General features: G+C 71.9%; 44 protein-coding genes, 1 tRNA gene and 1 pseudogene (1 of these 46 only partly in view). 29 read left to right on the plus strand and 17 right to left on the minus strand.

Annotation, left to right across the window (positions count from 1 at the left end; genetic code table 11):
• Nucleotides 1–554: 554 nt before the first annotated feature.
• Entirely contained in the window at nucleotides 555–1148 is a 594-nt protein-coding gene (locus tag ACFPQ9_RS00515; protein ID WP_380844639.1) for a response regulator, read from the minus strand.
• A 60-nt stretch (nucleotides 1149–1208) separates the two neighbouring features.
• Here ACFPQ9_RS00515 and ACFPQ9_RS00520 point away from each other — a divergent pair.
• Nucleotides 1209–1280 (plus strand) — tRNA-Arg (locus tag ACFPQ9_RS00520).
• 205 nt (nucleotides 1281–1485) lie between these two features.
• Here the strand turns inward: ACFPQ9_RS00520 and ACFPQ9_RS00525 are convergent.
• On the minus strand, nucleotides 1486–1869 hold the full coding sequence (locus ACFPQ9_RS00525) for a DUF6083 domain-containing protein (protein WP_380844642.1): 384 nt from the start codon (nucleotides 1867–1869) through the stop codon (nucleotides 1486–1488).
• A 383-nt stretch (nucleotides 1870–2252) separates the two neighbouring features.
• Here ACFPQ9_RS00525 and ACFPQ9_RS00530 point away from each other — a divergent pair, with 383 nt between their 5' ends.
• Nucleotides 2253–2759 carry a hypothetical protein gene (locus ACFPQ9_RS00530; RefSeq protein ID WP_380844645.1) on the plus strand — a complete coding sequence of 169 codons (507 nt, stop codon included), beginning with the start codon at nucleotides 2253–2255 and terminating at the stop codon, nucleotides 2757–2759.
• A gap of 462 nt (nucleotides 2760–3221) precedes the next feature.
• Here ACFPQ9_RS00530 and ACFPQ9_RS00535 read toward each other — a convergent pair whose 3' ends face one another.
• Together ACFPQ9_RS00535 and ACFPQ9_RS00540 are read right to left on the minus strand one after the other, a co-directional pair.
• On the minus strand, nucleotides 3222–3575 hold the full coding sequence (locus ACFPQ9_RS00535; RefSeq protein WP_380844648.1) for a hypothetical protein: 354 nt from the start codon (nucleotides 3573–3575) through the stop codon (nucleotides 3222–3224).
• Between the two features lie 236 nt (nucleotides 3576–3811).
• Complete coding sequence (locus ACFPQ9_RS00540) at nucleotides 3812–4243, minus strand: ATP-binding protein (RefSeq protein WP_380844650.1); 432 nt, start codon at nucleotides 4241–4243, stop codon at nucleotides 3812–3814.
• A 324-nt stretch (nucleotides 4244–4567) separates the two neighbouring features.
• On the opposite strand from ACFPQ9_RS00540, the gene ACFPQ9_RS00545 reads away from it, so the two are divergent.
• Entirely contained in the window at nucleotides 4568–4798 is a 231-nt protein-coding gene (locus ACFPQ9_RS00545; protein WP_037862983.1) for a DUF397 domain-containing protein, read from the plus strand.
• Nucleotides 4799–4956: 158 nt separating this feature from the next.
• Nucleotides 4957–5861 (plus strand): annotated as a pseudogene (locus ACFPQ9_RS00550) (helix-turn-helix domain-containing protein).
• 267 nt (nucleotides 5862–6128) lie between these two features.
• Here the strand turns inward: ACFPQ9_RS00550 and ACFPQ9_RS00555 are convergent.
• A complete protein-coding gene (locus tag ACFPQ9_RS00555) occupies nucleotides 6129–6944 on the minus strand; it encodes an SAM-dependent methyltransferase (protein ID WP_380844653.1) in 816 nt (271 codons plus the stop codon).
• A gap of 400 nt (nucleotides 6945–7344) precedes the next feature.
• Here ACFPQ9_RS00555 and ACFPQ9_RS00560 point away from each other — a divergent pair, with 400 nt between their 5' ends.
• Genes ACFPQ9_RS00560 through ACFPQ9_RS00600 form a run of 9 tightly spaced genes read left to right on the plus strand, consistent with a single transcriptional unit; the run spans nucleotide 7345 to nucleotide 28370 of the window.
• Entirely contained in the window at nucleotides 7345–8814 is a 1470-nt protein-coding gene (locus ACFPQ9_RS00560; protein WP_380844656.1) for an MFS transporter, read from the plus strand.
• A gap of 2 nt (nucleotides 8815–8816) precedes the next feature.
• On the plus strand, nucleotides 8817–9023 hold the full coding sequence (locus tag ACFPQ9_RS00565) for an MbtH family protein (RefSeq protein WP_380844659.1): 207 nt from the start codon (nucleotides 8817–8819) through the stop codon (nucleotides 9021–9023).
• Nucleotide 9024: 1 nt separating this feature from the next.
• Entirely contained in the window at nucleotides 9025–12612 is a 3588-nt protein-coding gene (locus tag ACFPQ9_RS00570) for an amino acid adenylation domain-containing protein (protein ID WP_380844662.1), read from the plus strand.
• Nucleotides 12603–13658, plus strand: a complete 1056-nt coding sequence (locus ACFPQ9_RS00575; protein WP_380844665.1) for a MupA/Atu3671 family FMN-dependent luciferase-like monooxygenase — start codon at nucleotides 12603–12605, stop codon at nucleotides 13656–13658. The genes ACFPQ9_RS00570 and ACFPQ9_RS00575 overlap by 10 nt, the downstream gene beginning before the upstream one ends.
• Nucleotides 13655–18364, plus strand: coding sequence for an amino acid adenylation domain-containing protein (locus tag ACFPQ9_RS00580; RefSeq protein WP_380844668.1), 4710 nt, complete (start codon nucleotides 13655–13657; stop codon nucleotides 18362–18364). Before ACFPQ9_RS00575 ends, ACFPQ9_RS00580 begins: the two co-directional genes overlap by 4 nt.
• Nucleotides 18364–22242, plus strand: coding sequence for a non-ribosomal peptide synthetase (locus ACFPQ9_RS00585; protein ID WP_380844671.1), 3879 nt, complete (start codon nucleotides 18364–18366; stop codon nucleotides 22240–22242). Before ACFPQ9_RS00580 ends, ACFPQ9_RS00585 begins: the two co-directional genes overlap by 1 nt.
• A complete protein-coding gene (locus tag ACFPQ9_RS00590; protein ID WP_380844674.1) occupies nucleotides 22232–25516 on the plus strand; it encodes a non-ribosomal peptide synthetase in 3285 nt (1094 codons plus the stop codon). Before ACFPQ9_RS00585 ends, ACFPQ9_RS00590 begins: the two co-directional genes overlap by 11 nt.
• On the plus strand, nucleotides 25513–27621 hold the full coding sequence (locus tag ACFPQ9_RS00595) for a beta-ketoacyl synthase N-terminal-like domain-containing protein (protein ID WP_380844677.1): 2109 nt from the start codon (nucleotides 25513–25515) through the stop codon (nucleotides 27619–27621). Before ACFPQ9_RS00590 ends, ACFPQ9_RS00595 begins: the two co-directional genes overlap by 4 nt.
• Entirely contained in the window at nucleotides 27618–28370 is a 753-nt protein-coding gene (locus ACFPQ9_RS00600; protein WP_380844680.1) for a thioesterase II family protein, read from the plus strand. Before ACFPQ9_RS00595 ends, ACFPQ9_RS00600 begins: the two co-directional genes overlap by 4 nt.
• 15 nt (nucleotides 28371–28385) lie before the next feature.
• Here ACFPQ9_RS00600 and ku read toward each other — a convergent pair whose 3' ends face one another.
• Entirely contained in the window at nucleotides 28386–29420 is a 1035-nt protein-coding gene (gene ku, locus ACFPQ9_RS00605) for a non-homologous end joining protein Ku (protein ID WP_380844683.1), read from the minus strand.
• Between the two features lie 51 nt (nucleotides 29421–29471).
• On the opposite strand from ku, the gene ligD reads away from it, so the two are divergent.
• Nucleotides 29472–30353, plus strand: a complete 882-nt coding sequence (ligD, locus tag ACFPQ9_RS00610; protein WP_380844686.1) for a non-homologous end-joining DNA ligase — start codon at nucleotides 29472–29474, stop codon at nucleotides 30351–30353.
• A 33-nt stretch (nucleotides 30354–30386) separates the two neighbouring features.
• Here the strand turns inward: ligD and ACFPQ9_RS00615 are convergent, their stop codons facing one another.
• Entirely contained in the window at nucleotides 30387–31193 is an 807-nt protein-coding gene (locus ACFPQ9_RS00615; protein WP_380844689.1) for a nuclease-related domain-containing protein, read from the minus strand.
• A 110-nt stretch (nucleotides 31194–31303) separates the two neighbouring features.
• Between ACFPQ9_RS00615 and ACFPQ9_RS00620 the strand changes: the two genes are divergently transcribed.
• The 6 genes from ACFPQ9_RS00620 to ACFPQ9_RS00645 all read left to right on the plus strand — a co-directional run bounded on the left by ACFPQ9_RS00620 (nucleotide 31304) and on the right by ACFPQ9_RS00645 (nucleotide 37428).
• On the plus strand, nucleotides 31304–31810 hold the full coding sequence (locus ACFPQ9_RS00620) for a protein-tyrosine phosphatase family protein (RefSeq protein WP_380844692.1): 507 nt from the start codon (nucleotides 31304–31306) through the stop codon (nucleotides 31808–31810).
• Between the two features lie 91 nt (nucleotides 31811–31901).
• On the plus strand, nucleotides 31902–32651 hold the full coding sequence (locus ACFPQ9_RS00625) for a hypothetical protein (protein ID WP_380844695.1): 750 nt from the start codon (nucleotides 31902–31904) through the stop codon (nucleotides 32649–32651).
• Complete coding sequence (locus tag ACFPQ9_RS00630; protein ID WP_380844698.1) at nucleotides 32648–33886, plus strand: ATP-binding protein; 1239 nt, start codon at nucleotides 32648–32650, stop codon at nucleotides 33884–33886. The genes ACFPQ9_RS00625 and ACFPQ9_RS00630 overlap by 4 nt, the downstream gene beginning before the upstream one ends.
• 96 nt (nucleotides 33887–33982) lie before the next feature.
• Nucleotides 33983–35365 carry an FtsW/RodA/SpoVE family cell cycle protein gene (locus tag ACFPQ9_RS00635; protein ID WP_380844701.1) on the plus strand — a complete coding sequence of 461 codons (1383 nt, stop codon included), beginning with the start codon at nucleotides 33983–33985 and terminating at the stop codon, nucleotides 35363–35365.
• On the plus strand, nucleotides 35362–36834 hold the full coding sequence (locus ACFPQ9_RS00640) for a penicillin-binding transpeptidase domain-containing protein (protein WP_380844704.1): 1473 nt from the start codon (nucleotides 35362–35364) through the stop codon (nucleotides 36832–36834). Before ACFPQ9_RS00635 ends, ACFPQ9_RS00640 begins: the two co-directional genes overlap by 4 nt.
• 72 nt (nucleotides 36835–36906) lie before the next feature.
• Entirely contained in the window at nucleotides 36907–37428 is a 522-nt protein-coding gene (locus ACFPQ9_RS00645) for a DUF3291 domain-containing protein (protein WP_380844707.1), read from the plus strand.
• A gap of 3 nt (nucleotides 37429–37431) precedes the next feature.
• On the opposite strand, the gene ACFPQ9_RS44665 is transcribed toward ACFPQ9_RS00645, so the two are convergent.
• Nucleotides 37432–37677: a hypothetical protein gene (locus ACFPQ9_RS44665; protein ID WP_465269552.1), complete on the minus strand. Its 246-nt coding sequence runs from the start codon at nucleotides 37675–37677 to the stop codon at nucleotides 37432–37434.
• 176 nt (nucleotides 37678–37853) lie between these two features.
• On the minus strand, nucleotides 37854–38966 hold the full coding sequence (locus ACFPQ9_RS00655; RefSeq protein ID WP_380844710.1) for a ferritin-like domain-containing protein: 1113 nt from the start codon (nucleotides 38964–38966) through the stop codon (nucleotides 37854–37856).
• A gap of 126 nt (nucleotides 38967–39092) precedes the next feature.
• On the opposite strand from ACFPQ9_RS00655, the gene ACFPQ9_RS00660 reads away from it, so the two are divergent.
• From ACFPQ9_RS00660 to ACFPQ9_RS00675, 4 genes are all read left to right on the plus strand, one after another.
• The gene (locus ACFPQ9_RS00660) at nucleotides 39093–40031 is read left to right on the plus strand and encodes an AurF N-oxygenase family protein (RefSeq protein WP_380844713.1); all 939 of its coding nucleotides are present in this window, start codon (nucleotides 39093–39095) and stop codon (nucleotides 40029–40031) included.
• A gap of 317 nt (nucleotides 40032–40348) precedes the next feature.
• Complete coding sequence (locus tag ACFPQ9_RS00665; protein ID WP_380844716.1) at nucleotides 40349–41002, plus strand: TetR/AcrR family transcriptional regulator; 654 nt, start codon at nucleotides 40349–40351, stop codon at nucleotides 41000–41002.
• 56 nt (nucleotides 41003–41058) lie between these two features.
• Nucleotides 41059–41361 carry a hypothetical protein gene (locus ACFPQ9_RS00670; protein ID WP_380844719.1) on the plus strand — a complete coding sequence of 101 codons (303 nt, stop codon included), beginning with the start codon at nucleotides 41059–41061 and terminating at the stop codon, nucleotides 41359–41361.
• A gap of 103 nt (nucleotides 41362–41464) precedes the next feature.
• Nucleotides 41465–42574, plus strand: coding sequence for a C40 family peptidase (locus ACFPQ9_RS00675; protein WP_380844722.1), 1110 nt, complete (start codon nucleotides 41465–41467; stop codon nucleotides 42572–42574).
• On the opposite strand, the gene ACFPQ9_RS00680 is transcribed toward ACFPQ9_RS00675, so the two are convergent.
• From ACFPQ9_RS00680 to ACFPQ9_RS00700, 5 genes are read right to left on the minus strand one after another with little or no spacing between them, the layout of a single operon-like run.
• On the minus strand, nucleotides 42492–43745 hold the full coding sequence (locus ACFPQ9_RS00680; protein WP_380844725.1) for a styrene monooxygenase/indole monooxygenase family protein: 1254 nt from the start codon (nucleotides 43743–43745) through the stop codon (nucleotides 42492–42494). The two genes, ACFPQ9_RS00675 and ACFPQ9_RS00680, sit on opposite strands and share 83 nt — an antisense overlap.
• Before the next feature lie 14 nt (nucleotides 43746–43759).
• Nucleotides 43760–44383, minus strand: a complete 624-nt coding sequence (locus ACFPQ9_RS00685) for a GTP-binding protein (protein ID WP_380844728.1) — start codon at nucleotides 44381–44383, stop codon at nucleotides 43760–43762.
• On the minus strand, nucleotides 44364–44783 hold the full coding sequence (locus ACFPQ9_RS00690) for a DUF742 domain-containing protein (protein ID WP_380844731.1): 420 nt from the start codon (nucleotides 44781–44783) through the stop codon (nucleotides 44364–44366). The genes ACFPQ9_RS00685 and ACFPQ9_RS00690 overlap by 20 nt, the downstream gene beginning before the upstream one ends.
• Nucleotides 44780–45280 carry a roadblock/LC7 domain-containing protein gene (locus ACFPQ9_RS00695; RefSeq protein ID WP_380844734.1) on the minus strand — a complete coding sequence of 167 codons (501 nt, stop codon included), beginning with the start codon at nucleotides 45278–45280 and terminating at the stop codon, nucleotides 44780–44782. The genes ACFPQ9_RS00690 and ACFPQ9_RS00695 overlap by 4 nt, the downstream gene beginning before the upstream one ends.
• Nucleotides 45277–48480 (minus strand): sensor histidine kinase, encoded by a 3204-nt coding sequence (locus ACFPQ9_RS00700; protein WP_380844737.1) that lies wholly within the window; start codon nucleotides 48478–48480, stop codon nucleotides 45277–45279. Before ACFPQ9_RS00700 ends, ACFPQ9_RS00695 begins: the two co-directional genes overlap by 4 nt.
• Nucleotides 48481–48898: 418 nt before the next feature.
• Here ACFPQ9_RS00700 and ACFPQ9_RS00705 point away from each other — a divergent pair, with 418 nt between their 5' ends.
• Nucleotides 48899–49687 (plus strand): protein phosphatase 2C domain-containing protein, encoded by a 789-nt coding sequence (locus tag ACFPQ9_RS00705; protein WP_380844740.1) that lies wholly within the window; start codon nucleotides 48899–48901, stop codon nucleotides 49685–49687.
• 89 nt (nucleotides 49688–49776) lie between these two features.
• On the opposite strand, the gene ACFPQ9_RS00710 is transcribed toward ACFPQ9_RS00705, so the two are convergent.
• Complete coding sequence (locus tag ACFPQ9_RS00710) at nucleotides 49777–50271, minus strand: MarR family winged helix-turn-helix transcriptional regulator (RefSeq protein WP_380844743.1); 495 nt, start codon at nucleotides 50269–50271, stop codon at nucleotides 49777–49779.
• A gap of 249 nt (nucleotides 50272–50520) precedes the next feature.
• Between ACFPQ9_RS00710 and ACFPQ9_RS00715 the strand changes: the two genes are divergently transcribed.
• Entirely contained in the window at nucleotides 50521–51360 is an 840-nt protein-coding gene (locus tag ACFPQ9_RS00715; RefSeq protein WP_380844746.1) for a lysozyme, read from the plus strand.
• 70 nt (nucleotides 51361–51430) lie between these two features.
• Here the strand turns inward: ACFPQ9_RS00715 and lon are convergent, their stop codons facing one another.
• Both lon and ACFPQ9_RS00725 read right to left on the minus strand, forming a co-directional pair.
• The gene (gene lon / locus ACFPQ9_RS00720; protein WP_380844749.1) at nucleotides 51431–53845 is read right to left on the minus strand and encodes an endopeptidase La; all 2415 of its coding nucleotides are present in this window, start codon (nucleotides 53843–53845) and stop codon (nucleotides 51431–51433) included.
• A gap of 170 nt (nucleotides 53846–54015) precedes the next feature.
• Nucleotides 54016–54816, minus strand: a complete 801-nt coding sequence (locus ACFPQ9_RS00725) for a rhomboid-like protein (protein WP_380844752.1) — start codon at nucleotides 54814–54816, stop codon at nucleotides 54016–54018.
• A 221-nt stretch (nucleotides 54817–55037) separates the two neighbouring features.
• On the opposite strand from ACFPQ9_RS00725, the gene ACFPQ9_RS00730 reads away from it, so the two are divergent.
• The 3 genes from ACFPQ9_RS00730 to ACFPQ9_RS00740 form a co-directional block, all read left to right on the plus strand.
• A complete protein-coding gene (locus ACFPQ9_RS00730; RefSeq protein WP_380844755.1) occupies nucleotides 55038–55715 on the plus strand; it encodes a spermidine synthase family protein in 678 nt (225 codons plus the stop codon).
• A gap of 132 nt (nucleotides 55716–55847) precedes the next feature.
• Nucleotides 55848–56585 carry a response regulator transcription factor gene (locus ACFPQ9_RS00735; RefSeq protein WP_030956984.1) on the plus strand — a complete coding sequence of 246 codons (738 nt, stop codon included), beginning with the start codon at nucleotides 55848–55850 and terminating at the stop codon, nucleotides 56583–56585.
• Nucleotides 56582–57671, plus strand: the 5' portion of a protein-coding gene (locus tag ACFPQ9_RS00740; protein ID WP_380844759.1) for a HAMP domain-containing sensor histidine kinase. The gene runs 17 nt beyond the window's last position; only the first 1090 of its 1107 coding nucleotides appear in the window; the start codon lies at nucleotides 56582–56584; its stop codon lies off the right edge, out of view. Before ACFPQ9_RS00735 ends, ACFPQ9_RS00740 begins: the two co-directional genes overlap by 4 nt.

Consider the following 57671-nt stretch of genomic DNA (forward strand, 5'->3'; position numbering starts at 1 on the left):
TTGGGGGTGGGTTGGGGGAGGGGGGGGGGGGGGGGGGGGTGAGGGCGCGGTGGTCGCGTCACGCCGTGGGGGACGGTGGCGGCGGCTGCGGGTTGGTGGAAGTGCGGTGCAGCGCGGTGGTCGCGTCACGCCGTGGGGTAGGTGGCGGCGGCTGCGGGTTGGTGGAAGTGCGGTGCAGCGCGGTGGTCGCACCGTGCCGTGGGGGGGGCAGCTGGGCAGGGTTGGCAGGAGTGCGGTGCATCGGTGGGGCGGGTCGGAACGATGCGGTCGGTGCCGGACTGCAAGGCTCTGGGCTGGGCTGGGCTGAGCTGGACCCGGCTGGGCGGGACTGGGCTGGACCCGGCTGGGCGGGACTGGCTGGGCTGGACCCGGCTGGGGCGGGACTGGCTGGGCTGGACCCGGCTGGGGCGGGACTGGCTGGGCTGGACCCGGCTGGGGCGGGACTGGCTGGGCTGGACCCGGCTGGGGCGGGACTGGCTGGGCTGGTCCGAACTCCGGAGTACGGTCGGCCGGGCAATCACGCCGCTCCCCCTGGCCGCCGCCTCAGCTTCCGGTCAGCCTCCGGTCCGCCCGGCGGCCTCGCCGGCGCCCAGGACGCCCCCGAACACGGCATCGTCGGCGCCCCTGCCATCGACGCCGCCCTCGTCCTCCGCGCTCCGCTTCCGCTCGATCAACCGCCGTACGAGGCTGACGAGTTCGGCGGGCTCGAAGGGCTTGGCGAGGAATGCGTCGACACCGACATCGAGGCCGCTGTCGACCTCGTACTGGGTGCAGGCGCTGATGATGGCGAGGGGAACGTGACGGGTGCGGGGGTCGGCACGCAGCGTCGCGGCGGTGCGCAGCCCGTCCAGCCTGGGCATGACCACATCCAGGGTGATCACGTCGGGCCGCACCTGATGAACGACATCCAGACACTCGGCACCATCGGCCGCGGTCACCACCTCGAGCCCCTCCAGCTCGAGATTGACCCTGATCAGCTGCCGGATGACCTTGTTGTCGTCTACGACAAGGACCCGGCCGGAAGCGCCTGGCACAACTCGAGAGTAGGTGCGGACCGGCCACCGCGTCCGGGTTTTCCCGACTTCCACCCCGTGCGGGCGACCCACCCCAGGTCGCACCGGGTGCCACGCCCCCGGAAACCCGTTCATGAACACCCCACCGAAGCTGGTAGGGTTCTACCCGTCGCCGCCAAGCAAGGCGCCCGACACGCCCCCGTAGCTCAGGGGATAGAGCAACGGCCTCCGGAGCCGTGTGCGCAGGTTCGAATCCTGCCGGGGGCACCCTGTATGAGGTGCCCAAAGACCCCGTCACCAGCGGAGACGCTGAGGCCGGGGTCTTCGTGTATGTGCAGGCATATGCAGCGCTGAGCGACCACGCCCCTGGGAACGGGGTCTGTGGACTATGCGCGGACAGGATCTCGGAAATCCGCCCAGCTCAATCTCTGGAGATCACGATGGCGGCCGACACCGCGATCCCGTGACGTCATCACCCCGCGTCGGGCCACAGCTCCGGGGGCGTCGGTGGTTCCGGGTCCTGCTCGCGCTCCACTCGTCGCTCGTTCTCGGCGCGCAGCGTTGTCAACCACGGCCAGAGATCGGGCGGCTGTTGCGCCGAGCACGCAAGCCGGTGCTCGATACGGCACCGCTGGAACGGATCGGGCGGGCAGACGCCGTACACGGTCACCCGTCCGTCGGACAGCTCAATCCATCGATGCTCGGCCGGCACCGTGTGAGCCAACGGGGCCATGTCGGGTTCAAGCAGCACCCAGTCCCGCTCCAGCGTCAGTACTCGATCCGCCGGCAGTCCGCAGTACAGACAGCGTGACTGGCCGCCGCCCAGCTTGCTCGGTCTCTCTCGTAGAACCCCCATACCGCGAGGGTCGACAGCCCAGAGTGCAATGCAAAGAGGGCGAATCGGACGAGACGCGTGATGCGCACAGGCTTGGTTGAAACCACACGCAACGCGGAAGGTGCAAGCCGCAACTAGTGACCGACGGCGCGCGGCCGAGACGCCACGAAGCCCCCAACCCTCTCGGACTGAGGAGCCGGGAATCGAGGTTCGTGTCCACTCGTACTCGCACAGGAGCTCTTCGATTTGCCTGTCGGCGGTCTTCTGCCGTCCATCGATGGCACTTGGCATAGCACCATAGCGACTTAGCAGGTCCTCGACATGACCCCCGCGCACCGCCTCGACGACGCGGCCCTCCTCTGACGCCTCCCGTGCCGTCCGCGCAGCCGACCAAAGGGAACGGAATGAACCTCGCCGCCAAAGGCATCGCCATCAGTTCCGTCCGGCTGTCGATGCTTGCTGCAGCCGTCTTCATCATCTCCACCCCGTGGATCGCCGGATGGGCCCTCTCCACGTTCGTGATCTGGAGTGCGTCCTTCGTCGGCCTTGTCTACGCGGTAAATCTCCTGCTGGTGCGGACCGCTGCACGATGGGACATACGGAATCGGGTACCGCGAGGCGAACAAGTGCGGCTGGTGGTGGTAGTGCGCAGGAAGGTCGGGCGACTGCCCTTCTCCTTGCTTGGTGATGAGTTCGTTGTGGCCTTGACCGACCGGCGGCTGCTCATTCGGCCGCGCTCCACGTTCACTGGACGTCCCAGAGGAGCGCTGCACCTGGGTGAGCAAGTCACCTTTCGGCAGGGAAAGATCCTCTCCATCGAGACAGAATCCGGCGTCAGCATCGACGCACTGGTGCAGGTGGCGCATCGACACGACGTTGCCCATTGGGTAGATCGGCTGAAGGACCGCTGACGGGCGGGCACCGGCTCGCGCTGTTCGCGACGAGATCGTCTGCCCGCATCCAGGTCGCCCTGATGAGCGTCGATCAGCAATCCTGCCGGCGCACTGCGCATGCAGTGCCTGAAGACCCCGCCATCAGCAAGTCAGCCGCATCGGCCCGATGGGCGGCTCCAGCCCCGCGCGTCGCATCAGCACCCCCCACCCCACACCCCAGCACCGGCCTCCATCAACCCCTGCCCCCGCCCGCATGCACGCCCTTACCGCCCCCCGCCCCCAATCCCCCGCTCCCGCCCCCACTGCCCCGCATCGCCCTCCGGCAGGAGTTCCGCTGCCTGGTGTTGGGTGTGTGCGGCTGCTATTTGGGCCTCCGTCACGGCGTCTCCGCGTTCGCGCACCAGGTCTTCATAAATGGGGAGGTGATCGTTTTCGGCGGGGGTGTGTGTCACTGTGTCGTCCTTCCGCTGGGTATTGCCGTCAGGCCCTGTTCAGGCGGGCGGCAATTCCGTGTCCGAGGGCCAGATAGAGGACCGCGGGAAGGCCGTAATTGAGGACGACTCGTAGGCCCTCTGTGTCCATCGTGAAAATGTCGCGTGCCCATCCGGAGAGGAAGTCGGCGGCCCCGTGGACGAACTCCACGAAGGCGTTGCCCTGGTTCGCGTCGAGGAGGTACAGGACGATCCACAGGCCCAGCAGACCGGCCGAGACGTCGGCGATCGTGCAGACGGTGAGGGCTGCTCTGCGGGCGGTGTCCCGGTTGCGCGCGGTGCGGTCCTGGGCCGGGTGCTGGTGGTCGTACGTCTGGTATCCGGATACCGGGTCGGTGTTCACAAGAAATCCGATCTGACGCGTTGTTTGGCCGGCTGGCCACCGCGCTGGACCGGGATTCGGCCTTTGCTCGGTGGCTCTCTTCTGCCTAGTTCTGCGCCAGATGAACGCGACCGTGTTACACCACTGCCGGGGGCATCCCACATATGGCGAATATGGCGGCCCATTCGGGCACTTACCCAAATGTTCGCGCCTGTGTACGCATTTGCGGATGCAGCGGCGTGGACGAGGGTGTGGCGTCAGGAGTCCTCGGCCACCGGGAGCATCGCCCAGACCGTCTTACCCATCGGGTGCCGTCGGGTCCAGCCCCAGTGTTCGGACAGGCTGTCGATGATGCGCAGCCCGCGGCCATGCTCGTCGAAGGGGTCGGACGTGTGTGGGTAGACCGGCGGGTGGTCGCTCGGGTCGGTGACCGCGCAGACAAGGTGGGCCGGGCGGCGGACGCTGAGCCTGAGCCAGATGCCGGGGTCGGCCGCGGGGCGGGCCGTGGAGTGCGGTGCGGCGTGCAGTACGGCATTGGCGAGCAGCTCGGTGACCACCGTCAGGGCATCGGGGCCGCAGTGGTCGAGCTCCCAGCCGGTCAGGGTGCGACGGACGAAGTCGCGGGCCTGGCCGCAGCCCCGTTCGGCGCCGACGAGGCGCAGGACGGCGGAGTGGGGTGCCGTGCGCAAAGGCTCCGGCCTCACCTGCCGGCGTGGGCCCGGGGGGCCGCTGTGCGCTGGTGGCGCCGTCGTCAACGCCTCATGTGAGGCAGCGCCACGGGGCAGTCGGAGCCCTTCGTACGCAGGTAACGACACAACGTCTCCCCTGATACACGGTCAGGACTGGGCGTCCGCACTGCACTTGACGCCAAGGGCTATTATCCACGCCGACGGCCTCTCCGTGCAATTTCACGGGAAATTTCGCGTGAGATGTCGTGGCGGAGCACGTGGTGCGGCCCGGGCCCACGGGGGCGTCGGGCACGCGCGTGACGGAACGTGAGCAAGGAGAGTGCAGTGCCAACAGCACCGAACGGCGTACGGGCAGACTCGTTGGGCGTCCGCTGGATCAAGAGCCGGCACAGCAATGCCGAGGGCAACTGCGTCGAGGTGGCCGCCCTGGGCGACGGCAGTGTCGCGATGCGCAACTCCCGCCACCCCGACGGACCGGCCCTCGTCTACACGCCCGCCGAGATCGCCGCCTTCCTGGCCGGCGCGAAGGAAGGAGAGTTCGACCACCTGGCGTGACACGGACGTCCGCCCGGGAACATCCGGTACAGATCGGCGAAGGGCGAAACGCCGCCCGTGAACGGAAGTTGAGCCTTCCACTTCTCGCGGTTTCGGCGCCACGAGGCGGCGGGATGCGATAATGCGGTCTGTCGTATGCCGGTCTACGGGGAGTCAGGATGTCACCCGAGTCACCTCGCATCTCCCGCCTCGAACCCTATCTGGAGCGGACCGAGCCCGCGCCGACCCTGCTGAAGATGCTGGTCGGCGTCCAGTTGGCGGGTCTCCGCGAGGACCTCGGGCTGTCCCAGGACCAGGTCGCGCGGGCCGTGGGATTCAGTCCGGCGAAGCTCTCGCGCATCGAGGCGGGCAAGAGCCGCCGACGGAGGCGGACGTGCGTGCCCTGCTGGAGCACTACCGCACCGAGGAGTACGAAGCCTCGGTGCTGCTCCAGTTGCTGCGGCGTGCCGGCGAACCGGGTTGGTGGCAGCGCTATGACAAGCGGCTGATGCCGGAGTGGTTCGACCGGCTGGTCGGGCTCCAGGAGGCCGCGACGGCCATCCGTACCTTTGAACTCCAGTATGTACCGGGCCTGTTGCAGACCGACGACTACACCCGGGCCGTCGTCGAGCGCGGACTGCCGGCCGCGCCGGCGCGCGAGGTGCAGCGGCGCGTGGAGCTGCGGATGCGCCGGCGCCAGCTGCTGCACCGCCCGGACGCGCCCCAGCTGTGGGCGGTCGTCGACGAGTCGGTGCTGCTGCGGGTCCTGGGCAGCCGTGAGGTGATGCGCGCGCAGCTGGAGCATCTCGTGGAGATGGCCCAGCGGCCGCATGTGACCGTGCAGATCGTGCCGCTGGACGTCACCAACGCCTCGGCGCCCGCGATGCCGATCACCTATCTCCGCTTCGGCGGCGTCGATCTGCCCGACATCGTCTATCTGGAGCACATCAAGAGCGCGGCCTTCCTGGAGGACCGCGACGAGACCGAGGAGTACCGGCTCGCCCTGGACCGCCTGGGCGACGAGGCCCTCAATCCGCGCGAGTCGCTTGAGCGGCTGCGCGAGACGATGAAGCGGTACGCATAGCGGGCGCCCAGCGCGGCTCCCGCCAGGAGCGGTGCGCATGGGAAGCACTCCGGCTCCCAGTGGGGCTCCCGCGGAGGAGCGGTGGGCACGGAAGCACTCCCGCCGGAAGGAAGCACCCCGGCCGGGAGCGATACACCCGGCCACTCCTGCCCCAGGAGCGATACACCCGGCCACGCTCAGCCCCGGGAGCGATACACCCACGCACGCTCAGCCCCGGGAGCGGCGATGCCGCCGCTCCCGCGCTCTCCGGTCGCTACGCCATCGGCGCTACGGCAGTCGGCCCACGCCACCGAACTCGATCCACTCCTGGGTGAGCTGACGCGGTGCCACCTCGGTGTCGGGGCGCCAGGTGGAAACCTCCACCAGGCCGGGTTCGAGGATCTCCAGGCCGTCGAAGTACGCCGCGACGTCCTTCTCCTGACGCACCCGGCCCCAGTGGCCCTGCGTCGCCTGGTCCATGAAGTCGGTGACGAACTTGCGGACCTCGGGGTCCTCGCTGACCAGCTGGCACATCACCATGAAGCTGCCGGGCGCCAGACGCTCGCGCACCCGCTGGGCCACGGCGAGCGGGCCGTCGGTGTCGCTGTCCGGGATGCAGTGGAACACCGAGTTGAACAGCACCGCCACCGGCTGCGAGAAGTCGATCAGGCGCTCGGTGTCCGGGTGGGAGAAGATCAGGTCCGTCTCGCGCATGTCGGCGTGGATGACGGCGGTGTTGTTGTTCTGGTCCAGCAGGGCGCGGCCGTGGACCAGGACCATCGGGTCGTTGTCGACGTACACCACGCGCGAGCCGGGGTCGACGGCCTGGGCGACCTGGTGGACGTTGTTCTGGGTGGGCAGGCCGGAGCCGTGGTCGAGGAACTGCCGGATGCCGAACTCGCCGGCCAGGGTCCCGACCACGCGCTGCAGGAAGCGCCGGTTGTTCAGGGCGAGGGCCCGGGTACTGGGGACGACCTTGTCCAGCTCTTCGCAGGCGGCTCGGTCCGAGGCGTAGTTGTCCTTGCCTCCGAGGTAGTGGTCGTACATGCGCGCGGCCGTGGGGACCGCGGCATCGATCGACGTGGACAGCTTTCCAGGCTCCATGGCTTCCCCCAGGGGCAGGACGGCCGAGGAGATCACCTCGCCGACAACACATCCTAGGGAGACCGCAGTTGGTCGGGCCAGTCCATCGGTCAACCAGCGGGAGAATGCCACCCTTGACGGGGAGGGCGGGTACGGGATCCGCTGCTGGACGGCGGCCGAGGTGTCCGGGGGCGGCACCTTTCTTCCAGACGCCCCGAATGTCCTTGTGTCGTCAATTATTCGTAGGTGCCTACGAGGTGACCGGCTCTTGTCCCGGTACGAGCCCGTCAGCGCACGGACCTCTCGGTCGCGGCGGCCCGTCCGTGAGGGCTTCTCGGACGCCTTTCATGATCAGGGCTGTGCGGCCGGTCACTTCGAACTAGGGTTCTCGACCGGAAGCCACATTCGACGGGGGTAGCACGTGGCCGATGCGGCGCGCTCGCAGGACGACACCGCGCACGACGGGGGAAAGAACGGCCGGTTCACCGGCATGGGTCCCTTCATGCTCGTGTGGAGCGGGCAGGCGGTGTCACTGGTCGGCAATTCCGTCCTGCGGTTCGCTTTCGTCTTCGAGACCTGGTCGGCCACCGGCCGGGCGACCGCGCTGACCACCCTCTCGCTGTGCGCGCTGCTCCCCCAGGTGCTGCTGAGTCCGCTCGCCGGGGCCTTCGTCGACCGCGTCAAGCGGCGTACGGCGCTCCAGCTCGCGGACGGCGGGGGGCTGCTGGTCGTGGCGCTGCTCGCCGTCCTGCACTTCACCGGAGGGCTGCGCACCTGGGAGGTCTACGGGGCGGTCATGCTGCTCGGCGGTGCCGCCGCGTTCCAGTTCCCGGCGCTCGGCGCCGCCGTCCCGCTGCTGGTGGACAAGAGCCGGCTCCAGCGTGCGAACAGCCTGTTGGCGAGCGCCAAGAGCACCGCCGATGTCGGCGGCCCGGCCCTCGGCGGACTGCTGGTGGCGTTCTCCGGGCTCGGTTTCATCCTCGTCGCCGACCTGGTGAGCTTCGCTCTCGCGCTGGCCGCGATCCGGGTCGTACGGATGAAGGGGGACAACGGTCCGGCGGCGGAGGCGGCCGGCGGTCCGCGTAAGAAGCTCGTCGCCGAGGCCGTCGAGGGGATGCGGTTCCTCTTCCGCTTCCCGAGCCTGCGCGATCTGATGCTGGCCTTCTGCTGCGTCAACCTGGTCATGGTCTTCGGCTTCGCCGCCGTACAGCCCATGGTGCTGGCCCGCTCCGGCGGCGAGACCTCGGCGCTGGCGAGCGTCAACACCGCGATCGGGGTCGGCGGGGTCGCGGGCGGGCTGCTGATGGCGGCCTGGAGCGGGCCGCGGAACCGGGCCCGGGGCATGCTGCTCGGGATCATCGGCATGTGTCTGTCCGCCCAGGTGGCGATGGCGCTGGCGGGCGAGGTGGTCGGCTGGTGCGCGGCCATCCTGGTGGGCGCGGCGCTGATGCCGATGATCAACGGCACGATGCAGGCGATCGTGCAGACGAAGGTTCCGCAGGAGTGGCACGGCCGGGTCTTCGGCGCGGTGATGTTCCTGTCGCAGATCTCCGTACCGCTGGCCACCGCGGTCTCCGGCCCGCTGGCCGACCACGTCTTCGAACCGCAGGCCGCGGACGGCAGCGGCGTCTTCGTGGTGCTGGGGCCACTCCTCGGGGACGGGCCCGGCAGCGGCATGGCCGCCATGCTGCTCGTCGCGGGCCTGTGCGGCATCACCGTCGCGGTGCTCAGCATGTCCCGGCGCACGGTGCGGGAGATCGACTCGCTGCTGCCCGATGTCACCGACGACGACGCGGACTCCACGGTGCCCACCGACAGCGCCGAGTCCACCGGTACCACGGGGACGGACAAACCCGACACCCCCGAGAACAAAGCACTCGTGGAGGGCTGACCATGACCACCAATCCCTTCGAGGACGAGAACGGGACCTATCTCGTCCTCACCAACGCCCAGGGCCAGTACTCACTGTGGCCCGACGGGATCGCCGTGCCGGACGGGTGGGACGTGGCACTGACCGCGAGCAGCCGTGCCGAGTGCCTCGCCTTCGTCGAGGAGCGCTGGACGGACATACGTCCCACCCCCGCGGGCGCAGACGCCTGAGATGGGAGCAACGGGGGCGTTGCACGGTGTGCATGAACTCTTCGCCGAACAGGCCCGACGGACACCGGCGGCGACCGCGCTGGTGCACGGCGGGGAACGGCTGACCTACGGCGAACTCGACGCGCGCGCCGACGGGTTGGCGGCGCTGCTGCGCGGGCGCGGTGTACGGCCGGGGGCCCTGGTCGGGGTGTACCTGGAGCGGTCCGCCGAGATGGTGGTGGCACTGCTCGGCACGCTGAAGGCCGGTGCCGGCCATGTGATGCTCGACCCGGACTTCCCGGCGGAGCGGCTGCGCGGAATGGCGGCCGACGCGGGGGTCGGTGTCGTGGTGTCCCGCCGGGGGGACCGGCAGCCGGTGACCGCCGCCCTGTCGGTGGCGGTGGAGGACGCGGAGCAGGCTCGGCGGATCGAGCCCCGCGCTGTGGCCGTACGGCCGCACGACCCCGCCTGCGTCATGTTCACCTCCGGCTCCACCGGCCGTCCCAAGGGCATCGTCGCCTCCCACGCCGCGATCACCGGGACGCTGACCGGGCAGGACTTCGCCTCCTTCGGGGCCGGCGCGGTGTGGTTGCAGTGCTCCCCGGTGTCGTGGGACGCGTTCGCGCTGGAGCTGTGGGGGCCGCTGCTGAACGGCGGCCTGTGCGTACTGCACCCGGGGCAGCGCCCCGACCCGGTGGTGATGGCCGACCTGGTCGCCCGGCACGCCGTCACCTCCCTGTATCTCTCGGCGTCCCTGTTCCACGTGGTCGTGGACGAGTACCCGAGGGCCCTGGACGGTCTACGGGAACTGATCGTCGGCGGCGAGCCGTTGTCACCCGCCCACGCGGCCCGCGCGCTCGCGCGCCACCCGGGGCTGCGGCTGAGCAACGGCTACGGCCCGGTCGAGGGCATGGTCTTCCTGACCGTCCATCCGGTCACCGCCGAGGAGGTGCGGGACGGGCGGCCGGTGCCGATCGGACGCCCGCTCGCCGGCAAGCGGCTGCGGGTGCTGGACGAGGGGCTGCGGCCCGTCGCGGACGGCGGGACGGGTGAGCTGTACGCGGCCGGGGCGGGCGTCGCCCTCGGCTACCGCGGCCGGCCGGAGCAGACGGCAGAGCGGTTCGTGGCCGACCCGTACGGGCCCCCGGGCGAGCGGATGTACCGCACCGGGGATCTGGTGCGGCGGCGGGCGGACGGGGTGCTGGAATATCTCGGGCGGGCCGATTCCCAGGTGAAGATCCGTGGGTTCCGGGTGGAGCCCGGCGAGGTGGAGACGGTTCTGGCGGGCCATCCGGACGTGGTCCGGGCCGCCGTGGTCGCCCGCCCGGACAGCACGGGCGAGAAGCGGCTCGTCGCGTACGTCGTCCCGCGGGACGTGCGTCGGCCCTCGGAAGGGGAGTTACGCGAGCACGCGGCTCGTCTCCTGGCGGACTATCTCGTCCCGGCGGCCTTCGTACTGCTGGACGCCCTGCCCCTGACCCCCAACGGCAAGCTGGACCGCGCCGCCCTGCCGGAGCCCGGCCCGGTCACCGGCTCGCTCGGCTCGGCGGCCGGACGGCGGCCGTCGGGGCCGGTCGAGGAAGCACTGTGCGGGCTGTTCTCCGAGGTGCTGGGGGTCGCGTCCGTCGGCCCGGAGGACGATTTCTTCACGCTCGGCGGCAACTCGCTGATGGTGGCCCGGCTGCTGGGCCGGATCCGGCTGACGCTGGGCGCGCGGGTCGGCGTACGCACCCTGTTCGAGTGCCGGACGCCGGCGGCGCTGCTGCCGCACGTGGACGAGACGGCCCTGCTGCCGCACGTGGAGGAGACGGCGCGGAAGGACGACGGTTCGGCCGCGTCCACCCCGCTCCCGGCCGATGACACGCACCCCCTCTCGTACGCGCAGCGGCGTCTGTGGTTCCTGGACCGGGTCGACGCGGGCGCCGCGTACACCCTGCCGGTGCTGGTGCGGCTGCACGGGGCGGTCGATACGGCGGCGCTGCGGGCGGCGCTCGGGGACGTGGCGGCGCGGCAGACGGTGCTGCGGACCGTGTTCGAGGAGACCGACGGCGAGCCGCGGCAGCGGGTGCTGGACGGTGCCGCGGCGCGGCCGCGGCTGCGGCAGGTCGAGGTCGGCGCGGGCGAGCTGGCGAAGGCCGTCGAGGAGGCCGCCCGGCACCGGTTCGACCTCGCCGCCGAACTGCCGCTGCACGCCGTGCTGTTCAGCGTCATCGACCGGCCCGGCGAACACGCGCTGCTGCTCGTGCTGCATCACATCGCGGGCGACGGCTGGTCCCTGCCGCCGTTGTTCCGGGACCTGTCGCGGGCCTACGCCGCCCGCGCCGCCGGAACCGCGCCGGAGCCGGAACCCCTGCCCGTGGCGTACGCCGACTTCGCCCGCCGTCAGCAGGAGCGGCTCGGCGCGGTGCACGATCCCGGGTCGCTCGCCTCGGACCAACTCGCCTTCTGGCGCACATCTCTGGCCGGTCTGGCGCCCGGCGGTCCGCTGCTGCCCCGCCGTCCCGGACGGCCCGCCGTGCCGGGCCGGGACGCCGAGACCGTCGTACGGCGGCTGGACGCGCGGGAGCACGCACGGATCGTCGAGGCGGCTCGGGAGCAGGGCGCCACGCTGTTCATGGCCCTGCACGCGGCCCTCGCCGCCGCGCTGGTGCGGGCCGGGGCGGGTGAGGATCTCGCGGTCGGGTCGCCGATCGCCGGGCGTGGGCACGACGGCACCGTGGACGACGTCGTCGGGTTCTTCGTCAACATGCTGGTGCTGCGCACCGACGCCTCCGGCGACCCGACCGCCCGGCAGCTGCTCGCGCGGATCCGGGAGACGGCGCTGGACGCCTTCGCGCACCAGGACGTGCCGTTCGAGGAGGTCGTGGACGCGCTGAGCCCCGTACGTCCGCCGGGGCGGCAGCCGTTCACCGAGGTGGTGCTGGCGTTGCAGAACAATGCCCGCGCCGAGGTCGGCCTGCCGGGCGCCGCGCGTGGCGTTCAGCCGCTGCGGACCGGCGCGGCCCGGTTCGAACTGCTGGTGGACGTGACGGACGACCACACCGCGGCAGGCGCGCCGGACGGCATGACGCTGGTCTTCGAGTACCGGACCTCGTGTCTGGAGCCGGAGTTCGCGAACGGGCTGGCGGACGCGGTCGTCGAGGCGCTGCGCGCGGCGGCCGCCGAGCCGGACCTGCCGCTGTCCCGGCTTCCGCTCCCCGAGCCGCCCCGGCGGGCGGACCCGGCGCGGGACGCGGTGCTCACCCCCGCCCGCGCCGACAGCGGCCCGGCGGACTCGGCCCTGCGGCGGGAGATCGCCGCCGTGTGGTCCGAGGTCCTCGGCGTCGGACGCGTCGGCCCGCACGACGACTTCTTCCGGCTGGGCGGCAACTCCCTGCGCGCGGTGCGGGTCGCGGCCCGCCTCACCGGCGCCGGACGCACGGTGACCGCCGCCCAGCTGTTCACCTCGCCCACGGTCGCCGCGCTCGCCGCCGAGCTGGAGCGGGCGCCGGCCGAGGCCCCCGCGGCACCGGCACCCATTCCGCGCCGGCCGCGCGTTCCCCGGCGGCCCGGCCGCACCGACCGTACAGACCGTACCGACACCGGCCAGAAGGAGGTGCCATGGACCTGAGCGTGATGTTCTTCGGCGCCGACACCCCCACCGACGGCCCGCCGCGGCACAGCGAGCCCTACGACGACATCCTCACCGTCGCCCGTACCGCGGACCGGCTCGGCTTCCACGCGATCTGGACACCCGAGCGGCACTTCCAGCAGGTGGGCCAGGTGTTCCCGAGCCCGCCGGTGCTCAGCGCGGCGCTCGCGGTGGCGACCGAACGGATCAACATCCGGGCGGGCAGCGTGATCCTGCCGCTGCACCATCCGCTGCGGATCGCGGAGGACTGGGCGGTCGTCGACAACCTCTCGCACGGCCGGATCGGGCTGTCGGCCGCGACGGGCTGGCACTCCGCCGACTTCGTGCTCGCGCCAGACAACTACGACGACCGCCGGGAGCGGACCCTGCGCGACATCCCGCTGCTGCGGCGGCTGTGGGCGGGCGAGGCCGCCGAGTTCACCGACGGCACCGGCGCCACGGTCAGCGTCCGGCCGCAGCCCCGGCCCGTGCAGGACACCCTGCCGCTGTGGCTGACCAGCTCCGGCAACCCCGCGACCTGGGAGGCGGCCGGAGGGCTGCGGACCGGGGTGCTCGCGGCGACCGTCGGGCAGAGCCGGGAGGAACTCGCCGAGCGGATCGCCCGTTACCGGGCCGCCTGCGCCACCGCCCCCGACCAGGGCGGCACCGACGCACACGGCCGGGTGACGCTGATGGCGCACACGTTCGTCGGCGCGGACGACGAGGAGGCGCGGCGGCTGGCCGCGGAGCCGCTGAAGCGGTATCTGCGCTCCTACGTGCGGCAGACCACAGCGAACCGTACGGCCGACAGGGCGACGGCGGAGCTCACCGAGGAACAGACCGCGCTGCTCGCCGAGTTCGCCTTCCACCGGTATCTGACCTGGGGCAGCCTGCTCGGCTCCGCCGGGACCTGCCGGAAGATGCTCGCCGATCTGCGTGAGCTGGGCTGCGACGAGGTCGCCTGCTTCGTGGACTTCGGCCTCGGCCGCGACGAGGTGCTCGCCGGGCTGCACCGGCTGGCGGAGCTGCGGGAGGACGTGGCGTGACGGGGAGTACGGTGGCGGCGGGCGGCGCTTCGATGGCCGAGCGGTTCACCGCGCTCAGTGGTGAGCAGCGGGTCCGGCTGATGCGGCGGCTGGTGGAGTCCGGGCAGGTGGGGCTGATCCCGGCGGTCGTGCCGGCACGCGACGGGGAGGGGCCGGTGCGGCTCGGTCCGGCGCAGGAGGACCTGTGGGTGTACGAGTCGCTGTACCCCGGCACTCCGGCGCTCAACCTGTGCTGTGCCTACCACTTCGACGCCCCGATGGACCCCGGGCTGCTGGAGACGGCGCTGACGCTCGTGCGCGCGAACCACGACGTCCTGCGGGCCCGGATCGGCGGTGAGCCGGGCGCGCTGACCGTCACCTTCCCGCCCGAGGAGCGGTTCCGTCTGGAGCGGGAGGACCTGCGGGGCACCGGCGTCACGATCGCCGAGGCCTTCGAGACCTTCCGGCGCCGCCCCTTCGATCTGGCGGGCGAACCGCTGATGCGGGCCCGCTTCGTCACCGTCGACGACCGGCGGACCACGCTGATGCTGAGCCTGCACCACGTCATCGCCGACTGGTGGTCCTTCGACGTGCTCCAGGCCGAGTTCGCCGAGGCCCACGGGGCGCTGCGCTCGGCCACGGCGGGCACTGCGCCGACCCGGCCTCGTATCCAGTACGCCGACTTCGCCTCCTGGCAGGGCGAGTTGGAGGCGTCCGGTGTCTTCGAGGCGCGGCTGGCGTTCTGGCGCCGCTATCTCGCCGAGCCGCCGGGTCCGCTGACCGTGCCCGGGGCCCGCGCGGGCACCTCGGAGGAGATCGCCCAGATCCCGTTCCGTGTGGACGCCCCGACCGCCCGGGCCGTGCGCGCCCTGGCCCGGGAGCGCGGCGCGTCCGTCTACGTCGTCCTTATGGCGGCCTTCGCGGTCCTCGCGCACCGGCTCACCGGCGCCGACGACATGGTGCTCGGCACTCCGACGGCCAACCGGGCCGCCAAGGGTCTGGAGCGGGTCATCGGATACGTCATGAACGCCATCCCGACCCGCTGGCGGATCCGGCCCGGGGACTCCTTCGCCGATGTGCTGGCGCGGTTCGCGGCCGACTTCCCCGAGCTGATGGCCAACGCGGACGTGCCGGTGGGCCGGATCGTGTCGGCGGTCGCGCCCGACCGCAGCGCCGGGCGCTCGCCGCTGTTCCAGTGGGTGTTCATGCACCTCACGCAGCAGCGCAGCGTGGCCGCGCTGAGGGAGTTCAGCGAGCCCGAGCGGATCCACACCGGCGGTGAGCACGATCTCGTGGGCATCGTCCGGGACTCCGACGACGGCACCGGGGCGATGGACGGCAGTTTCGAGATCCGTACGGCTGTGTTCGGCGCGGAGGCCGTGCGGCACTGGACCGATGCCTATCTGGAGCTGCTGCGGCGCTTCACGGCGGAGCCCGGGGTGCCGGTCACCGAGGTCGGTCTGGTGTCCGGGGCGGACGCACGGCGGGTGCTGGAGGTAGGCGTCGGCCCCGCCGCTCCTGAGCCGCTGTCCCTGCCCGAGATGGTGGCCCGGCGGGCGGCTGTTGCGCCGGACGCGCTCGCACTCGAGTCGGGGTCGCTGGCGTTGACCTATGCCGAACTCGACGAGCGCGTCGATGAGTTGGCCGCGGCGTTCGCCGGGTACGGCGTGGGGCCGGGGGAGGTCGTTGCCCTTGCGCCGGGCCGCGGTGCCGCGATGACGGTTGCGCTGCTGGCGGTGCAGCGGGCCGGTGCCGCGTATCTGCCGGTGGATCCGGACTATCCGGCCGAGCGGATTCGGGGGGCGCTGGAGGATGCCGCGCCCGTGCTGGTGGTGGTGGGTGCGCGGGGGGTGCCGGTCGATGCGGATGTGCCGACCGTTGTACTGGGCGATTCGCTGGAATTGCCGGGAAAGGCTGTCGAGCGACTGACGCGCCGTCGTGGCTTGTCGCGCCCACGCGGCGGTAGCCGCACATCGAATACAGCCCCGCGCCCCTTTGGGGCGCTGACGTCGGCGTATGTCATATACACCTCCGGGTCCACCGGGCGGCCCAAGGGCGTTGTCGTCCCGCATACCGGCCTGGCCGCCCTCGCTCAGGGGCTCGTGAAGTCCATGGCGTTGGGTCCGGACGCCAGGGTTCTCCAACTCGGGTCTCCCGCGTTCGACATCTCCGTGGCCGAGATGTGCATGGCGTTCGGGTCCGGCGGGGCCCTGGTCGTGCCGCCGGAAGGGCCTCTCGTCGGGCGCGGGTTGGCCGATGTGCTGACCGGGATGAGGATCAGTGCAGCGATGCTTCCGCCGTCGGTGCTTGCGTCCCTCCCGGCCGGGGAGTATCCGGAGCTGCGGTCGCTGGCCGTGGGCGCGGAGGCCTGTCCGCCGGAGCTGGTGGCCCGCTGGGCCGTCGGTGGGCGGCGGTTCCACAACGCGTACGGGCCCACCGAGTACACCGTCGCCGCCACCGTCTCCGGGCCGCTCACCGGCGACGGCACGCCCCCGCCCATCGGCGCCCCGCTGCCGGGCACGCGCGCGTACGTCCTCGACGAGCGGCTGCGGCCGGTGCCGCCGGGAGTGTGCGGCGAGCTGTATCTGGCGGGGCCGGGGGTGGCGTACGGGTATCTGGGCCGGCCGGGGGCGAGTGCCGAGCGGTTCGTCGCCGACCCGTACGGGGCGCCCGGCACGCGCATGTACCGCACCGGGGATCTGGCGCGCCGCCGGGACGACGGGCAACTGGAGTACCTGGGCCGCTCCGACGACCAGGTGAAGATCCGGGGCCAGCGGATCGAGCCGGGTGAGATCGCGGCCGTCCTGACCGGGCACCCGTCGGTGGAGCGGGCGCTGGCCGTCGTACGGGAGGACCGGCCGGGGAGGCCTCGGCTGGTCGCGTACGTCGTCGGCGGCGACGGCTGCGAGCCGGTGCCGGACGCGCTGCTGGCGTACGCCGCCGGGCGGTTGCCCGCCGCGATGGTGCCGGCGGACGTGGTGGTGCTGGACGCGCTGCCGCTGGCGCCGAACGGCAAGCTGGACCGGGCGGCGCTGCCCGCCCCGGGGAGCCGTCCGGGTGGCGGCGGACGGGCCCCGGAGGGAGAGCGCGAGGTCGCCTTGTGCGCCCTGTTCGAGGAGGTGCTCGGTGTCGAACGGGTCGGCGCCGACGACGACTTCTTCCGGCTCGGCGGCGACAGCATCATGGCGATCCAGCTGGCGGGGCGGGCGGCGGGGGCGGGGCTCGGTGTCACGCCGCGTGATGTCTTCACGGCCCGTACGCCGGCCGCGCTCGCGTTGACGGCTCGGGAGACCGCGGGCCTCGGCGAGGACGCCGGCACGGGGCGTTTCCCGCTGACGCCGGTCATGCGCTGGTGGCGTGAACAGGGCGGGGACGCGGCGGCGTTCACGCAGTCGATGCTGTTCCCGGTGCCGGCGGGCGTGGGCCCTGAGCGGGTCGAGGCGGCCGTGCGCGTGCTGGTCGAGCGGCACGGTGCGCTGCGGATGCGGCTGGTGGACGGGGAGCTGGAGATCGGCGAGGCCGTGCCCGACGTGACGGTCGAGCGTGTCGCGGTGCCCGCCGGTGCCGATCCCCGGGAACGGGCCGACGAACTGGCCGCCGCGGTGCGGCTCGACCCCGAGCGGGGCGAGATGCTGCGGGCCGCCTGGCTCGACGCGGACAAGGAGCGACCGGGCCCGCTGCTGCTGACGGTGCACCATCTCGCGTCCGACGGGGTGTCCTGGCGGCTCCTCGGCCCCGAGCTGGCCGCCGCGCTGGCCGGGGAGCCGCTGCCTCAGCCGCCGGGCACGTCCTTCGCGCGCTGGGCGCGGCTGCTGGCCGAGGAGGCGGTGCGGCCCGAGCAGGCCGATGTGGAGTCGGCCTGGTGGGAAGGGGTGCTGGGCGGCTCGGACGCTCGGATCGCGGGCGGCCGGGGTGCCGGGGCGAGCCGTGCCGTGCTCACCGTCGAACTGACGCCCGAGGTCACCGGGGCGGCGCTGTCCGAGGTGACGGAGGTCTTCCACTGCGGTGCGGACGCGGTCCTGCTGACCGCGCTGGCGGCCGCGGCGGTACGGAGCCGGGGATCCGGCACCGGTCTGCTGGTCCACCTGGAGGGCCACGGCCGTGAGGGGCTGTCCCGGCCGGCCGACGTCTCCCGTACCGTCGGCTGGTTCACCACCCAGTACCCGGTCCGGCTGGACGCGGGCGCCGCGCTCGGTGCGGACTTCTGGCAGCCCGCGCGGGACGCCGCCGGTGAGGCGCTCAAGCAGGTCAAGGAGCGGCTGCGGTCGGTGCCGTCGGGTGGCCTGGGCTGGGGGCTGCTGCGCCACCTCAACCCGGACACCGCACCGAAGCTGGCCCTGCTGCCGGTGCCCGACCTGCGGTTCAACTACCTGGGCCGGTTCTCCGGCGGCGACACGGCCGACGGCGAGCTGCTCGGCATGGCCGCCGAGGCACTGCCGCTCGGGCATGCCGTGGAGGTGGACGCGGTCGTCCTGGAGCGGAGCGCAGGGCGGCCGTGCCTGAGCGCCACGTTCTCGTATGCGCGTGGAGTGCTCGGCGAGGACGCGGTGCTCGCGCTCGCGCGGCTGTGGTGCGAGGCGATCGAGGTGCTGGTCGAGCACGCCCGCCGGGACGGCACGGGCGGCCACACCGGCTCCGACTTCCCGCTGGTCGACCTGTCCTCGGACCAACTGGCCCTGCTGGAGGGAGATCTGGACCTCGGCTTCGACGACGAGGGGGACGACTGATGGGCGGCCGGATCGCGGACGTGCTGCCGCTCTCCCCCGCCCAGGAGGGTCTGTTCTTCCACGCCCTGCGCGATCCTGAGCGGCCGGACCCGTATCTGGTGCAGGCCCGGTTCCGGATCGCGCCCGGCGTCTCCGGTGAGGCCCTGCGGGCCGGGGTCGCGGGACTGCTGGAGCGGCACCCGAACCTGCGGGCGTGTTTCCGGCACGAGCACGTCGAGCGGCCGGTGCAGGTGATCCCGCGCGCGGTGCGACTCCCTTGGACGGAGATCGACCGCACCGGGCACCCGCCGGGCGAGGTCGCGGCGGAGCTCGCCCGGCTGTCGGCCGAGGACCGCGACCGTCGCTTCGATCTGGCCCGCCCGCCGCTGCTGAGGGCCACGCTGGTCCGGCACGACGAGGGCGGCGAGCTGCTGCTGACCCTCCACCACATCCTGCTGGACGGCTGGTCGCTGCCGTTGCTCGCGCGGGACCTGGAGGCGCTGACGACACAGGGCGGCGGCGCGGAGCTGCCGCCCGCGGTGCCGTTCAAGCAGTACCTGGTGTGGCTGAAGGGGCAGGACCAGGGCCGGGCGGAGTCGGCCTGGCATGCTGCGCTCGCCGGGCTGACCCGGCATGCGCCGCTCGCGCCGGACGACCCCGACGCCCCTGAGGACACGGTCGGCGTCGAGCTCACGCCCGAGCTGACGGCGGCGATCGCCCGGCGCGCGGCCGACGCGGGCGTCACCGTCAACACCGTGGCGCAGACCGCGTGGGCGCTGGTGCTGGCCCGCACGACCGGCTCCGAGGACCTGGTCTTCGGCGCGGTCGTCTCGGGGCGGCCGCACGATCTGCCCGGCGTGGAGCGGATGGTGGGGCTGTTCATCAACACGCTGCCGGTGCGGATCGCGCTGCGCTCCGGTGAGGGCGTCGACGAACTGCTGGCCCGGGTGCAGCGCGAGCAGCTGCGGCTGGCGCCGTATCACCACGTACGGCTGTCGCGGGTGCAGCGGGCGGCCGGGGCGGGCGAACTCTTCGACACGGTCCTGGCCTTCGAGAACTTCCCGCGCGCCGAGGGCCCTGCCTTGGCCGTGGAACTGGTCGAGACGCGGGACGCGACGCACTACCCGGTGACGATCGCCGTCGTCGCCGGGGAACGGATGCTGCTGCGGGTCAGCTGCCGGGGAGGCAGCCCGGCGGCCACGGTCGCGGCCCGCCTGGTGCGTGCCTTCGAGGCGCTGACGTCCGCGCACGACACGCCCGCCGACCGGCTCGACGTCCTGCCATGGGAGGAGCGGCGGCAGCTGCTCGCCCTGGCCGAGGGCCCGACCCGTGAGCTGTCCGGCGCCCTGAGCATCCCCGGGCGCTTCGCCGCGCAGGCGGCCCGTACGCCCGACGCGCCGGCCGTCGAGTCGGACGGCGAGGTGCTGACGTACGGCCGTCTCGACGCGGCCTCCGGCGCCCTGGCCGGGCGGCTGCGGGAGGCGCGAGTACGGCCCGGCGACACGGTCGCGCTGCCGCTGGCCCGGTCCGTGGCCATGGTCGTCGCGCAGCTGGCGGTGCTGAAGGCGGGCGGGTGCTGTCTGCCGCTGGATCCGGGGGCTCCGGCCGGACGGCTGGCGGCGCTGGCGAGGGCGGCCTGTGCGAAGGTCGCGGTGACTGACGGGGACGTACAACTCCCCATCGAGATAAGCGTATTGGAGCCCTTCGGCCCTGAGGCTGCCACTCCTCCCTCCGCGCCCGTGCACGCCGAATCCGCCGCTTACGTGATGTACACCTCCGGCTCGACGGGTGAGCCCAAGGGCATCGTCACCCCGCATCGGGCCGTCGTGGAGCTGGCGTCGGACGGTCGTTTTGCGGGCGGTGCGCACGAGCGTGTGCTGCTCCACAGCCCGCACACCTTCGACGCCTCGACGTACGAGACGTGGGTACCGCTGCTCAACGGCGGCACCGTCGTGGTCGCACCGCCCGGCCCCGTCACCCCCGACCTGCTGAAGCGGCTGCTGCCCGAGGGACGGGTCACCGGGCTGTGGCTCACCGCCGAACTCCTGCGCACCGTGGCGGAGATCGCGCCCGAGGTGCTCGGCACCGTCCGCGAGGTGTGGGCGGGCGGGGACGTGCTCGACCCCGAGGCGGTCGGGCGGGTGCGCGAGCGGTGCCCCGGCACCCGGGTGGTCAACGGCTACGGGCCCACGGAGACGACCGTGTTCGCCACGGCCCACCCGGTGACGGGGGACGTCGGCCCGTCCGTGCCCATCGGGCGGCCGCTCGACAACTCCCGCACCCATGTCCTCGACCGTCTGCTGCGCCCGGTACCGGCCGGTGCGGTGGGCGAGTTGTACATCGCGGGCAGCGGGCTCGCCCATGGCTATCCGAACCGTCCGGGCCAGACCGCCGAGCGCTTCGTCGCCGACCCGTTCGGGCCGCCCGGCACCCGCATGTACCGCACGGGCGACCTGGTGCGCCGCCTCCCCGGCGGTGAGCTGGAGTTCGTGGGCCGCGGCGACGACCAGGTCAAGGTACGCGGCTTCCGGATCGAGCCCGGCGAGGTGGAGGCCGCCCTGGCCGTCTGCCCCGGCGTGGAGCGGGCCGTGGTCGCCGCGCACCCGGGGCCCGGCGGCGGCAAGCGGCTGGTCGCGTATGTCGTGGGCGGTGATCTGGACCTCGTACGCGAGCACGCGGCGCGCACGCTGCCCGCGCATCTGATGCCGTCGGCGTGGGCGCGACTGGACGCCGTACCGCTGACCGCGCACGGCAAGGTCGACCGGGCCGCGCTGCCCGAACCCGAGCCGGAGCGGGCCCGGACGGGGCACGGACGGATCGCGCGGCCAGGGCGTGAGCAGCGGCTGTGCACACTGTTCGCACAGGCCCTCGGGGTCGACGCGATCGGTCCCGACGGTGACTTCTTCGCGCACGGCGGCCACTCGCTGCTCGCCCTGCGGCTGACCGCGAGCATCCACGCGGAACTCGGGACCCGGGTGTCCCCCGCCACGCTGTTCGAGGCCCCGACACCGGCCGCGCTCGCCGCCCGACTCACCGCCGGGCGCACGGAGGAGGACGCGTACGCCCCGCTGCTCCCCCTGCGCCGGGAGGGCGATCTGCCCCCGCTGTTCTGTCCGCACCCGGGACTCGGACTCGGCTGGGCGTACGCCGCGCTGCTGCCGCACCTCGCCCCCGGGCGGCCGGTGTACGCGCTCCAGACACCGGTGCTGCACGGCGGACAACTCCCCCGGACACTGGGCGAGTTGGCCGAGAGCTGTCTGCCACTCATTCGGGCGGTGCGCCCGCACGGACCGTATCTGCTGCTCGGGCGCTCCTTCGGCGGACCGTTCGCGCATGAGCTGGCGGCGCGGCTGCGGGCGGCGGGCGAGGAGGTCGCGCTGGTCGCCGTCGTGGACGCGATGCCGAAGCCGCCCGAGGTGGCGCGGGTGCCGCTGGACCCGGCGGTGGTGGAGCAGACGGCGCTCGGCAGCCTGCTGCGCAACACGCTGCCCGGGGTCCCGGCCGGGCCGGGCCCGCTGGACCGGGCCGAGGTGGTCGCCCGGGTCCACGCGCACAGCGCGCTCCTCGCGGACCTCGACCGGCAGCGGATCGACACCCTGCTCGGCGCCATGGAGCGGTACATCGAGATGGCCCGCGCCTGGCGGCCGTCGCCGTACGACGGCCGGGTCACCCTCTTCTCGGCGACCCGCGCCGCGGAGGCGACGACCGCCGAGAAGGGCGCCGCGTGGCGCGCGTGCGCGGCCGCGGTGGACGTACACGAACTGGACTGCGAGCACAGCGACGTGCTCACACCGGGACCGGTCGGCGAGATCGCAGCGACCGTGGAGAACGTACTGGCAGACCTGGCAGATCCGGCTGGGGACCGCACGGGGGACGGAGCACAGGCAGATGGCCGCTGACGACATCGGCACGGTCGGGGAGTACGAGGACACGGTCGAGGAGTACGAGTTCCCGACCTCGGACGCGCAGGCCCGGCTGCTCGTCCTTGACCACATGGATCCGGGTGCCGCCACCTATCACGTGCCGGCCGCCTTCGTCGTGCGCGGGCCGTTCGACACGGCGGCCTTCGGGCGCGCCCTCGACGCGCTCGTCGCCCGGCACGAGTCACTGCGGACGGTCTTGCGCACGGGCCCCGACGGGGTGCCGCTCCAGATCGTGTCCGAGGCGGGCCGGGTCGAGCCGCGCGCGGAGCGCGACGTACCGGTGGCCGAGGTGGAGGCGCGGATGCGCGCGGAGGCGGCGCGCCCCTTCGACGTGGCGACCGGCCCGCTGCTGCGCTGCACCCTGTACGCCGTGGCCGACGGCAGCCACCGCGTCCTGCTGGTCGCCCACCACCTGGTCTGCGACGGCTGGTCCCTGGGCGTACTGCTGCGCGAGTTGTCCGCGGGGTACGAGAACGAAACAAAGGGCCTGCCCCACACCGCGCCCGAACTCCCCCTGCAATTCCCGGACTTCGCCGCCTGGCAGCGTGAGCGGCAGGCGGCGGGCGAGTACGCGGGCTCGGTGGCCCACTGGGCCGAGCGGCTGCGGGGTGCCCCGGAGACGGTCGCGCTGCCGCTGGACCGGCCGCGCGGGGCGGTGCGTACGGCGGCGGGCGGCACCGAACGGTTCACGCTGCCGGCCCGCGTGCGCGAGCGGATCGCCGAGACGGCACGGGCCCGCGGCGGCACGCCGTTCATGGCCGTGTTCGCCGCGTACGCCGCGTTCGTGAGCCGGCTCTCGGGCTCCGAGGACCTGGTGATCGGCTTCCCCGTCTCCGGCCGGGACCGCCCCGAGCTCCAGGACATGGTCGGCATGCTGACCAACACCCTGGCGCTGCGCGTCGACCTGTCCGGCGACCCGTCGTACGCCGACCTGATCGACCGGCTGCGCGCCGCGCTGCTGGAATCCCAGCCGTACCAGGACGCCCCCTTCGAGGCGGTCGTCGACGAGGTCGCCCCGGCCCGCGAGATCAGCCACGACCCGGTCGTGCAGGTGGTCTTCGGCTACGACGACGACACGGAGCTGACCCTGCGGCTGGCCGGCGCCGAAGTGGACCGGATCCATGTCGCCCTGGACACCGCGAAGTTCGACTTCCACCTCCAGGTGGAGCGCTGGGGCGAGGACCTCGCCGCGTACCTGATCTTCCGCACCGCCCTGTTCGACGGGGAGACGGTACGACGCTGGGTGAGCTGCTTCGAGACCTTGCTGGACGGGCTCCTGGCCCACCCGGACGCCCCGCTGTCGACGATCGCCATGCTTCCGGCGGCCGAGAAGGAGCGCCTGCTGACAGCGCCCCAAAGGGGCGCGGGGAACTGCGCGACCAGCCACAACGCCCCTGTAGCCGCCCGACAACCAAATGCGGCACCCCCCAAGGCGCACCTGGTCCCGACCCTCGTCGCAGATCGGGCCACCACCCGGCCGGAGGCCACCGCACTGGTCTGCGGCGACCGACGCCTGACCTACGCCGACCTCCTGGCCCAGGCCGACCGTCTCGCGGCCCGCCTCCAGACCCTCGGCGTACTCCGAGGAGACCGCGTCGGCCTCCTCCTCCCCCGTGACGCCGACATGGGCATCGCCGCCCTCGCGGTCCTGCGCGCCGGCGGCGCCTACGTACCGCTGGACCCGGCACACCCACCGGCCCGCCTGGCCTACATGATCACAAACTCGGGCACGTCACTGCTGCTGACGACGGCAGAGACGACGGGCGTGGCGGGAATCGACGTACCGGAGCTGCGGGTGGACCAGGACACGGAGCCGGCGCCACCCGCGCTCACCCCCGTGGAATGCGCCCCCGAAGACCTCGCCTACGTCCTCTACACCTCCGGCTCCACCGGCGTCCCCAAGGGCGTCGCCGTCGAGCACCGCGCCCTGCTCAACCTCGCGGTGAACGTCCGCCCCGTGTTCCCGGTGACCGAGACGGACCGCGTCCTGCAGTTCGTGTCGTTCGGCTTCGACGTGGCCGTCTCCGACCTGTTCTTCCCCTGGGTCGCGGGCGCCGAGCTGCACATCGCGCAGGAGGACGAGCGACTCGGTGAGGCGCTCCGGGCACGGCTGCGGGACTCCCGCATCACCTACGTCTTCCTGCCGCCGTCCGCCGCGATGACGCTCCCTCGCGCCCCGGGCGCGCTGCCCGAACTGCGCACCCTCGCGGTCGGCGGCGAGGCGTGCCCGGCCGAGCTGGTCGAGCGGCTGGGCGAGGAGGGCCGCCGGATCGTCAACGCGTACGGCCCCAGCGAGGCGACGGTGTACTCGACCACGGCCGATCTGCGGCCCGGCGAGCCGGTGGTGATCGGCCATGCCGTGCCGGGCACGCGCGCCTATGTCCTGGACCGGCGGCTGCGCCCGGTCCCGGTCGGGGTGACGGGCGAGCTGTACGTCGCCGGTGCCTCGCTGGCGCGCGGCTACATCGGCCGGCCCGGGATGACGTCCGAACGGTTCGTCGCCGACCCGTACGGCCCGCCCGGCAGCCGGATGTACCGCACCGGCGACCTGTGCCGGATCGACGCGCGGGACGTCCTGCACTACCTCGGCCGGAGCGACTCGCAGGTGAAGCTGCGCGGCTACCGGATCGAACTCGGCGAGATCGAGGCCGTGCTGGCGGGCCGTCCCGAGGTCACGATGGCCGCGGCGGCGGTGCGCGGCGAGGGCGCCGACCAGCGGCTGGTGGCATATGTGGTCGGGCCGGACCCCGCCCCCTCGGACGAGGACCTGCGGGCCCTGCTCGCCCACCGGCTGCCCGGCTACATGGTCCCGGAGGTCTTCGTACGGCTGCCGGAGCTGCCGCTGAACCGCTCCGGCAAGATCGACCGGTCCCGGCTGCCCGAACCACCCTCCTCGCGCCCCGAGCTGAGCGCGTCGTACACCGCGCCGGACAGCTTGGCCGAGCGGCGGGTGAGCCGGGTGTGGCAGCAGGTGCTGACCCTGGACCGGGTCGGCGTCCACGACAACTTCTTCGACCTGGGCGGCAATTCGGTACGGCTGCTGACCGTGCTCGCGGCCCTCCAGGAACAGCCGGAGTACCGGGACCTCACCCTGATCGACCTGTTCCGGCACCCGACGGTCGCCGCCGTGGCGGCCCATCTCGACCGGGCGGCCGGACAGCGGGCGCCTCAGGAGGAGGCGGCCCGGCGCGGCAGCGACCGCCGGGCCGCCCTGCACAAGCTCCGTTCCAGAAAGGGCACGACGCGATGACGACCGAGGAATCCGCACTGCACGACCTCGATCCGGCGGTGGCGGTCGTGGGGATGAGCGGACGCTTCCCCGGCGCCCCCGACCTCGACGCCTACTGGGCCAATCTGCGCGGCGGCGTCTGCTCGCTGTCCGCGTTCACCGAGAAGGAACTGCTCGCCGACGGGGCGGACCCGGCCGAGCTGTGCAATCCCGCGTACGTCCCGGCGCAGGGGCATCTCGCGGACGCGGACCGCTTCGAGGCCGAGCTCTTCGGCTTCAACCGCACCGAGGCGGCGGCCCTGGACCCCCAGCACCGGGTGCTGCTTGAGACCGCCTGGTCGGCGCTGGAGGACGCCGGGTACGCGCCGCTGACTGCACCATCTGCCGCTGCCGCGGCGGGCCCGTCCCGGACCGGCGTGTACGTGGGCGGCAGCCCGACCGAGCACGCGCTGGCCGCCGGTACGGACCCGGCGCTCGCCGCGTCGATCGGCGCGCTCCAGGTCCGGATCCTCACCGACCGCGAGTTCCTGGCACCCTGGATCTCCTACCGGCTGGGCCTGGACGGGCCGAGCATGACGGTCCAGACGGCCTGCTCGACCTCGCTCACCGCGGTCCATCTCGCCGTCCAGGCCCTGCTGGTCGGCGAGTGCGACACCGCGCTCGCGGGCGGCGTCGCCATCGGCAGCGTGCGCAGACAGGGGTACGTCCACTACCAGGGCGGCATCTTCTCCCCCGACGGCCGCTGCCGCCCCTTCGACGAGAAGGCGGCCGGCACGGTGCCGGGCAGCGGGGTGGGCGTGCTGGTGCTGCGCCGGCTGGAGGACGCGCTGGCCGACGGCGACCCGGTGCGCGCGGTGATCCGGGGCACGGCCGTCACCAACGACGGGGCCGGCAAGGTCGGTTTCACCGCGCCGGGCGTGGACCAGCAGACGGCCGCGATCACGGAGGCGTGGGCGGCGGCGGGCCTCGAGCCGTCGGCGGCGCAGTACGTGGAGGCGCACGGGACGGGCACGGAGCTCGGGGACCGGATCGAACTGGAGGCGGCGAGCGCGGCGTTCGCGGCCAAAGCAGGTGCCGACGGGAGTGCCGTCATCGGGCTCGGCTCGGTGAAGTCGAACATCGGGCACACCGACGCGGCGGCCGGCGCGGCGGCGCTGATCAAGACGATCCTGATGCTGGAGCACGCGACGCTGGCCCCGACGGTGGACGTCACGAGCCCGGTCGCCGCCCTTCGGGACTCGCCGCTGCGGCTGGTGACCGAGACCGGTGAGTGGCCGAGCAGGCCGGGCCTGCCCCGCCTCGCCGGGGTGACGTCGGTCGGGATCGGCGGCACGAACGTGCACGTGGTGGTGCAGGAGGCACCGGAACGCGCGCCGCGCGCGCATGCCGACGCCGGTCCGACGGTCCTGCCCCTGTCGGCCCGCACCGAGCCCCGACTCGCCGCCGTCGCCGCCCGGTTGGCGGCACGTCTGCGCGAGGCGGACGCCCCGTCCCTGGCCGATGTCGCGCACACCCTGCGCACGGGCCGGGTCGGGATGCCCGTACGGGCCTATGTGGTCGCGGCCGGTGCGCGGGAGGCGTCGGACAAGCTCATGGCGTTGGCCGAGGGCCACCCGGAGCCGGCGCGGGACCCCTTGGGCGAGGCGTGGCTGAGGGGCGAGGAGGTGACCTGGCCGGCGCTGGGCGGCGAGGTGCGCCGGGTACGGCTGCCGGCGTACCCGTTCGCGGGCGAGAGCCACGGCGCGCTGACGCTGCGCGGCCCCGCCGTACAGCCCGAGAGCGCACAGCCCGCACCCGAGAGCATCTCTCCCGCATCTGGGAGCGCCCCTTCCGCACCCGGGAGCGATCTGGAGGCCGAGGTCGCCGAGTTGGTGATCGAGGCGCTGGATCTCGACGGCCGTGCCGGCCTGGAGAAGACGTACTTCGAGGCGGGCGGCGACTCGCTGACGGCCGTGCATCTGGCCGGACGGCTCCGCGACGAGCTGGGCATCGACGTACCGATCCAGCTGTTCCTCGAACCGATCACCCTGAAGGACATGACCATCCGCATCATCGAGATCAAGCAGGACGGCGGGGCGGACGGCGCCCTGGACGCCCTGCTCGCCGAGTTCGAGGCGGAGTCGTGACCGCCGCCGACATCCACACCCGCTGGCTGCGGGGCGTGAGCGCGCCCGACGCGAAGGTCCGGCTGGTGTGCTTTCCGCACGCGGGCGGAGCGGCGGGCACCTTCCACAGCTGGTCCGCGCTGACCCCACCGGAGATCGAGGTCCTGTCGGTGCAGTACCCCGGCCGCCAGGACCGCCTGTCCGAGCCGTGTCCTGCCACGATGGACGAGCTGGCGGACGCGATCACGGCGGCCCTGCTGGAGGACCTGACGGGCGATCTGCCGCTGGCGCTGTTCGGGCACAGCATGGGCTCGTCGGTGGCGTACGAGGTGGCCCGCAGGCTGGAGGGGACCCCCGGCCGCACCCTCACCCGGCTGATCGTGTCGGCCCGCACCAGGCCCCGTCTCGCGCAGGAGCTGGCGCCGCAGCCGGCGCCGACCGACACCGACCTGCTGAACCATGTCCGCAGACTGGATCCCGAGAGCGCCGCGCTCTACGAACACCCCGCGCTGCGGTCCGTCATCATGCCCGCGCTGCGCGGGGACTTCGGGCTCCTCGCGAAGTACCGTCCGACGGGACTGCACCGGCTGGGAGTTCCGGTGACGGCCTGCGGGGGCGACCGTGATCCCGCGTGCCGGGTGGAGGACCTCTCGGCCTGGTCGGACGTCACGACCGAGGGGCTGGACGTCCGGGTCTTCGAGGGCAACCACTTCTATCTCAACGCCAGGCAGGAGGAGTTGACCGAGTTCGTCGCCGCGCGGGTGCTGTGAGTCCGGCCGCCGTCGTCACGCCGTGCGCTTGCGTGACGTCGTCTTCTTGGCCGCCGTCTTCTTCGCGGTGCTCTTGGCCGTGCTCTTCGCCGCCGTCTTCTTGGTGGACCGGTCCGATTTCGACGTCGACTTCTTGGCCGAGGCCGTCGTCTTCTTCGCGGCGGTCTTCTTCGCCGCGGACGTCGACTTCTTGCCCGTGGTCTGCTTCGGTGCGGCCCGGGCCGACTTGCGCTGGGGCAGGCGTCTGACGTCGGCCGCCGCCTCGGGCTCCTCGCCCCGCGACTCCTTGGCGGCGCGGACGCTGCTCTCCAGGGCGGCCATCAGGTCGAGGACCTTGCCGCCGGTGGCGGGCTCGGGGGCGGCGGGCAAGGCCTCGCCGGACGCCTTCGCGGCGATGACCTCCTCGACGGCCTCGCGGTACTCGTCGCGCAGATCCTCCAACTCGACCTCGCCGAGGGTGTCCATCAGGGCGTCCGCGAGATCCAGCTCCTTGTCCCGCACGGTGACGTCGGCGTCGGGCGCGACGCCCTCCGGCGCGCGGACCTCGTCGGGCCAGAGCAGACCGTGCATGGCGATGGCGTCACCGACGACCCGGAGCATGCCCAGCCGCTCCCGCCCACGCAGCGCGAACTTCGCGATGGCGACCTTGTTGCTGCGTTTGAGCGCCTCACGCAGCAGCGTGTACGGCTTGGCGGCCGGGGCACCGCTCGCGGCGAGGTAGTACGCCGCGTCCATCTGGAGCGGGTCGATCCGGTCACCCGGCACGAAGGCCACGATCTCGATCGTCTTCGCGGTCGGAATGGGCAGCTGGGCCAGATCCTCGTCCGTGATGGGAATGATCGAGCCGTCCGCGTCCTCGTACCCCTTGCCGATCTCGGCCTGGCTGACCTCGCGGTCCTCCAGTTCGCAGAACTTGCGGTAGCGGATCCGGCCGCCGTCCTCGGTGTGGATCTGGCGGAAGGAGATCGAGTGGCTCTCGGTCGCGTTCACCACCTTGATCGGGATGCTGACCAGACCGAAGGAGATGGCGCCGTTCCATATAGATCGCACGTTCAGAACCTTTCGAGGCGGTTCAGGCCGGTTTCATGTGATTCTCATCGTATGACGCCGATCACTGAGGTGGAGGGGCGGCGCCTCGCGCTCTCCAACCTGGAGAAGGTGCTGTATCCGGCGACCGGGTTCACCAAGGGCGAGGTGCTGCACTACTACGCGACGACCGCCGAGGTGCTGCTGCCCCATCTGCGCGACCGGCCGGTGTCCTTCCTGCGCTACCCGGACGGTCCGGACGGCCAGGTGTTCTTCACCAAGAACGTCCCGCCGGGCACCCCCGAGTGGGTCACCACCGCCGAGGTCCCCCGGGTCGAGGGCCCGGCCCGCATGGTGTTCGTGCAGGACCTCGCGAGCCTGATGTGGGCGGCCAACCTGGTCACCGAGTTCCATACGCCCCAGTGGGTGATCGACGCGCCCGGCGAGGCCGACCGCCTGGTCTTCGACCTCGACCCCGGCTCACCGGCCACCGTCGTGGAGTGCTGCGAGGTCGCCCTCTGGCTGCGCGAGCGGCTGGCCGCCGACGGCATCGAGGCGTACGCCAAGACGTCCGGCTCCAAGGGACTGCATCTGGCCGCGACCATCCGCACGGCCTCCTCCGAACGGGCCACCGAGTACGCCAAGGACCTCGCCGTGGAGGCGGAGAAGGCGCTGCCGCGCCTCGCGATCCACCGCATGACGAAGAGCCTGCGCCCCGGCAAGGTCTTCGTCGACTGGAGCCAGAACGCCGCCCGCAAGACGACGGCGACCCCCTACACACTGCGCGCCCGCCGCGAGCCGACGGTGTCGGCGCCGGTCACCTGGGAGGAGGTGGCGGACTGCCGCTCCCCCGCAGCCCTGACCTTCGTCGCACCCGACATGGCGCCACGCCTGCAGGACTACGGCGACCTGCTGGCTCCCCTGCTGGATGCGGAACGAGCGGGCGAGCTGCCGTGACCGACCTCGCCTGCCGACGCCGGTCAGCGCCTTTCAGCCGGCGGCCGACCACACCCGCCGGTCCCGAGCCATCGCGTGCAACGCCTCCACATCCGCCGGCTTCAGCACCCCACCCGTCCGCGCCAGCCCCTCCACCTCGGTGTCCCGGAGAACCCGCACCTCCCGCGGCGACACGGTGACCGCCACGTCGGCCGGGGCGACCAGGACCAGGACGGGACGTACCTCGGCGGTCAGGGCGTAGGACGCACGGTCGGCGTCGGCGCGCACCCGGCGCAGCAACGGATACGCCTCCCGGCGCCCGAGGGCGACCCTCGGGTCGGCGACGGTGACCTTCGCCTTGCGGGCGTACAGCGTGTGCAGCGCGAACAGCCCGCCGGGCCCGATCACCAGGTGATGGATGCGGTCGCCGCCCGGCAGCGGCACCGAGTGCAGCGTGTGCCAGCCCGCGCCGTCCAGCCGGTCCAGCGCCTCCCCGACCGTCTGCTCCGCCGTGAGCGCCCGCCGCCGCGGGTCGGGCCGCAACCGGTGGGAGGGGCCCGGATCCCGGTCCAGGGAGATCAGCAGCGCCTCGCCGGGGCGGTTGGGCGCCAGGTCGTCGTCGGGGTGCAGGGTCAGCCGGGCCAGCTCGGCGGGGGTGGGCACCGGGGGCGGGCCCACCGTCACCGGGCCGGTGATGAAGGGGCCCAGCGCCTCCAGCACGTCCTCTCTGCTCGCGTCGCTGAGCAGGTTGATCCGGCCCGCCTCACGGTCGTACCAGGCGAGGTTGCGCCCGTCGGTGAGACAGACGTAGAGCCGTTCCTGGCCGTGCCGCCAGGTCGGTATGACGCGCAGTCCGCTCATGCACCATCACCCCTCGACCATGGGAACAGGCGGGGTGCTGCGGGGGCAAGAACCCGGTTACCTTTGAGAGGAGTTGGGCACATCCCTGGCGAGGGGTTGGGGAGGCGCCGTTGCGTACCCGCAGGAAGCAACCCGACGTACCTGCTCCGGACAGCCCGTGGAGCGAGATCGTGCCCGGCCTGTGGATGGGCGGGCACGAGTTCCGGGGCCGCTCCGGGCAACTGGAGTTCGCCGTCGTCAGGGACGAGTTCGATCTCGTGCAGACGCTGCTGCGGCTGCCCGGGCACGGCCCCGATCCCGGCGTGGAGCACCATGTGTGGCCGATCCCGGACGGGCCGCTGGACGGCACCCAGCTCGCCGGGGTGATCCGGCTCGCCGAGGCGGCGTGCGAGGCCATGGACGAGGGCCGCAGGGTCCTGGTGCGCTGCTATCACGGCTACAACCGCTCGGGGCTCGTCGTCGCCCACGCACTGGTCCGCCGGAGCCACCCCGTCGAGCGGGCGATCCGGCTGATACGCTCCCGCCGCTCTCCGTGGGCCCTGCACAACGAGCTGTTCGTCGACTACCTCCGGGCCGGACTGTCGACCGCACGGCTCCTGGAAGAGCTCGCCGAGTAGACCGTCGCCCGTCCGCCCACCGGGTGCGCAAAAAGGACTTCCGTACGAATAGGGTGTACGGGCCGACGACACCCCGATCCCCTGGAGAACCGTGCCCCGCAGCCGCCTCACGCGCACCGTCGCGCTCGGTGCCCTGGTCGCGCTGCTGACGGCGGCCGCGACGGCCTGCGGTGACGCCGGGGGCATCCAGGGCGCCGGCCCGACGGAGACCGCGGTCAGCCCGGACAAGCTGTGGCCGGCGCTGACGCCGGCGTCCCGGCCCGCCTATGAGATCGGCGAGGTCGTCCGGGAGGTCGTCAAGGGCGTCACCGTGCCCGAGAACGGCATCCGCGAGGTGAACCCGGTGACCGTCGTCCGCAGGGAGATGGACAGGAGCCGGGGGGACTACCAGGGCGACGCCGCGCAGTACCGCGACACCGGCCGCCTGATGGCGCAGTGCGGGCACGGCGCCGGGCACGGGAAGTGCCCGGTGCTGCGGCCCTACTACCGGGACCTGACCGGCGACGGACGCCCCGAGCTCACGCTCGGCTTCCGGCTGATGCCCGGCAGGACGACCGCGGTGCGTGTCTACACCGTCGAGAAGCACCGGCTGGTGCAGGTGATGAGCTGGGACGACGCCATCAGCAGCGTCGAGCTGGCCGGCCGGTCGGTGATCATTCGGTCGCCCTCCGAGGTCGCCGGGTACGAGTACCGGCTCCAGTGGACCTGGGACGCGGATCAGAAGGCGATGCTGCTCACGCACGACGAGATGCTGCGCACCGGGCCCCGCAAGAAGACGCCCCACCCGTCCCCGTCGCCGTCCGGCTCGCCCTCCCTCACCCCCTCGGCGGGCACGCCATGAGGCTCGCGCTGCCCCGGTGGGCGGGCACGCTGGCCGTGAAGGCCGCCGTCTTCATCACGGTGATGTGCTGTGCGCTGGCCGCGCTGCTCGGCGTCCTCGTGCATGTCTCGGTGACCAATCAGACCGTCGGCCAGGCCCGCGAGCTCGCGCTGTCCCGGCTGGAGGACGCGACGGCGGCGTTCGAGGCCGGGGACCCCACCGGGCCCGGCGTCGCCCTCGACCCGCCGGACCTGCCCGAGCCGCTGCGCAGGCTGGCGGTGTCCGGGGAGCGCGGCACGATGGTCGCCGATCACCAGGGCCGGCCCACGATGTGGGCGGCGGGCCCCGCCGACGGCGAGCGTGCCCTCACCGTCGAGGTGGACTACTCGCAGCAGGCCCGCACCATCGACGGCCTGGACCGGGCGATCGTGTGGTCGTCGGCGCTGGCGATCGGGGTCACGGTGCTGGTGGGCGCGTTCTTCGTGACCCGGGTGACGCGCCGGCTGCACGCCACGGCCCGGGTCGCCCGGCGGATCAGCGGGGGCGACCTGGACGCCCGGGTGGACGACCCCCGTACGAAGGAGGACTCGACCCGGCCGCAGGACGAGGTGGCCGTGGTCGCCGCTGCCCTGGACTCCATGGCCTCCTCGCTGCAGAGCAAACTGCTCGCCGAGCAGCGGTTCACGGCGGACGTGGCGCACGAGCTGCGCACCCCGCTGACCGGGCTGCACGCGGCGGCCGAGCTGCTGCCGCCGGGGCGGCCGACGGAGCTGGTGCGGGACCGGGTGACGGCGTTGCGCACGCTGACGGAGGACCTGCTGGAGATCTCGCGGCTGGACAGCGGGCGCGAGCGGTCCGAGCCGGACAGCGAGCCGCTCGCGGCGCTGGCCGAACGGGTGGTACGGGCGTCCGGCACCGACACCGGGGTCGTCGTCCTGCGGGACGTCGTGGTGGAGACGGACCGGCGGCGGCTGGAGCGAGTGCTGGGCAATCTGGTGGCCAACGCGCACAAGCACGGGCGCGGGCCGGTGTCGCTGACGGTGGACGGGCCGGTGGTGACCGTACGGGATCACGGTGACGGCTATCCGGAGTACCTCCTCGCGCACGGGCCGCAGCGGTTCCGTACCGAGGGCGGTTCCAAGGGACACGGCCTGGGGCTGACCATCGCGTTGGGACAGGCGGAGGTTCTGGGAGCCCGGCTGTCGTTCGCGAACGCGGCGGACGGCGGGGCCGTGGCGACGCTGACGCTTCGCTAGAAGGGCCGTACGGCACGGCACTCCGCCGTGAGGCCGCCGCGCTGGCGCTGAGCCATGCGAAGCGCACAAGACTGACTATTTGGGTAAGTTCCGGACATGACCAAGGCCGGAACCCCCCTGGTGGCAGCGGACGCGCCCGCTCCCGCCGCACCGCTCCCCCGGCGCCGTGGCATCGAACTGGCCCTCATCCTGGTGGCCGTCCTGCTCTCCGTGTACGGCTACTGCGCGGTCGGCCTCGCCCGCACCGGTACCGTCCCGCCGGGCGCCGCCGGATACGGCGCCGGGCTCGGCGTACTGGCCCTGGTCGCACATCTGGCCGTACGCCTGCGCGCCCCCTGTGCGGACCCGTTGCTGCTGCCGATCGGCGTGCTGCTCAACGGCCTCGGCCTCGTCCTGATCTACCGGCTCGACCTGGAGACTCCGGGCGACCGGGCGGCCCCCACCCAACTCGTGTGGTCCACGCTGGGAGTGGCGCTGTTCATCGTCGTGGTACTCCTTCTGCGCGACCACCGTGTGCTCCAGCGCTACTCCTACGTCTGCGTGGTGGCGGCCCTGGTCCTCCTCACCCTCCCGATCTTCTTCCCGTCCGTGAACGGCGCCCGCATCTGGATCCGGATCGCCGGATTCTCCATCCAGCCCGGCGAGTTCGCGAAGGTGCTGCTCGCGGTGTTCTTCGCCGCGTATCTGGCCGCCAACCGCAGCGCGCTGGCGTACACCGGCCGTCGCGTCCTCGGCATCAACAGGCTCCAGCTGCCCACCGGCCGCGTCCTCGGCCCGATCGTCGCGATCTGGCTGCTGAGCGTGGGCGTGCTGATCCTGGAACGCGACCTCGGCACCTCGCTGCTCTTCTTCGGCCTGTTCGTCGTCCTCCTCTACGTCGCCACCGGCCGCACCGGGTGGATCGCCCTCGGCCTGCTGCTCGCGGCGCTCGGCGCGGTGGCCGTCGGGGAGTTGGAGCCGCATGTGCACGGCCGGGTCGAGGACTGGCGGCATCCGTTCGCGTCGATCGCGGCGGGCGAGGGCCCCAACCAGCTCTCCCAGTCGCTGTTCGCCTTCGCCGCGGGCGGCAGCCTCGGCACCGGACTGGGCCTCGGCCACTCGATCCTGATCGGCTTCGCGGCCAAGTCGGACTTCATCCTCGCCACGGCCGGTGAGGAGCTCGGCCTCGCGGGCCTGTCCGCCATCTTCATCCTCTACGGCCTGCTGGTGGAGCGCGGCTACCGGGCCGGCCTCGCCCTGCGCGACCCCTTCGGCCGGCTGCTCGCGGTCGGGCTCGCCTCGATCGTGGCGCTCCAGGTCTTCGTGATCGCGGGCGGGGTGACCGGCCTGATCCCGCTGACCGGTATGGCGATGCCGTTCCTGGCGCAGGGCGGCTCGTCGGTGGTCACCAACTGGGCGATCGTGGCGCTGCTGATCCGGGTGAGCGACAAGGCGCGCAGCAGACTCGGCGTACCCAAGGGCGAGGAGGCGGCCCGATGACCCGGCACATCCGGCACGCCGCGTTCTTCTGCGCCCTGCTGCTGGTCGCGCTGCTCGTCAACGCCACCCGCATCCAGGTCTTCGAGGCCCCGTCCTACGACGACAACATCGCCAACCGCCGTACCACGATCGCCCGTTACGGGCAGACCCGCGGCGACATCCTGGTCGACGGGGAACCGGTCACCGGCTCCCACGACACCGGCGAGCACCTGCGCTACGAGCGGACGTACACGAACGGCCCGATGTACGCGCCGGTCACCGGCTTCGCCTCGCAGGAGTACGGCACGACGTTCCTGGAACACTCCCAGGACGGTGTCCTGGCGGGCACGGACCCGCTGCTCTCCCCGTTCCCGTGGAGCGGCACCACCCGCGACCGCCACCCCGGCGGCGATGTCGTCACCACCCTGCGCCGGGCGGCGCAGGAGGCGGCGTACGAGGGTCTGGCGGGCCGCAAGGGCGCGGTGGCGGCGATCGAACCGTCGACGGGACGCATCCTGGCCCTGGTCTCGGCCCCCTCGTACGACCCGTCCGCCCTGTCCGGCAACGGCGCCTCGGTGACCCGTTCCTGGGCGTCGCTGAACCGGGACGCGGACCGGCCGATGCTGAACCGGGCCGTGCGCAAGACGTATCCGCCGGGCTCGACCTTCAAGGTGGTGACGGCGGCCGCGGCGCTGGACGCGGGCGTGGTCGAGGACCTGGACGAGCCGACCGACTCCCCCGACCCGTACACCCTGCCGGGCACCCGTACCTCGCTGACGAACGAGTCCGAGGGCTGCGAGGACGTCACGCTGCGGAAAGCGTTCGAGTGGTCGTGCAACACGGTGTTCGCACGTCTCGGGGTCGAGACGGGCGTGGACCACATGGCGCGAACAGCGGCCGCCTTCGGCTTCAACGACACAAACCTGAAGATCCCCTACTCGGTCGCCGAGAGCACCTTCGACTCGAAGGTGGACCGGGCGCAGCTCGCGCTGTCCTCGATCGGGCAGTACAACACCCGCGCGACCCCGCTCCAGATGGCGATGGTCGCGGCGGCCGTGGCCAACGGCGGCCAGGTGCGCTCGCCGTATCTGGTGGAGCGCACGACCCGGGCGAGCGGCGCGACGGTGTCGACGGCCGGTTCCAGCCCGTCCCGGCAGGCGATGCGCCCGTCGACCGCGAGACTCCTGAAGGAGCTGATGGTGGATGTCGTACGGGAGGGCACCGGCAGCAACGCCTGGATCCCGGGCGCGACGGTCGGCGGCAAGACCGGCACGGCCCAGCACGGCCTCGGCAACTCGGGCACGCCGTACGCCTGGTTCGTCTCCTGGGCCAAGGGCGACCGCGATCTGGAGCCCAAGGTGGCCGTCGCGGTGGTGGTGGAGGACGCGGACGCGGACCGGGGCGAGATCAGCGGGGGCGGGGACGCGGCACCGATCGCCCGCGATGTGATGGAGGCGGTGCTGAAGTCGCCGTCGCCGAAGGACAGTTGACCCGGGCGACCATGCCCACGCTCTGAGACGAGGCTTGTGCCCGGCCACCCGTCCCGACCTATCGTTCGGTCCATGACGACGACCTCACCCACTCCGGAAGCCGCGTTCGAACTCGCCCAGGTCAACATCGGCCGCCTCAAGGCCCCGCTGGACTCTCCCCAGCTGAAGGACTTCGTCGACAACCTCGACCCCGTGAACGCCGACGCCGAGGCCGCGGACGGCTTTGTGTGGCGGCTGCAGGGCGACTCGGGCGACGCGACGGAGGTGAGCGTCTTCGGCGACGAGTGGCTGATCATCAACCTGACGGTCTGGCGCGACACGAACGCCCTGACCGCGTACATGTACCAGGGCCGGCACCGCGAGATGCTGGCCCGCCGCCGCGAGTGGTTCGAACACGTCCAGGAGGCGATGACCGCCCTGTGGTGGGTCCCCGCCGGCCATCGCCCGACGGTCGCGGAAGCCGAGTCCCGCCTCCTCCACCTGCGCACCAACGGCCCGACCCCGTACGCCTTCACCCTGCGCACGTCGTTCCCGCCCCAGGGGGCGGAGCCGGTACCGGGCGATGTGCCGGAGGGGCTGGGCTGCTCGGTGTAGGGGTCAGGGCTGCGGGTCCGGGGGCTCCGGGGTGGGATCGGAGCCCCGCCGCCGGTGGTTGATCGCGGTGAGGTCGATGTCGATGGGGAACGGGACCGTCAGTTTGAGTCGGTCGTGGAAAATGCCCACCAGGCCGTAATCCTGGAGCGCGGGGTCGAGTTCGTGGAGATGGACGACCGGAAAGCCTTGGTTCTCTTCGACGCGCCAGTAGTGAGGGATGCCCGCCTGGGCGTATTTTCGGGGCTTCACCTCCCGGTCCCTGGCCTCCGAGTCCTCGGAGACGACCTCTGATTGGGAAGCTCGTCCAGGTCATCGGCCGTCCAGCCGCCCTGCGGCGGACGGGCCCACTCGCAGTCGTCGTCAAGCCCGTACTCACGTGCGGCGCTCATGATTGCTCACAGCGATTCGCCCGCTCCATCGAGTGATCAACCATCGAGGCCTTGACCTGCCTCGATCGCCTCCGCCACCTCCGCCACCCGTTCCCGCTCCTCCACCGCGAACCGCTCGGCGTCGAGCTTCTCGGCGATCTCCTCGTCCTGGGCCATCAGCAGATCCAGACTGGAGTCGCCCATCTCGAACACGCCCATGTCGACATAGGCCTGCTGCAGCCGTTTCCCCCACAGCCCGATGTCCTTCACACACGGCACGATGCGCGAGAAGAGCAGCCGGCGGAACAACTGCAGAAACTCCGACCGCTCACTGATCTGCTCCGCCTCGGCCTTCGGAATGCCGAAGTTCTCCAGGACCTCGACGCCCCGCAGCCGGTCGCGCATCAGATAGCAGCCCTCGATGACGAATTCCTCGCGTTCGCGCAGTTCGGCATCGGTCAGCTGCTTGTAGTAGTCCCGCAGCGCCATGCGTCCGAAGGCCACGTGCCGCGCCTCGTCCTGCATCACATAGGCCAGGATCTGCTTGGGCAGCGGCTTGGTGGTGGTATCCCGGATCATGCCGAAGGCGGCCAGGGCCAGCCCCTCGATCAGCACCTGCATCCCGAGATACGGCATGTCCCACCGGCTGTCGCGCAGCGTGTCACCCAGCAGCGACTGGAGATTGTCGTTGATCGGATAGACCATTCCGATCTTCTCGTGCAGAAAACGCCCGTAGATCTCGGCGTGCCGCGCCTCGTCCATCGTCTGCGTCGCCGAGTAGAACTTCGCGTCCATGTCGGGCACCGACTCCACGATCCGCGCCGCACAGATCATCGCGCCCTGCTCACCGTGCAGAAACTGGCTGAACTGCCACGAGGCATAGTGCTGCCGCAGCTCACCCCGCTCGGACTCGCTCATCTTCGCCCAGTACGGCGTCCCATAGAGCGCCATGGCCTCTTCCGGCGTACCGAGCGCGTCGTACGGATCGACCTCCAGCTCCCAGTCGATCCTGCGCTGCCCGTCCCACTGCTTGTCCTTGCCCTTCTGGTAGAGGGCCAGGAGGCGGTCGCGCCCGTTGTCGTACTCCCAGCCGAAACGGGCCGCACCGGCCGCCGGCACCTCCCAGAGAGGTTCTCCCGGATCGTTCGTGTACAGGTCGTATGTCGGCATGTCCGGCAGGCTCACACGTGGTAGACGCGGGGTCAACAAGTCCCGCGCAAGGGATTGACGACCTTGCTGACAGGCAGTCTCATAAGAGTCGGACGACGTACCCCCGGTAACAGAGGTGAGGGACCGATGACGACCCTGACGGAAGCCGACGCGCTGGACGGCCTGCGCGACGCGCTCGGGCTGCTCAAGGACCGCGAACAGGTGGCCGAACGCCTCCTTGCCTCCTCCGCGAAGCACTCCTTCGACCCCGACAAGGAGCTGGACTGGGAGGCCCCCTTCGAGGAGGGCAAGTGGTTCTGGCCCCCGGAGCTGGTCTCGCTCTACGACACCCCGCTCTGGAAGCGCATGAGCGAGGAGCAGCGCATCCTCCTCTCCCAGCACGAGGCAGCCGCACTGGCCTCCCTCGGCATCTGGTTCGAGATCATCCTGATGCAGCTCCTGGTGCGCCACATCTACGACAAGTCAGCGACGAGCGCCCACGTCCGGTACGCACTCACCGAGATCGAGGACGAGTGCCGCCACTCCAAGATGTTCGCCCGACTGATCTCCCACGGCGGCACCCCCTGGTACCCCGTCAGCCGCGCCCACCAGAACCTCGGCCGCCTCTTCAAGACGATCTCCACCACCCCCGGCTCCTTCACGGCCACGCTCCTCGGCGAAGAGGTCCTCGACTGGATGCAGCGCCTGACCTTCCCCGACGAGCGAGTCCAGCCCCTCATACGCGGCGTCACCCGCATCCACGTGGTCGAGGAGGCCCGCCACGTCCGCTACGCCCGCGAGGAACTGCGCCGCCAGATGCTGACGGCCCCGAGGTGGTCCCAGGAGTTCACCCGAGTCACCTCCGGCGAGTTCGCCCGCGTGTTCTCGGTCGCCTTCGTCAACCCCGAGGTCTACACGAACGTCGGCCTGGACAAGCGCGAGGCCCTGGCCCAGGCAAAGGCCAGCCCCCACCGCCGAGAGGTCATGCAGACAGGCGCCAAGCGTCTGACGGACTTCCTCGATGACATCGGGGTGCTTCGAGGAGTGGGACGGCGTCTGTGGCGGTCTTCGGGACTGCTGCCCTAGACATTCGGCGGCGGGCAGGTCGGGGCTGGTCGCGCAGTTCCCCGCGCCCCTGAAAGCAGGGCGTTGCCGGGAGCCTGCACCGGGAAGCACCCGCAGCCGCCGACGGCGTGAGGGGACGTGCCGGGGGGTGTCCGCCCGCAGCGGCGGGCGTCAGGAAACAGCACCCTTCCGAGAAGGGCAACCGCCCGACCGAGGACGGACACCCCGGCGCGGCCCCGACCCCCAACACACCGTCACGCGCCACGCGCACGCCCACTCTGCGCCACAGGCCGCCGCAGGCACCCCCGGCCCCACCGCCGGAGGCTACGCTGCTGGTCATGACGCCCTCGGCCCCCACCCCCGCCTACCGTCGCCTGAGCGTCGAGGAGCGCCGCACCCAGCTCCTCGACGCCGCCCTCGGCCTCTTCGCCCACCGCACCCCCGAGGACGTGTCCCTGGACGACGTGGCGGAAGCGGCCGGCGTCTCCCGCCCCCTCGTCTACCGCTACTTCCCCGGCGGCAAGCAACAGCTCTACGAGGCCGCACTGCGCTCGGCCGCCGAAGAGCTCCAGCACTGCTTCGACGAACCCCGCGACGGCCCCCTCCTCCCCCGCCTCGCCCGCGCCCTCGACCGCTATCTCACCTTCGTCGACCAGCACGACACCGGCTTCAGCGCCCTCCTCCAGGGCGGCAGCGTCGTGGAGACCTCCCGCACCACCGCCATCGTCGACGGCGTACGCCGCGCCGCCGCCGAGCACATCCTCAGCCACCTCGACGTCGCCGACCCCGGCCTCCACCTGCGCATGACCGTCCGGGTCTGGATCACCACGGTCGAGGCGGCCTCCCTGATCTGGCTCGACGAGGGCAAGCAGCCGCCGATGCCGGACCTCCGCGACTGGCTGGTCGACCAGTTCGCCGCGGCGCTCGCCGTCACCGCGTCCCGGGACCCCCAGACGGCCGCCCTCGCGCAAAAGCTCACGGACGACCGATAGCCGGCACAGCTGGGCCGACAGCCGGCACAGCTGGGCCGATGGCCGACACTGTTCCAGTGAAGACCGAAGACACCCCCTTCGAGGGCGGCCCCATGGACGGCCGCGTACTCCCCGTCCTGCTGGGCATCACGAGCCACCCTCCCAAGACGTACCGCATCCCGGTCCCCGACCCGCACGGCGGCCCGCCCACGGTCCTCGTCTACCGCCGCGTCCCGCGCACGCAGGGCGCCCGCCCCGGCCTGAGCCGACGCTGGAAGTACGAGTACGACCCCGAGGGCAAGCAGAGCAGCCGCCTGAAGTGGCCGTGGTCCAAGCCAGACACCACGCCGCCGGGCAAGCCGGACGACCCGGACGAGTGACCTCGCTGCGCCGAACCGCGCACATCCGCCGCGCGAACCCGGCACGACCGTCCGATGCTCACGATGCGGAGCGGAGAGCCCGCCCCGCATCGGAGGTGATGACGTGTCAGGAAGGCTTCTGCGTATGGCGTGTACGGCGGCGGCCGCGACAGCCATCACGCTCTTCTCCCCCACCCCCACCCCGGCGGCCCCCCGGGAACCCTCCACCGCAGAGCTACTGACGGACCTTCAGCAGCTGTACCGGGAGACCGAGCAGGCCACGGAGACCTACAACGCCACCGCGGAGAAGCTGCGAAGGCAGCGCACCGAGGTGGCCCGCCTGGACACCGCCCTGGCCCGCGCCCGCCTGTCCCTGCACGACAGCAGGGGCGCGGCCGGCCGGCTGGCCCGCCAGCAGTACCAGAACACCACCGACATCTCCCCCTACGTCCGGCTGCTGCTGGCCGCCGACCCGCAGCACGCCCTCGACCAGGGCCATGTGATCGGCCGCCTGGCCCGCGAGCGCGCCGAGACCGTCGGCCGGCTGACCGGCAGCGAACACAGGGCCGCCGCCCTGGCCCGCAAGGCCCGCGAGGCCCTCGACGGCCAACTCGTGCTCGCCGAACGCCAGAAGAAGGACCGGGACTCCGTCCTGCGGCAGCTGCGCAAGGTGGAGAAACTCCTGTCGTCCCTCAGCCCCGAGCAGCTCGCCGCGGTGGCCCAGCTGGAGAACGAGGACACGGCCGAGGCCCAGCGGGCCCTGCTCGCCTCCGGCGCACTCGCCCACGACGACCAGAAGCCGTCCTCCGAGGGTGCCCGGGCGATCCGCTACGCCAAGCAACAGCTCGGAAAGCCCTACGAGTGGGGCGCGGAGGGCCCGAAGGCCTACGACTGCTCGGGCCTGACGTCGAAGGCGTGGGCGCACGCCGGAACGCGCATCCCGCGCACCAGCCAGGAGCAGTGGGCACGGCTCGACCACGTCCCGCTGGCCGAGCTGCGCCCCGGCGACCTGGTCGTCTACTTCCCGGACGCCACGCACGTGGCCCTCTACGTGGGCGAGGGCAAGGTGGTCCAGGCGCCGCGCACCGGGGAGAAGATCAAGATCTCCCCGATCGCCTCGAACCCGGTCCTGGGCGCCGTACGCCCGAAGGTCACGCCCCAGCGACCTCAGCAAGATAAGCCGCGGTCTTCTCCGGATCGTAGAAGTAGTTCTCGAAGTCAGCAGGGTCGTTGAACCCGTTGGCGAAACGGTCGGCGACCGGCTGCAGCTGACCGGCTGCGCCGATCAGGTTGAGGATGTGCTCCGGCGGCGGCGCCAGCATGGCGTTGGTCCACTTGGTGACGTGCTGCGCGGTGTCCCAGTACCGGTCGAACGTGGCCCGCATCCAGGTCTCGTCGAACTCCTTGTCCCCGTGTTCCAGGATCGAGGAGAGGTAGGCGGCGGCGCACTTGGACGCCGAGTTGGAGCCCTGCCCGGTGATCGGGTCGTTGGCGACGACGACGTCCGCGACACCCAGCACGAGCCCGCCGCCGGGGAGCCGCCCGACCGGGTTGCGCACCGTCGGCGCGTACCGTCCGCTGAGCACGCCGCCGGCGTCCGTGAGCTCGGCCTTGGTGGCGCGGGCGTACTCCCACGGCACGTACCGCTCCATGAGTCCCAGGGTCAGGGAGAGGTGCTCGGCCGGGTCCTTCACGCCGTTGAAGACGTCGAGCGGGCCGCCGGGTATGCCCTCCCAGAACAGGATGTCGGCGCGCCCCGAGGTCGTCAGGGTGGGCATGACGAACAGCTCGCCGACGCCGGGGACGAGGTTGCAGCGGACGCCCTCGGTGTCCGGGTGCTCCGGACGTGGGCCCAGGCCGTGAACGTAGGACACGGCCAGCGCGCGCTGCGGCTCGCTGTACGGGGATCGCTCCGCGTCCCGCCCGAACATCTGGACGAGCTCGCCCTTGCCCGCCGACACCAGCACCAGGTCGTACGTACGGGAGAAGTAGTCGAGGTCGCCGACTGCCGCGCCGTGGATGACCAGCTGGCCGCCGCGCTGGGCGAACGTCTCCATCCAGCCGGCCATCTTCACGCGCTGGTCGACGGACTGCGCGAACCCGTCGAAGCGCCCGAGCCAGTCGATCGCGCGGGCCGCGGGACCCTCGCTCCAGGAGCCGGGAGCCGCGACGGAGACGCCGAGTCCTTCGATCTTCGGGGCCTGGGACTCCCAGAAGTTCAGCTGGAGGTCGCGCTCGTGCTGGAGCGCCGTGTGGAACATGCACTGCGTGGACATGACCCGGCCGGAGCGGATCTCGTCCGCCGTCCGGTTGGACATCAGGGTGACCTCGTACCCGTTCGACTGGAGTCCGAGGGCGATCTGGAGTCCGGACTGGCCGGCTCCGACGACGAGTATCTTCCGCATCCGGGGCTGTTCTCCTACTCGGGGGTTTCGTCCAGCGCGTGACCGACGAGGCTCAGGAGGGTCTCGATCACCGAGATCCGGCGCCGCGCATCCATGATCATTACAGGTATGTGCGCGGGGATCGTCAACGCCTCCCGCACGTCCGCCGGTTCGAACAGCTCGCTGCCGTCGAAGTGGTTGACCGCGACGACGTACGGCAGCCCGCAGCTCTCGAAGTAGTCCAGCGCCGGGAAGCAGTCCTTGAGCCGGCGGGTGTCGGCCAGGACGACCGCCCCGATCGCGCCGCGCACCAGGTCGTCCCACATGAACCAGAACCGCTGCTGGCCCGGCGTGCCGAACAGGTAGAGCACCAGGTCGTCGTCGAGCGTGAGGCGGCCGAAGTCCATGGCCACGGTGGTGGTGAGCTTGCCGGGCGTGGCGGTGAGGTCGTCGGTCTCCTCGCTCGCCTCGGTCATCAGCGCCTCGGTCTGCAGGGGCGTGATCTCCGAGACGGCGGTGACCAGCGTGGTCTTGCCGACGCCGAAGCCACCGGCCACGACTATCTTCGTGGCGATGGGGGCCCGGGTGCGGTCCGTCTGCCAGGACTTCAGATCCTCGTCAGTGGCTTCACCGGTGTTCTCAAAGACGACGGAGTCCACTCAGCACCCTTTCCAGCAGAGCGCGGTCCGGCCGGCCCGTGCCGTGGCCGGTTCCCGTGCCGTACACCCGGATCTTTCCCTGGTCCGCGAGGTCGCTGAGCAGCACGCGGACCACGCCGAGCGGCATCTTCAGCAGCGCGGCGATCTCGGCCACCGTGCGCATACGGCGGCACAGTTCGACGATGGCCTGCAGCTCCGGCATCACCTTGGTGCTGAGGGAACCCTGCGTCAGTTCCCTGCGCTCCCCGGGAGCCTCCAGGGCCGCCACGAACGTCTCCACGAGGAGGACGTGGCCGAACCGGGTACGGCCGCCGGTGAGCGAGTAGGGCCGTACGCGGGCGGGCTTTCGGTCACCGCCGCGGACGGGGAGCTGGGGCCTGTTCTTCGGGGCGTTGCTCATCGGGTACTCCCTGCCGAGGCGTCCTCCAGCGACTTCCGTAGCTCGCTGCGGAGTTCGGGGGTGAGGACATGGCCGGCCCGGCCGACGAAGAGCGCCATGTGGTACGCCACCACGCTCATGTCGCAGTCCGCGGAGCCGTGCACTCCGAGCAGCGAGCCGTCGCTGATGGACATCACGAACAGGCTGCCCTCCTCCATCGCGACCATCGTGTGTTTCACGTCGCCGAACTGGATCAGCTTGGCCGCGCCGATGGTGAGGCTGCCGATGCCGGAGACGATGGTGGCGAGGTCGGCGGACGATCCTCGGGGGCCCCTGGGCCGGGGGGACTTGGACCGGGCCGCGTCGTTTCTGTCCGGGTCGGAGGAGAGCAGGAGCAGGCCGTCGGAGGAGACCACCGCCACTGACTGGATGCCCGGCACCTCCTCGACCAGGTTCGTCAGCAGCCAGTGCAGGTTGCGGGCTTCACTGCTCAGTCCGAAGGTACTGGGCGCGGTCAACTGCTTGCCTCCTCGACAGTGCCCCCCGTGGCTTGCTCGGATACGGCCGGTTCGGCGTCCGGCGCCTTGTTCTGGGCCGTCTGTTCGGCGATCTCCGCCGCTACGTCGCGGTAGCCGGCCTGGGCGCCCTGGCGGAAGCCGCCGAGTCTCCTGCGGAGGGCTTCGGCGTCCACGGTGCCGGTTCGGCTGCGCGGCTGCTGGGCGGGGGCGGTGATCTTGGGGGTGCGCTTGGGGAGGCCCTTGTCGGTGAGCTGGTCCTCGTCCGGGGTGCGGGTGTGCTCCGCCTCGGCTGCGCCTTCGGCATATCGGTTCCCACCCGCACCACCCGTGCGACTTTCGTCGTCGAGTGCGGGTGGCCCCAGTGGGGCGTCCTCACCATCGGCGACCGCACGCCCATCGGTCGACCGCACCGGGAGGTCGACCGCGGGCCGCACCGGGAGGCCACCCGTGGGCTGCACGGGGAAGTCGGCCGTGGGCCGCAACGGGTCCTCGCTGGGCTGGACCGGGACCTCGGCCGTGGACCGCAACGGGTCCTCGGTGGGCTGGACCGGGACCTCGGCCGTGGACCGCAACGCATCCTCGGTGGGCTGGACAGGGCCCTCGGCCGTGGGCTGCGCCGGGATCAGCAGTTCCATCGTGGTCTCGGCAGGGTGCTCGCGCTCCTGCTCGGTCTCGATGGCCGGGTCGACACGCTTGGCCTCCGACGCGCCCTCGTCGGCACCCGTGAACTCCTGCACGGCGTCGTCCGCGCTCGCGGTCGACCCACGTACCGCCGTGTCCGCGCTCGCGCTCGACCGACGTACCGGCCCGTCCGCGCCAAGGCTCACCCCCCGTACCGGCCCGTCCGCGCTCGCGGTCGAGTCCCGTGCCGGATTCTCGGTGGGCTTCTGTACCGGCTCCTCGGTCGGCTCCCGTACCGGCTGCTCGGCGTCCTCCGTCTCCCGTACCGCGCGTTCCGCCATGGCCACCAGCGGGTCGGTGTCCTTCGTGCGGGCGTGGAGGACGTTGGAGTTGGCCTCCGCGTCGGCGCCCGGGAGGGAGAAGGCGGGGGCGGTGGTGTGGTGCGGGGTGTCCGAGGGGACCGCTGCCGTGGGGGCGGGTGCCAGCAGGTTCTTGGGGAGGACGGCGACCGCCGCGATCCCGCCCTGCTTCTGCTCGCGGAGCTGGACGCGGACGCCGTGCCGGTGGGCGAGGCGTGCGACGACGTAGAGGCCGAGGCCCAGGCCCTCGTCGCCCTCCTGGTCGTAGGACGCCTCGGGGTCGAAGTCGGAGAGGCGGGAGTTGAGGCGGGTGAGGCGGTCGGCCGTCATGCCGATGCCCTCGTCCTGGACGGAGAGCATGACCTCGCCGTTCTCCAGCAGCCAGCCGGAGATCTCGACGGGCAGGTCGGGCGGGGAGAACGACGTGGCGTTCTCCATCAGCTCGGCCAGGAGGTGGGAGAGGTCGTCGGCGGCGAACCCGGCGACGTGCGCGTGCGGCGGGAGCGCGGCGATGCGGACACGCTCGTAGCGCTCGATCTCGCTGACCGCGGCCCGTACGACGTCGACCAGCGGGACCGGTCCCGCGTGCTGCTGGACATGCTCGGTGCCGGCCAGCACGAGGAGGTTCTCGCTGTGCCGGCGCATGACCGTGGCGAAGTGGTCGAGCTTGAAGAGGGTGGCGAGCCGCTCGGGGTCCTGCTCGCGCTCCTCCAGGCCCTCGATGACGGCGAGCTGGCGCTCGACCAGGCCGAGGGTGCGCAGGGCCAGATTGACGAACGAGCCGCCGATGCTGTCCCGCAGCCGCTCCAGCTGGGCGGCGGACTCACCGAGTTCGGCACGCAGCCCCTCGCGGGCGTCGGCCATCTTCTGCCGCTGCCCGACCAGGTGCTTGCGGTCGGACTCCAGGGTGCCGATGCGCTCGTGCAGGGCGACGGCGTGCGCGTGCAGGGCGTTGACGGAGTTGACGACCTGCGCGAACTCGTCCTTGCGCCCCGTGAACTTGACGGGCTCCTCCGCGGCCGGGTCCTCGGCCGTCGCGAGCCGGGCGGAGCCGAGCCGCAGCACGGCGAGGGGCCGGGTGAGGCTGCGGGCCATGCCGGTGGCGACGCCGACGGCGAGCAGCATCAGCGCGCCGATGACGGCGATGCGGATCTCCAGCGCGGTGACGTCGTCGTCGCGGAGCTGCTCCAGGGCCTTGGTGCGGCGGTCGTAGAGCGCGGACTCGGCGCCGCGCATCGAATCGACGCGGGCGGAGAGCGCGGCCTCGGCACGCTCGGTGTTCGTGGCGAGGTCCCGGTCGGAGAGCGTGGCCTGGTCGGTGAGGGAGGCGAGATACCGCTCGGCCGTGTCGACCTCGGGGCCGGTGACCGTGGAGTCGTACGACGTGCGCGCGCTCTTGGGAGCGGTGTCGCGGAAGTCGTCGAGGGCGGCGTCGGAGCGCAGCCGGGCCTGCTGGGCGGCGGCGCTGAGCGCGGCGCGCTGCTTGGCGTCGGCGCCCGAGGAGGTCTCCTGGGTGGTGGCGAGGCCGGTGACCGGGTCGATGACGGTCTCGGTGGTGGTCGGCACGCTGAGCGCGGCGAGCAGCAGCCCGCGGACGGCGGCGGCCTGCTGTACGGCGGAGTCCAGCTCGGCGAGCGCGTGGGCCCCGCCGCCCGCCCGCGGCGGCATCTGCTCGGCCAGCCGCTCGGCGAGCCGGTGGAGTTCGGTGATGGCGACCGAGTAGGCCTCGTGCGACTCCAGCGCGGTGCTCTTGCCGGTGAGCGAGGAACGGCGCAGGGCCGCGATGCCGTCGAGGTCCTCGCGCAGCGAGGCGGGGGCGTCGGTGTCGGCGCGCAGTTCCTCGACCTGCCGGTCGACGCGAGCGCTGCGTTGCTCGCTGGGCGCCTTGGACTTGGGGCGGCCGGCGGCGATGTAGGAGGTGACCTCGTCGCGCTCGTCGGCGAGGGAGTGCGCGAGGGTGAGCGCGTCCTCGGTCCGCTCGGCGAGGGTCACCAGTGCCTGGGAGTCGTGCAGTTGTCCCGAGGCGGCGACGATCGAGGGGACGCCGGCGCCGGCGATGGCGGCGGCGACGACCGCCACGGCGACGATCAGCCGGTTCCGTACGTGGGTCGGGCGCCCCTTGCCGGCGGGCGCGATGTCGGCGGAGGTGCCGGGAGCGGGCTGCGCGCCCCCCGCGGAGGCCGTCTGCTTGCCTGAGCGACGTGGCCGCATCTTCTGCACCGGTGCTCGCATTCCTGACTCGTGATACCCATGGGTCCGGATGACGCCTCGTCAACTGCCGTCGACGGTACGTACACCCCTTCCCCAAGCTCTCGACCTAGCTCGAGCAGGGGATGCCCTCACCGGTCCCCGACCCTCCCAGTGCCGGTGGGCGACGGCCGCGCATCACCTGCCCCGCCACTCGAAGGAGTGAACCCCGGAGGAGAGTTGGCGGGCAAGTTCCTCCGGCGCACTCACATGCCCTGCACGGCAGGCCGGTTGGACGTCTGCGGCGGGCAGTGGCAGTATTCGCCGCCACGCCTGGCCGGAGCACTGCATTCCCCCTCAAATCAGGCGCTTGACCTGCGCGTGCGCGCCGGTCCTGCAACTGATGCGACCCCTTCGCGAACCTTGTGAAGGGCTCGTGCAGACTGACCGGATGCGAACAGAGCTTGTTTCGGAGCCCGGTGTTCCGGCCCGCCCCAACGAGGACTTCGCAAGTGTCGGCCTGCCCGCCTCGGGACAGGGCGGCGCACTGGTGGTCCTGGACGGAGTGACCCCACCGCGGGGTGAGACGGGCTGTCTGCATTCCGTCTCCTGGTTCACCGCGCGGCTCGGTGGAGCGCTGACCGAACTGACCGTTTCACTCCCCGATGTTCCCCTGGCGGACGTGCTCGCCCGCGCCCTCACGCGTACCGCTGAGGCACACTCACAAACCTGTGACCTTTCTCACCCACGAACCCCACAGGCAACCGTGGTTCTGGCGCGCTGGTCGGCGGAGACGGTGGAGTACCTGGTGCTGTCGGACTCGGCTCTGCTGACGGAGTCCCCGGACGGCATCATCACGCCCTACCTGGACGACCGTCTGTCCCGCCTCCCGCGGGCGTCCCTGGCCACGGACGCCCTGATCGACGCTCATGTCCGCAACAAGGAGGGCGGCTTCTTCACGGCCGCGGCGGATCCGTCGGTCGCGGCACGGGCGGTGACCGGGGTGCTGCCGCGGGCCGACGTCCGGGCGGTGGCCGCGCTGACGGACGGTGCGACCAGATGGGTGGAGAAGTTCCGGGAGGGCGACTGGGAGGACCTGTTCCGGTTCATCCGGAAGGAGGGGGCGCGGGCGCTGGTGGACCGGGTGCGGGCGCTGGAGGTGGCCGACGCGGAGGAGCGGACGTATCTGCGGCGGAGCAAGACGCACGACGACGCGACGGTCGTGTACGTCGAGCTGTGAGCCGCCGGCTCCGGCATCCCCCTCCTCTTCCGCCGTTCCACCGGTTCTGCCGGTTCCGTCAGTTCCGCCGGTTCTGCCGGTTCTGCCGGTTACTTCTCCATCCCCACGTTGAGCTGGTTCAGCAGGCGGGCCAGCTCCGCCACCTCACGGCGGTCCCAGTGCGACAGCTGTTCGACATAGCGGGCGCGCCGGGCTTCGCGCACCTTGGCCACCCGCGACCGGCCCACCTCCGTGAGGTGCACCAGCCACGCCCGCCCGTCGGCCGGGTCCGGCTCGCGGGCGACCAGACCGAGGTCCTCCAGGGCGCGCAGCTGCCGGGACATGGTGGCCTTGCCCACGCCGATGTAGGCGGCGAGTTCGGTGGCCCGCTGGCGGCCGGCGTCGTCCAGACGGACCAACAGGCCGTACGCGGCGGACTCCAGGTCGGGGTGGACCTCGCGGGCCATCTCGCCCTGCTTGGCCCGCGCGCGCCGGAACAGGACCGTCAACTCGCGCTCCAGGTCGAGGAATTCGGGCTGGTCCAGACCACCACCGGACACTCCGGACTCGACTCGCGGCCCGTCACCGTTTCCGCCTTCGTGCACGTCAGCCCCTGCCTCGTTTTCCCGACCCTGAAAGTTTCTGCCAACCGCCGTCATCGCCGCAGCTCCGTCAGTATTTCGCAGGCGTAGACCAACGGCAGCCTCCGGACCCCCTTCCACCTGCTCTTCTCGCTGCCTAGCTTCTCTATCAGAACCGTGACTGACATGCCCACGCCACACATGCCCGCGGCGGACGGTCACGGACACGCGCGACTTCCCCACCGAGCGTCACCGAGCCTTCGGAGGCACGCTATGCCCGTGCACAGACCCGAACCGCTCCGCACCCGGCGCACCCATGCAGCCGGGGCGCTGCTCGCAGCCGTCCTGACCCTGACCCTCCTCATGCTGACCCCCTGGCCCGCCTCCGCGTCGGCCGACGACCCCCCGCCCCGTGGCTCCGCCTACATGGGCATGGGCGTCGCGGCCCATGACGGCGTGGACGGTTCCCCCGTCTCCGACCTGGCCGCCGAGATCGAAGGCGTCGACGTCTCCAGCCATCAGGGCAACGTCGCCTGGTCGACTCTGTGGAACAGCGGTGTCCGGTGGGCCTATGTGAAGGCCACCGAGGGGACCTACTACACCAACCCCTATTTCACCCAGCAGTACACCGGCTCCTACGACGTCGGAATGATCCGCGGCGCCTACCACTTCGCGACCCCCGACACCACCAATGGCGCAACCCAGGCGAACTATTTCGTCGACCACGGCGGCGGCTGGTCCCGCGACGGCAAGACCCTGCCGGGAGCCCTCGACATCGAGTGGAACCCGTACGGGAACGCCTGTTACGGCAAGACCCCCGCCGCGATGGTCACCTGGATCCGTGACTTCGTGAACCAGTACAAGGCCCGCACCGGCCGAGACCCCGTCATCTACACGGCGACGAGCTGGTGGAAGCAGTGCACCGGCAACTACAGCGGCTTCGCCACGGCCAACCCGCTGTGGGTCGCCCGGTACGCCGCCGCGGTGGGCGAACTGCCCGCGGGCTGGAGCTACTACACGATGTGGCAGTACACGTCCTCCGGCCCGACCGTCGGCGACCACAACAGATTCAACGGGGCGCTTGACCGGTTGCAGGCATTGGCCAACGGCTAGACCCCTCTGTCGCGGCGAAGGCCCGGGCCTCCCTCACGGGACCCGGGCCTTGCCTGTCCGGTCGCGTCCGTCACGCCGCGACCGGAACCTCGGGGGCCGCGGCGTCGGTGGCCGGCGCCAGGGCCAGTTCCAGGACCTGGCGGACGTCGGTCACGGCGTGGACGTCGAGCTTGTCCAGCACCTCGGCCGGGACGTCGTCCAGGTCGGGCTCGTTGCGCTTCGGGATCACGACCGTCGTGACGCCCGCGCGGTGCGCCGCGAGCAGCTTCTGCTTCACGCCGCCGATCGGGAGGACCCGGCCGGTCAGCGAGACCTCGCCCGTCATCGCCACGTCCGTGCGGACCAGACGGCCCGAGAGCAGCGACGCCAGTGCCGTCGTCATCGTGACGCCGGCGCTCGGACCGTCCTTCGGTACCGCGCCCGCCGGGAAGTGGATGTGCACGCCCCGGTCCTTGAGGTCGGCGACCGGCAGTTCCAGTTCGGCGCCGTGGGAGCGCAGGAAGGACAGGGCGATCTGTGCGCTCTCCTTCATGACGTCACCCAGCTGGCCCGTCAGGGTCAGCCCCGCCGCGCCCGTCTCCGGGTCGGCCAGCGACGCCTCCACGAACAGCACGTCACCACCCGCGCCGGTCACCGCGAGACCGGTCGCCACGCCGGGCACCGCGGTGCGGCGCTCCGCCGGGTCCTGGGCGGACTCGGGCACGTGGTGCGGCCGGCCGATCAGCCCGCGCAGATCGTCCTCGCCGATCGTGAACGGCAGCTTCCGGTCGCCCAGTTCGTGCTGTGCGGCCACCTTGCGCAGCAGCCGTGCGATCGAGCGCTCCAGGTTACGGACGCCCGCCTCGCGCGTGTACTCACCGGCGAGCCTGCGCAGGGCCTCGTCGCCGATGGCGACCTCGTCCTTGTTCAGGCCGGCCCGCTCCAGCTGGCGCGGGAGCAGGTGGTCACGGGCGATGACGATCTTCTCGTCCTCGGTGTAGCCGTCGAGGCGGACCAGTTCCATCCGGTCCAGGAGCGCCTCGGGGATCGCCTCCAGGACGTTCGCCGTCGCCAGGAACACCACGTCGCTCAGGTCGAGCTCGACCTCCAGGTAGTGGTCGCGGAACGTGTGGTTCTGAGCCGGGTCCAGGACCTCCAGGAGGGCCGCCGCGGGGTCGCCGCGGAAGTCCGAGCCGACCTTGTCGATCTCGTCGAGGAGGACGACCGGGTTCATCGAGCCGGCCTCCTTGATGGCCCGCACGATCCGGCCGGGCAGCGCGCCGACGTACGTACGCCGGTGGCCGCGGATCTCCGCCTCGTCCCGGACGCCGCCGAGGGCGACACGGACGAACTTGCGGCCCATGGCGTGCGCGACGGACTCGCCGAGCGAGGTCTTGCCGACGCCGGGCGGGCCGACCAGCGCCAGCACGGCACCGCCGCGCCGGCCGCCGACGACACCCAGGCCGCGGTCGCTGCGGCGCTTGCGCACCGCCAGGTACTCGGTGATCCGCTCCTTCACGTCCTCCAGGCCGGCGTGCTCGGCGTCCAGCACGCCCTTGGCGCCCTGGATGTCGTAGGCGTCCTCGGTCCGTTCGTTCCACGGCAGTTCGAGGACGGTGTCCAGCCAGGTGCGGATCCAGGAGCCCTCGGGGGACTGGTCGCTGGACCGCTCCAGCTTGTCGACCTCCTTCAGCGCCGCCTCGCGGACGTTCTCCGGCAGGTCGGCGGCCTCCACGCGGGCGCGGTAGTCGTCGGACTCCTCGCCGTCCTGTTCGCCGTTGAGCTCGCGCAGTTCCTTGCGGACCGCTTCCAGCTGACGGCGCAGCAGGAACTCGCGCTGCTGCTTGTCGACACCCTCCTGGACGTCCTTGGCGATGGTCTCGGCGACGTCCTGCTCGGCGAGGTGGTCGCGCAGCTGCTGGGTGGCGAGCTTGAGGCGGGCGACCGGGTCGGCGGTCTCCAGCAGCTCGATCTTCTGCTCGGTGCTCAGGAACGGCGAGTAGCCGGAGTTGTCGGCGAGCTGGGAGACGTCGTCGATGGCCTGCACACGGTCCACGACCTGCCAGGCGCCGCGCTTGCGCAGCCAGGCGGTGGCGAGGGCCTTGTACTCCTTCACCAGTTCGCCGACCTGTCCGGGCAGCGGCTCGGGCACGCTCTCGTCGATGCGTGTTCCCTCGACCCACAGGGCGGCACCCGGTCCGTTCGTCCCGGCGCCGATGCGCACCCGGCCGCGACCGCGGATCAGGGCGCCCGGGTCGCCGTCGGCCAGCCGGCCGACCTGTTCGACGGTGCCGAGCACACCGGTGCCCGGGTACGCCCCGTCGATGCGTGGCACCAGCAGCACCCGGGGCTTTCCGGGTGTGGAGCGGGCGGCGGCCTGGGCGGCCTCCACCGCGGCGCGTACATCGGCGTCGTTCAAGTCCAGAGGGACCACCATTCCGGGCAGCACTACCTCGTCGTCGAGCGGCAGCACGGGCAGGGTGAGCGAAGTGGACGTCGAAGCCATGATCTCCCCTTCGGCAGTCAAGTTGAGTTATGCCGACTCAATGCTTGGGGTGGCTCGAATGTTCCCCGGCCTGCGTTCGCTGTGAGCGATCACCTGCACCACAGGCCGTGACCTCGGCTTTTCTCTGTGAACACCGGACGGGGCCGATGGCTTCCGGGTACCCGGACGGGTCAGTCCCCGAAGGCCGTGCGCCAGCGCCGCACCACCGGCCACAGCCCGACCCCGATGGCCAGGGCGATCAGATGCCCCCAGTTGGTGAGCGGGTCGGTGAGGTTCAGCAGGTCCTGCAGCAGCATCGCGCCGAACAGCGCCGGCACGGACCATCGCAGCCATGGCCGCAGCAGCCCGGTCAGCGCGCCGACGCTCGTCGCGACACCGAAGCTGACGCCGTAGTCGAGGCGGTGCAGCGAGCTGTCGGGAAGGTGCCCGGCCAGCACCGCGAGTCCCACCGGCACCTCGGTCGCGAGGGTGGCAAGGATGTGCCCCAGCAGGAAGACGACGGCCGTGCGGGCCCCGCCGATCCGCCGCTCCAGCGCGGTGAGCACCAGCAGGAGACAGATCGTGTACGGCGCCACGATCCCGCCCGCGATCCACAGCGCACTGCCCAGCAGCACCGTCACGGGCGTGTGCACGAGGTGCGCCACGTCGGTGCTGGAGCCCTGGTGGAGGGCGTGGACCAAGGCGGGGTCGGCGTAAGCGGCGATCAGGGAGGTGACGGTCAGGACGACGGCGTAGCCGAAGGTGAACGGTGTGCCGGTGGGGGTGGGGAGGAGCCGCCAGGGCCGGACTGCGCGGGCTCGGGCTTGCGAAGCCGGAGCGGGTGCCGGTGCCGGTGCCGGTGCCGAGGAGGACACGGCGGGCGCGGCCACGGGTCCCCGCTGCTGCGGCATCCCGTCCAGCAGCCCCGCCACATCGGGCAGACCCGCGTCACCGGCACGGTCGGCCGCATCCGCGGCCACAGTCCGTTCCACGCCGAGGCGCCCCTTCCGTTTCCCCTTCAGCGTCGGCCCGCCTCGCCCCCATGTCTGTGACCGCCGCCACACGCCAGCCGATTCTCAGCAACCTCTCAACAAGCGGGCGATCAGGCCCCGGACCTGGTGTGCGTCAACCTGAAGCACACCCGCCGCGGGTACGGGCTCACCCTCTGAGGTAATTCCCCCGGCCGGCCCAAGGGAGCTGCGAGGATGGCCGGATGCCCACTGCGCACGACATCCCCGAAGTCCTGGACCGCCGCGAGGGCCCGCACGGCGAGATCGTGCTGCGGCGGCACGGCGAACTGCTCCAGATCATCGCCAACGGCTGCTTCCTGATGGACACCTCCGACGGGCGTTCGGAGCGGCTGCTGGTCGACGCCGCGCTCGCCGCGCTGGAGGGCCGGCCTGGGCCGCATCTGCTGATCGGCGGCCTCGGCGTCGGCTTCTCGCTCGCACACGCCGCCGCCGATCCCCGCCCGGGACGGATCACCGTCGTCGAGCGCGAGAGCGCGATTATCGGCTGGCATCTCGACGGGCCCTTGGCCGACTTCTCCGCCCGCGCCGTCACCGACGCGCGCACCGAGATTCTGGAAACGGATCTCGTGACGTACGTACATGAGACTTCCGACACGTATGACGCACTGTGTCTCGACATCGACAACGGCCCCGGATGGACCGTCACCGAAGGCAACGAAAGTCTCTACTCACCGGGTGGACTCGCCGCCTGCGCACGGGTGTTGAGGCCGGGTGGGGTACTCGCGGTATGGTCCGCACAGCCCTCTCCGGAATTCGAAGAAACCTTGCGTAATGCCGGATTCCAACAGGTGCGTACCGAAGAGATCCCCGTTGCCCGGGGCGTTCCGGACGTCGTACACCTCGCCGTACGACCTGGATAGCCGTGGCGCGGTGACTCCCCGTACTCTGCTTCCCTGACGCGGATCATTCAAGCGTCAATCGCAAGCATGAGCAGGCATAGCCAGTCAGCGGGATCACCCCACGGATTCCGGAAAGCAACTTTGGGGCGGGCGATGGAGCAGACACACACCTCCCACAACGGCACGGCGGCGACCCCGGGCGCTCAGCGCCGGGTCCTCGTGGTCGAGGACGATCCGACCATCGTGGACGCCATCGCGGCCCGCCTGCGTGCCGAGGGATTCCTCGTGCAGACGGCCGGTGACGGTCCGGCGGCGGTCGACACGGCCGAGGCATGGCAGCCCGACCTGCTGATCCTCGACATCATGCTGCCGGGCTTCGACGGTCTGGAGGTCTGCCGTCGCGTGCAGGCCCAGCGGCCGGTGCCGGTGATGATGCTGACCGCGCGCGACGACGAGACCGACATGCTGGTCGGGCTCGGCGTGGGCGCCGACGACTACATGACCAAGCCGTTCTCGATGCGGGAGCTCGCGGCGCGCGTGCACGTGCTGCTGCGCCGCGTCGAGCGGGCCGCGCTGGCCGCCACGACCCCGCGGTCGGGCATCCTGCGGCTCGGCGAGCTGGAGATCGACCACGCGCAGCGGCGCGTGCGGGTGCGCAGTGAGGACGTCCACCTCACGCCGACCGAGTTCGACCTGCTGGTGTGCCTGGCGAACACGCCGCGCGCGGTCCTCTCGCGCGAGCAGCTGCTCGCCGAGGTGTGGGACTGGGCCGACGCCTCCGGCACCCGGACGGTCGACAGCCACATCAAGGCGCTCCGCCGGAAGATCGGCGCCGAGCGGATCCGCACGGTGCACGGCGTGGGCTACGCCCTGGAGACACCGACGCCATGAGCGACGGGCCGGCCGCGCGGAGAGGCCCCGGGGAGCCCTGGGGCGGCGTCAGTCCGTTCTCGATCAAGACCAAGCTGGGCGCTCTGGTCGTCATCGCGGTGCTGATCACCACAGGTCTGTCGATGATCGCGGTGCGCACCCAGACGGAGCTCCGGTTCATCACGGTCTTCTCGATGATCGCCACACTGCTCATTACGCAGTTCGTGGCCCATTCGCTCACCGCGCCGCTGGACGAGATGAACACGGTGGCCCGGTCCATCTCGCAGGGCGACTACACCCGCCGGGTGAAGGAGAACCGCCGGGACGAGCTGGGCGACCTGGCCGAGACGATCAATCTGATGGCCGACGAGCTGGAGGCCCAGGACCAGCAGCGCAAGGAGCTGGTGGCGAACGTCTCGCACGAGCTGCGCACCCCCATCGCGGGCCTGCGGGCCGTCCTGGAGAACGTCGTCGACGGCATCGCCGAGGCCGACCCCGAGACGATGCGCACGGCCCTGAAGCAGACCGAGCGCCTCGGCCGGCTCGTGGAGACCCTGCTGGACCTGTCCCGCCTGGACAACGGCGTCGTACCGCTGCGCATGCGGCGCTTCGAGGTCTGGCCGTACCTCTCCGGCGTGCTGAAGGAGGCCAACATGGTCGTCTCCGCGCGCGGCGGCATGGCTTCCGGCTCAGGCAGCCACACCCGTACGGACGTCCATCTGCACCTCGACGTCTCCCCGCCGGAGCTGACCGCGCACGCCGATCCCGAGCGCATCCACCAGGTCGTCGCCAATCTCATCGACAACGCGATAAAGCACAGCCCGCCGCACGGCCGCGTGACGGTCAAGGCGCGCCGCGGGCCGCTCCCGGAGTCGCTGGAGCTGGAGGTCCTGGACGAGGGTCCCGGCATCCCGAAGTCGGAGTGGCACAAGGTCTTCGAACGCTTCAACCGGGGCGCCGTGCGCCGACCGCACGGGCCGGGCAGCGACGGCGGCACGGGGCTCGGCCTTGCCATCGCCCGCTGGGCCGTGGATCTGCACGGGGGCCGGATCGGCGTGGCCGAATCCGATCGGGGCTGCCGGATTCTTGTCACACTTCCAGGGCAGC

The organism is Streptomyces coerulescens, from assembly GCF_042657965.1.
GTDB classification, from domain to species: domain Bacteria; phylum Actinomycetota; class Actinomycetes; order Streptomycetales; family Streptomycetaceae; genus Streptomyces; species Streptomyces coerulescens.

Excerpts from the sequence above, each read along its gene's own strand:
- ACFPQ9_RS00530 (WP_380844645.1), top strand. The coding sequence starts at position 2,253 with ATGAACCTCGCCGCCAAAGGCATCGCCATCAGTTCCGTCCGGCTGTCG.
- ACFPQ9_RS00690 (WP_380844731.1), bottom strand. The coding sequence starts at position 44,783 with ATGAGCAACGCCCCGAAGAACAGGCCCCAGCTCCCCGTCCGCGGCGGT.
- ACFPQ9_RS00585 (WP_380844671.1), top strand. The coding sequence starts at position 18,364 with ATGGGCGGCCGGATCGCGGACGTGCTGCCGCTCTCCCCCGCCCAGGAG.
- ligD (WP_380844686.1), top strand. The coding sequence starts at position 29,472 with ATGACGCCGATCACTGAGGTGGAGGGGCGGCGCCTCGCGCTCTCCAAC.
- lon (WP_380844749.1), bottom strand. The coding sequence starts at position 53,845 with ATGGCTTCGACGTCCACTTCGCTCACCCTGCCCGTGCTGCCGCTCGAC.
- ACFPQ9_RS00615 (WP_380844689.1), bottom strand. The coding sequence starts at position 31,193 with ATGAGCGGACTGCGCGTCATACCGACCTGGCGGCACGGCCAGGAACGG.
- ACFPQ9_RS00525 (WP_380844642.1), bottom strand. The coding sequence starts at position 1,869 with ATGGGGGTTCTACGAGAGAGACCGAGCAAGCTGGGCGGCGGCCAGTCA.
- ACFPQ9_RS00630 (WP_380844698.1), top strand. The coding sequence starts at position 32,648 with ATGAGGCTCGCGCTGCCCCGGTGGGCGGGCACGCTGGCCGTGAAGGCC.
- ACFPQ9_RS00555 (WP_380844653.1), bottom strand. The coding sequence starts at position 6,944 with ATGGAGCCTGGAAAGCTGTCCACGTCGATCGATGCCGCGGTCCCCACG.
- ACFPQ9_RS00595 (WP_380844677.1), top strand. The coding sequence starts at position 25,513 with ATGACGACCGAGGAATCCGCACTGCACGACCTCGATCCGGCGGTGGCG.
- ACFPQ9_RS00665 (WP_380844716.1), top strand. The coding sequence starts at position 40,349 with ATGACGCCCTCGGCCCCCACCCCCGCCTACCGTCGCCTGAGCGTCGAG.
- ACFPQ9_RS00590 (WP_380844674.1), top strand. The coding sequence starts at position 22,232 with ATGGCCGCTGACGACATCGGCACGGTCGGGGAGTACGAGGACACGGTC.
- ACFPQ9_RS00660 (WP_380844713.1), top strand. The coding sequence starts at position 39,093 with ATGACGACCCTGACGGAAGCCGACGCGCTGGACGGCCTGCGCGACGCG.
- ACFPQ9_RS00575 (WP_380844665.1), top strand. The coding sequence starts at position 12,603 with ATGGACCTGAGCGTGATGTTCTTCGGCGCCGACACCCCCACCGACGGC.
- ACFPQ9_RS00680 (WP_380844725.1), bottom strand. The coding sequence starts at position 43,745 with ATGCGGAAGATACTCGTCGTCGGAGCCGGCCAGTCCGGACTCCAGATC.
- ACFPQ9_RS00645 (WP_380844707.1), top strand. The coding sequence starts at position 36,907 with ATGACGACGACCTCACCCACTCCGGAAGCCGCGTTCGAACTCGCCCAG.
- ACFPQ9_RS00565 (WP_380844659.1), top strand. The coding sequence starts at position 8,817 with ATGACCACCAATCCCTTCGAGGACGAGAACGGGACCTATCTCGTCCTC.
- ACFPQ9_RS00705 (WP_380844740.1), top strand. The coding sequence starts at position 48,899 with ATGCGAACAGAGCTTGTTTCGGAGCCCGGTGTTCCGGCCCGCCCCAAC.
- ACFPQ9_RS00715 (WP_380844746.1), top strand. The coding sequence starts at position 50,521 with ATGCCCGTGCACAGACCCGAACCGCTCCGCACCCGGCGCACCCATGCA.
- ACFPQ9_RS00735 (WP_030956984.1), top strand. The coding sequence starts at position 55,848 with ATGGAGCAGACACACACCTCCCACAACGGCACGGCGGCGACCCCGGGC.
- ACFPQ9_RS00640 (WP_380844704.1), top strand. The coding sequence starts at position 35,362 with ATGACCCGGCACATCCGGCACGCCGCGTTCTTCTGCGCCCTGCTGCTG.
- ACFPQ9_RS00655 (WP_380844710.1), bottom strand. The coding sequence starts at position 38,966 with ATGCCGACATACGACCTGTACACGAACGATCCGGGAGAACCTCTCTGG.
- ACFPQ9_RS00730 (WP_380844755.1), top strand. The coding sequence starts at position 55,038 with ATGCCCACTGCGCACGACATCCCCGAAGTCCTGGACCGCCGCGAGGGC.
- ACFPQ9_RS00635 (WP_380844701.1), top strand. The coding sequence starts at position 33,983 with ATGACCAAGGCCGGAACCCCCCTGGTGGCAGCGGACGCGCCCGCTCCC.
- ACFPQ9_RS00515 (WP_380844639.1), bottom strand. The coding sequence starts at position 1,148 with ATGAACGGGTTTCCGGGGGCGTGGCACCCGGTGCGACCTGGGGTGGGT.
- ACFPQ9_RS00570 (WP_380844662.1), top strand. The coding sequence starts at position 9,025 with ATGGGAGCAACGGGGGCGTTGCACGGTGTGCATGAACTCTTCGCCGAA.